General features: G+C 61.2%; 50 protein-coding genes and 1 tRNA gene (1 of these 51 cut by a window edge). 17 read left to right on the top strand and 34 right to left on the bottom strand.

Annotated elements, in window-relative coordinates:
- From I2I01_RS01285 to I2I01_RS01270, 4 genes are all read right to left on the bottom strand, one after another.
- Positions 1–221: the 5' portion of a S8 family serine peptidase gene (locus I2I01_RS01285; RefSeq protein WP_196284615.1), read on the bottom strand. 1459 nt of this gene lie to the left of the window's left edge; only the first 221 of its 1680 coding nucleotides appear in the window; its start codon is at positions 219–221; its stop codon lies off the left edge, out of view.
- A 57-nt stretch (positions 222–278) separates the two neighbouring features.
- A complete protein-coding gene (locus I2I01_RS01280) occupies positions 279–1040 on the bottom strand; it encodes a hypothetical protein (protein WP_196284614.1) in 762 nt (253 codons plus the stop codon).
- A gap of 96 nt (positions 1041–1136) precedes the next feature.
- Positions 1137–2294, bottom strand: a complete 1158-nt coding sequence (mnmA, locus tag I2I01_RS01275) for a tRNA 2-thiouridine(34) synthase MnmA (RefSeq protein ID WP_196284613.1) — start codon at positions 2292–2294, stop codon at positions 1137–1139.
- Between the two features lie 151 nt (positions 2295–2445).
- Complete coding sequence (locus tag I2I01_RS01270) at positions 2446–3867, bottom strand: sugar transferase (protein ID WP_211537753.1); 1422 nt, start codon at positions 3865–3867, stop codon at positions 2446–2448.
- A 176-nt stretch (positions 3868–4043) separates the two neighbouring features.
- On the opposite strand from I2I01_RS01270, the gene I2I01_RS01265 reads away from it, so the two are divergent.
- From I2I01_RS01265 to I2I01_RS01240, 6 genes are all read left to right on the top strand, one after another.
- Positions 4044–4706, top strand: coding sequence for a protein-L-isoaspartate(D-aspartate) O-methyltransferase (locus tag I2I01_RS01265; RefSeq protein WP_196285539.1), 663 nt, complete (start codon positions 4044–4046; stop codon positions 4704–4706).
- 133 nt (positions 4707–4839) lie between these two features.
- Complete coding sequence (locus I2I01_RS01260; protein WP_196284611.1) at positions 4840–7053, top strand: M43 family zinc metalloprotease; 2214 nt, start codon at positions 4840–4842, stop codon at positions 7051–7053.
- A gap of 141 nt (positions 7054–7194) precedes the next feature.
- On the top strand, positions 7195–9348 hold the full coding sequence (locus I2I01_RS01255) for a M43 family zinc metalloprotease (protein ID WP_196284610.1): 2154 nt from the start codon (positions 7195–7197) through the stop codon (positions 9346–9348).
- A 171-nt stretch (positions 9349–9519) separates the two neighbouring features.
- Positions 9520–11688 (top strand): M43 family zinc metalloprotease, encoded by a 2169-nt coding sequence (locus tag I2I01_RS01250; RefSeq protein ID WP_196284609.1) that lies wholly within the window; start codon positions 9520–9522, stop codon positions 11686–11688.
- A gap of 157 nt (positions 11689–11845) precedes the next feature.
- Positions 11846–12364 (top strand): acyl-CoA thioesterase, encoded by a 519-nt coding sequence (locus I2I01_RS01245; protein ID WP_196284608.1) that lies wholly within the window; start codon positions 11846–11848, stop codon positions 12362–12364.
- A gap of 53 nt (positions 12365–12417) precedes the next feature.
- On the top strand, positions 12418–13140 hold the full coding sequence (locus I2I01_RS01240; RefSeq protein ID WP_196284607.1) for a hypothetical protein: 723 nt from the start codon (positions 12418–12420) through the stop codon (positions 13138–13140).
- 109 nt (positions 13141–13249) lie between these two features.
- On the opposite strand, the gene I2I01_RS01235 is transcribed toward I2I01_RS01240, so the two are convergent.
- The 13 genes from I2I01_RS01235 to alaS all read right to left on the bottom strand — a co-directional run bounded on the left by I2I01_RS01235 (position 13250) and on the right by alaS (position 32523).
- A complete protein-coding gene (locus I2I01_RS01235; protein ID WP_196284606.1) occupies positions 13250–14665 on the bottom strand; it encodes a T9SS type A sorting domain-containing protein in 1416 nt (471 codons plus the stop codon).
- Between the two features lie 68 nt (positions 14666–14733).
- The gene (locus I2I01_RS01230) at positions 14734–18243 is read right to left on the bottom strand and encodes a tail fiber domain-containing protein (RefSeq protein WP_196284605.1); all 3510 of its coding nucleotides are present in this window, start codon (positions 18241–18243) and stop codon (positions 14734–14736) included.
- 430 nt (positions 18244–18673) lie between these two features.
- Positions 18674–20506, bottom strand: a complete 1833-nt coding sequence (locus tag I2I01_RS01225) for a 7TM diverse intracellular signaling domain-containing protein (protein WP_196284604.1) — start codon at positions 20504–20506, stop codon at positions 18674–18676.
- Between the two features lie 146 nt (positions 20507–20652).
- Positions 20653–21783 carry a TlpA disulfide reductase family protein gene (locus tag I2I01_RS01220; protein WP_196284603.1) on the bottom strand — a complete coding sequence of 377 codons (1131 nt, stop codon included), beginning with the start codon at positions 21781–21783 and terminating at the stop codon, positions 20653–20655.
- Between the two features lie 134 nt (positions 21784–21917).
- The gene (gene gatB, locus I2I01_RS01215) at positions 21918–23375 is read right to left on the bottom strand and encodes an Asp-tRNA(Asn)/Glu-tRNA(Gln) amidotransferase subunit GatB (RefSeq protein ID WP_196284602.1); all 1458 of its coding nucleotides are present in this window, start codon (positions 23373–23375) and stop codon (positions 21918–21920) included.
- A gap of 139 nt (positions 23376–23514) precedes the next feature.
- Positions 23515–24390, bottom strand: a complete 876-nt coding sequence (locus I2I01_RS01210) for a TonB family protein (protein ID WP_196284601.1) — start codon at positions 24388–24390, stop codon at positions 23515–23517.
- 193 nt (positions 24391–24583) lie between these two features.
- Positions 24584–25354: a hypothetical protein gene (locus tag I2I01_RS01205; protein WP_196284600.1), complete on the bottom strand. Its 771-nt coding sequence runs from the start codon at positions 25352–25354 to the stop codon at positions 24584–24586.
- Positions 25355–25372: 18 nt separating this feature from the next.
- Positions 25373–26347, bottom strand: coding sequence for an LIC11966 family surface protein (locus I2I01_RS01200; RefSeq protein WP_196284599.1), 975 nt, complete (start codon positions 26345–26347; stop codon positions 25373–25375).
- 103 nt (positions 26348–26450) lie between these two features.
- Complete coding sequence (locus I2I01_RS01195) at positions 26451–27269, bottom strand: energy transducer TonB (protein WP_196284598.1); 819 nt, start codon at positions 27267–27269, stop codon at positions 26451–26453.
- Positions 27270–27282: 13 nt separating this feature from the next.
- Complete coding sequence (locus I2I01_RS01190; protein WP_196284597.1) at positions 27283–28047, bottom strand: energy transducer TonB; 765 nt, start codon at positions 28045–28047, stop codon at positions 27283–27285.
- 49 nt (positions 28048–28096) lie between these two features.
- Positions 28097–28924 (bottom strand): energy transducer TonB, encoded by an 828-nt coding sequence (locus I2I01_RS01185; RefSeq protein WP_196284596.1) that lies wholly within the window; start codon positions 28922–28924, stop codon positions 28097–28099.
- Positions 28925–29087: 163 nt separating this feature from the next.
- Positions 29088–29753 carry a TonB family protein gene (locus I2I01_RS01180; RefSeq protein ID WP_196284595.1) on the bottom strand — a complete coding sequence of 222 codons (666 nt, stop codon included), beginning with the start codon at positions 29751–29753 and terminating at the stop codon, positions 29088–29090.
- Between the two features lie 85 nt (positions 29754–29838).
- Positions 29839–32523 (bottom strand): alanine--tRNA ligase, encoded by a 2685-nt coding sequence (gene alaS / locus I2I01_RS01175; protein ID WP_196284594.1) that lies wholly within the window; start codon positions 32521–32523, stop codon positions 29839–29841.
- A 127-nt stretch (positions 32524–32650) separates the two neighbouring features.
- Here alaS and I2I01_RS01170 point away from each other — a divergent pair, with 127 nt between their 5' ends.
- The 7 genes from I2I01_RS01170 to I2I01_RS01140 all read left to right on the top strand — a co-directional run bounded on the left by I2I01_RS01170 (position 32651) and on the right by I2I01_RS01140 (position 37943).
- Entirely contained in the window at positions 32651–33013 is a 363-nt protein-coding gene (locus I2I01_RS01170; RefSeq protein ID WP_196284593.1) for a MerR family transcriptional regulator, read from the top strand.
- A gap of 78 nt (positions 33014–33091) precedes the next feature.
- Complete coding sequence (locus tag I2I01_RS01165; protein WP_196284592.1) at positions 33092–33556, top strand: endonuclease domain-containing protein; 465 nt, start codon at positions 33092–33094, stop codon at positions 33554–33556.
- A 10-nt stretch (positions 33557–33566) separates the two neighbouring features.
- Positions 33567–34691 (top strand): DNA-processing protein DprA, encoded by a 1125-nt coding sequence (gene dprA, locus I2I01_RS01160; RefSeq protein WP_196284591.1) that lies wholly within the window; start codon positions 33567–33569, stop codon positions 34689–34691.
- Between the two features lie 33 nt (positions 34692–34724).
- Positions 34725–35633 (top strand): hypothetical protein, encoded by a 909-nt coding sequence (locus I2I01_RS01155; RefSeq protein WP_196284590.1) that lies wholly within the window; start codon positions 34725–34727, stop codon positions 35631–35633.
- Positions 35630–36532 (top strand): hypothetical protein, encoded by a 903-nt coding sequence (locus tag I2I01_RS01150; protein ID WP_196284589.1) that lies wholly within the window; start codon positions 35630–35632, stop codon positions 36530–36532. Before I2I01_RS01155 ends, I2I01_RS01150 begins: the two co-directional genes overlap by 4 nt.
- Before the next feature lie 56 nt (positions 36533–36588).
- Entirely contained in the window at positions 36589–37056 is a 468-nt protein-coding gene (locus I2I01_RS01145; protein ID WP_196284588.1) for a hypothetical protein, read from the top strand.
- A gap of 74 nt (positions 37057–37130) precedes the next feature.
- On the top strand, positions 37131–37943 hold the full coding sequence (locus I2I01_RS01140) for an aminotransferase class IV (RefSeq protein WP_196284587.1): 813 nt from the start codon (positions 37131–37133) through the stop codon (positions 37941–37943).
- Here the strand turns inward: I2I01_RS01140 and I2I01_RS01135 are convergent.
- From I2I01_RS01135 to I2I01_RS01065, 15 genes are all read right to left on the bottom strand, one after another.
- Entirely contained in the window at positions 37888–38535 is a 648-nt protein-coding gene (locus I2I01_RS01135; RefSeq protein WP_196284586.1) for an energy transducer TonB, read from the bottom strand. The two genes, I2I01_RS01140 and I2I01_RS01135, sit on opposite strands and share 56 nt — an antisense overlap.
- 56 nt (positions 38536–38591) lie before the next feature.
- Entirely contained in the window at positions 38592–39386 is a 795-nt protein-coding gene (locus tag I2I01_RS01130; RefSeq protein ID WP_196284585.1) for a thymidylate synthase, read from the bottom strand.
- 86 nt (positions 39387–39472) lie between these two features.
- On the bottom strand, positions 39473–40576 hold the full coding sequence (locus I2I01_RS01125; protein ID WP_196284584.1) for a type I restriction endonuclease: 1104 nt from the start codon (positions 40574–40576) through the stop codon (positions 39473–39475).
- 126 nt (positions 40577–40702) lie between these two features.
- Positions 40703–41443, bottom strand: coding sequence for a fatty acid desaturase (locus I2I01_RS01120; protein WP_196284583.1), 741 nt, complete (start codon positions 41441–41443; stop codon positions 40703–40705).
- A 69-nt stretch (positions 41444–41512) separates the two neighbouring features.
- Positions 41513–42364, bottom strand: coding sequence for a 4-hydroxy-3-methylbut-2-enyl diphosphate reductase (locus I2I01_RS01115; RefSeq protein ID WP_196284582.1), 852 nt, complete (start codon positions 42362–42364; stop codon positions 41513–41515).
- Between the two features lie 103 nt (positions 42365–42467).
- A complete protein-coding gene (locus tag I2I01_RS01110) occupies positions 42468–43118 on the bottom strand; it encodes a hypothetical protein (protein ID WP_196284581.1) in 651 nt (216 codons plus the stop codon).
- A gap of 48 nt (positions 43119–43166) precedes the next feature.
- Entirely contained in the window at positions 43167–44009 is an 843-nt protein-coding gene (locus tag I2I01_RS01105) for a phytoene/squalene synthase family protein (RefSeq protein ID WP_196284580.1), read from the bottom strand.
- A gap of 104 nt (positions 44010–44113) precedes the next feature.
- A complete protein-coding gene (locus I2I01_RS01100; RefSeq protein WP_196285538.1) occupies positions 44114–45568 on the bottom strand; it encodes a phytoene desaturase family protein in 1455 nt (484 codons plus the stop codon).
- 206 nt (positions 45569–45774) lie between these two features.
- Entirely contained in the window at positions 45775–46320 is a 546-nt protein-coding gene (locus I2I01_RS01095; protein ID WP_196284579.1) for a sigma-70 family RNA polymerase sigma factor, read from the bottom strand.
- Positions 46321–46545: 225 nt separating this feature from the next.
- Positions 46546–47445 carry a MerR family transcriptional regulator gene (locus I2I01_RS01090; protein ID WP_196284578.1) on the bottom strand — a complete coding sequence of 300 codons (900 nt, stop codon included), beginning with the start codon at positions 47443–47445 and terminating at the stop codon, positions 46546–46548.
- A gap of 77 nt (positions 47446–47522) precedes the next feature.
- Positions 47523–48050, bottom strand: coding sequence for a sterol desaturase family protein (locus tag I2I01_RS01085; protein ID WP_196284577.1), 528 nt, complete (start codon positions 48048–48050; stop codon positions 47523–47525).
- A gap of 132 nt (positions 48051–48182) precedes the next feature.
- Positions 48183–48989, bottom strand: a complete 807-nt coding sequence (locus I2I01_RS01080) for an enoyl-CoA hydratase/isomerase family protein (RefSeq protein ID WP_196284576.1) — start codon at positions 48987–48989, stop codon at positions 48183–48185.
- Positions 48990–49204: 215 nt separating this feature from the next.
- Positions 49205–51472 carry a ComEC/Rec2 family competence protein gene (locus I2I01_RS01075; protein ID WP_196284575.1) on the bottom strand — a complete coding sequence of 756 codons (2268 nt, stop codon included), beginning with the start codon at positions 51470–51472 and terminating at the stop codon, positions 49205–49207.
- An 88-nt stretch (positions 51473–51560) separates the two neighbouring features.
- Entirely contained in the window at positions 51561–51995 is a 435-nt protein-coding gene (locus tag I2I01_RS01070; RefSeq protein WP_196284574.1) for a GNAT family N-acetyltransferase, read from the bottom strand.
- 124 nt (positions 51996–52119) lie between these two features.
- Positions 52120–53214, bottom strand: coding sequence for a PhoH family protein (locus I2I01_RS01065; protein ID WP_196284573.1), 1095 nt, complete (start codon positions 53212–53214; stop codon positions 52120–52122).
- A 127-nt stretch (positions 53215–53341) separates the two neighbouring features.
- Between I2I01_RS01065 and I2I01_RS01060 the strand changes: the two genes are divergently transcribed.
- Positions 53342–54112 (top strand): SAM hydrolase/SAM-dependent halogenase family protein, encoded by a 771-nt coding sequence (locus I2I01_RS01060; protein ID WP_196284572.1) that lies wholly within the window; start codon positions 53342–53344, stop codon positions 54110–54112.
- Positions 54113–54427: 315 nt separating this feature from the next.
- On the opposite strand, the gene I2I01_RS01055 is transcribed toward I2I01_RS01060, so the two are convergent.
- Positions 54428–55600, bottom strand: coding sequence for an alpha/beta hydrolase (locus I2I01_RS01055; RefSeq protein ID WP_211537751.1), 1173 nt, complete (start codon positions 55598–55600; stop codon positions 54428–54430).
- Between the two features lie 255 nt (positions 55601–55855).
- Positions 55856–56077, bottom strand: coding sequence for a hypothetical protein (locus I2I01_RS01050; RefSeq protein ID WP_196284571.1), 222 nt, complete (start codon positions 56075–56077; stop codon positions 55856–55858).
- 417 nt (positions 56078–56494) lie between these two features.
- Between I2I01_RS01050 and I2I01_RS01045 the strand changes: the two genes are divergently transcribed.
- The 3 genes from I2I01_RS01045 to I2I01_RS01035 all read left to right on the top strand — a co-directional run bounded on the left by I2I01_RS01045 (position 56495) and on the right by I2I01_RS01035 (position 57609).
- The gene (locus I2I01_RS01045) at positions 56495–56791 is read left to right on the top strand and encodes a putative quinol monooxygenase (protein ID WP_196284570.1); all 297 of its coding nucleotides are present in this window, start codon (positions 56495–56497) and stop codon (positions 56789–56791) included.
- 153 nt (positions 56792–56944) lie between these two features.
- A complete protein-coding gene (locus I2I01_RS01040) occupies positions 56945–57490 on the top strand; it encodes an iron-sulfur cluster co-chaperone HscB C-terminal domain-containing protein (RefSeq protein WP_196284569.1) in 546 nt (181 codons plus the stop codon).
- A gap of 37 nt (positions 57491–57527) precedes the next feature.
- A tRNA-Leu gene (locus I2I01_RS01035) sits at positions 57528–57609 on the top strand.
- Positions 57610–57671: the final 62 nt, after the last annotated feature.

Here is a 57671-nt window from a genome sequence, read left to right as displayed (position 1 = left end):
ACGGGCAGGTCGCGCGGGAGCACCGCGATGCCCTGGCGCGTGCGCCGCGCCACTGCCCGGGCCGACAGAAACGCCTGCGGCTGCGCCACCGAATACGGCGTGCCGGTTTTGTCGCGCAAGTACACCAGGTGGCGGCGCACCTGGCCCTGGGCCTGCGCGGCGGGCGCCGCCAGCCCGGACAACCCCGCGGCCAGTAGCCCTCCCCAAACCCATTTCAACATCGAACTCACCATGGGAAATCAAACAATCAAGTAAAGCTGGGACTAACCCCTGCCAAATTAACGCAGATGGTAGTCAATCAGGGTTTCGCGCCGCGAAGTGGCCAAGAAGTAGTTGCCAGGGTAGTAATCGACACGGCCGGAACTAGGATTATTAATATAAAAATTGGCGAAGAAAAAACGGCGCCGTAGTACCGGTCCCACGCCTTTGGCAAACACTTGCTGGTAGCCTACTTTCTTGAGGGCACTGCTTTCGGTGGCCGTGCCGGTATTATTCACCGTCACGGTTGTCTCGTACGCCTTGGCCGGCAGGCCCGAAGTACCGCCGCCCGTGTTGAAGGGCTGCCCCACCCGGCTGTATTGCCGTGTTTCGGCCGTGATGGTGTCGTTGGAGTTGTTGTTGAAAGCGTTCAGGTTCCAGGAGCGGCCCTGCCGCACCGGAAAAATGAGCTCGGCGGTTTTGGCGTTGTTGCGGTTCAGGGCCACAAAGTTGGCGTTGGCCGTGAGCACAAACACGCTGTCGTCGCGGAAAGTAGTTGTGGAGGGGCCCATTTTGGAGCGCACCAGCCGGTAGGCCGTTTGCCCGCTGGCGTCGGTGAACACCTCGGTGATGGTTTCCTTAAACTGGTAGTTGGTGACCGTGAGCACGCTAGGAGTGCCCAACGAATTGCCCGATGCCAGCGCTTGGCTCCAGGTGCTGTCGGCCACGGCGTAAGTCCAGGTGTTGCCCACGGCAATGGGGTAATAGCCCGTGCCGGTGTCAGGAATGGCCTCCGAATCATTTTTGCAGCCGGCCACGCCCACTGTCAACGCGAGGGCCATAAAAGCGAGGCCCCGGCGCCTAATGGCCGGGTTATTCAGCGAACGGAGAAGCGGCGACTGCATAAATGAAGCGTAGAAAAAGACAGAAAACGTAGCTTATTGCCCGGCCGTTGCGGCGGCAAAAGGTACGGGGATTTCGCCGATTACGTGGCGCTCAATCCAGCCGCCACCCAGCACGTCCTGCCCGTCGTAGAACACGGCGGCCTGCCCGGGCGTGATGGCGTGCACGGGTTCCTCAAAGTACACGCGGATTTTGCCGTCCACTTCTTCCAGAAACGCCGGAGCGCCGTCGTGGTTGTAGCGCACTTTTACCACGGCCGGCACTAGGCCGCGCCCTTCCAGACTAGCTTCCTTGCCCATGTTGAGCTTGCCCACGATGGTGGCCGTGCTGGCCAGCTCGTCGTAGTTGCCCAGCACCACCTCGTTGGTATCGGGCCGGATTTCGAGCACGAACGCCGGGTAGCCCAGCGCCACGCCCAAGCCCTTGCGCTGCCCGATGGTGTAGAACGGGTAGCCCTCGTGCTTGCCGATGACGCGGCCGTTTTTGGTCACGAAGTTGCCGCCGGCCACGCGGGCCTCCAGGCCGGGCACGCGGCGACGCAGGAAGCCACGATAGTCGTTGTCGGGAATAAAGCAGATTTCGTAGCTCTCGGGCTTGTTCACCAGTTCGGTGAAGCCGCGCCGGCGTGCTTCGTCGTAAATCTCGGTTTTGCGCATGCCGCCCAGCGGAAACAGCGTGCGGCTCAGGCTCTCCTGGCTCACGCCCCACAGGGCGTAGCTCTGGTCTTTGTTTTCGTCGAGGCCTTTGCTCACCACGTAGCGGCCGGTTTCGGCGTCTTTGCGGATGTTGGCGTAGTGGCCAGTGGCAATGTATTGGCAGCCAAGCTGGTCGGCGCGGCGCAGCAGGGCGTCCCACTTGATGTGGGTGTTGCACAGCACGCAGGGGTTGGGCGTGCGCCCGGCCAGGTATTCGTCGGTGAAGTTATCAATCACAAAATCACCGAATTCGTCGCGAATGTCGATGATGTAGTGCGGGAAGCCGAGTGTCACGGCAATGTCGCGGGCGTCGTTGATGCTGTCGAGCGAGCAGCAGCCGGTTTCCTTTTTGGAGCCGCCGGCGCTGGCGTAGTCCCAGGTTTTCATGGTCATCCCGACCACTTCGTAGCCTTGTTCGTGCAGCAGCACGGCGGCCACGCTGCTGTCAATGCCGCCGCTCATGGCGACGAGTACCCGTCCTTTTGTTTCGGTATTCATATTGGTGGTGCAATTCACCCGGAGCTTGAATGGTTCCGGCCGGCACCTGCAAAGGTACGGCTTTGTACAATGAGCAATTGGCAATGAACAGTGAGCAATAACCGCCAGATGGGTTATTGCTCACTGTTCATTGCCAATTGCTCATTTAATCTTACTTCCCCCGCCCTTCTACAATAATTTTTAACGTGTAGAGCAACACGCGGAAGTCCATGGCCAAGCTCATGTTCTCGATGTAGAGAATGTCAAACTTGAGGCGTTCCACCATCTGAGCCACGGTTTCGGCGTAGCCATACTTCACTTGGCCCAGCGAGGTGAGGCCGGGGCGCACGCGATGCAGGTGGCGGTAGTGAGGTGCGATTTTCACAATCTGGTCGATGAAGAACTGCCGCTCCGGGCGCGGGCCCACTATGCTCATGTCGCCCTTGAGCACGTTCCAGAACTGCGGCAGCTCATCCAGCCGGACCTTGCGCATGAAGCGGCCCCACTTGGTGATGCGCGGGTCGTGGTCGGAGCTCAGGGCGGGGCCCATCTTCTCCGCGTCGATGTACATGGACCGAAACTTGATGATGCGGAACGGCTGGCCGTTGCGCCCAATGCGCTCCTGCCGGTAAAACACCGGGCCGGGCGAGGAAAGCTTTACCATGACGGCCGTGAACGCATACACCCAGCAGGCCAGCAGCAGGAAGAGCGCCGAGCCCACCACGTCGATAACCCTCTTGAGGATGACCTGCCACACGGGCAGCAGGTCCTGCTTGATTTCGATGAGCGGGGTACCGAATAAGTGATTGACTTTCACCGACCCCAGCAGCATCTGGTACAAGTCGGGCAGGATGCTGACGCGTGCGGGCGTGCCTTCGAGCAAGGTTAGGATGTCCTGAATAAGCCGGTGCTCACTGGGTTCAATAGCAATGACAATCTGCTCAATTTTGAGGGCGCGTACCAGGGCTGGCAGGCGCTGGTAGGAGCCGCGGGCGGGCAATTCGGCGGCCAGTTCGGGGTCGACGGTGTCCCCCACTGGTGCGAAACCTACTAAGCGCAGCCCCAGGTGCTTGCTGGTACGAGCCAGCTCGTGGTAGGTGCTTAGCGCCAACGCATTGGAGCCTACCAATAGCGTGGGAAACGAAATATTGCCCCGCCGAATCTGGCGCTGTACGCTGCTCACGGCCAGGGTGCGTAAAAAGCCAGTGATGAAAAAATGCAGCAGGTAGTAGGCCGAAAACGTTTTGTAGTAGGCCTTGTAATTCACCACTCCTTGGTCGTCGAGAAGCAGGGTGAAGAAAATAACCACAGCCCCGAGCAGCGACACCCGCGCCAGCCGAATGATTTCGCCCAAGCGCGACTTGCGGTAAATGTCGCGGTACTCGCCCACCAGCGTGTAGAGAACGGTCCAGAATACGGCGATGAAGATGGCCGAGCCGGTGAGGTCAAACAGTGCGCCTTCGGTGAAGCGGTAGCCGGTCAGCTCGTTGAGCAAATACTTGCGTACGAGGTAGAAACACATCCACGCCAGCAGCGCCGCCCCGAAGTCGGCGGCTACGAGCTTGACGTACTGAAAGCGGCGAACGAGCTGCAAAACGGTGACAGAAGGTGTATTTTCGCGGCCAGTGGACAAAAACTGCGCCGGACAAAGGTAGGACGCGCACGCACTTGCCGACATTTCCCGACAAGTCGCGGACATTTTCCGACAAGCTCATCACGGCGCGCCGGCCCGCACGGCTTATTTTCGGCTTTCATTTTTACGATTTCGCCATTTCACCGCTTCAGGATTCTTACCGGCACCAGGGCCAGCGGCGCGCATTGGCCCGCGAGCTGCGCCAGCGCGGCATTCACGACGAGCGGGTGCTCGGGGCGCTGCAGGCCGTGCCGCGCCACTTGTTTTTCGAGCCCGCTTTTCAGGACCACGCCTACCAGGACAAGGCCTTTCCCATCGGCGAGGGCCAAACTATTTCGCAGCCCTACACGGTAGCGTTTCAAACCCAATTGCTGAACGTGCAGCCCACCGACCGGGTGCTGGAAGTGGGCACCGGCTCGGGCTACCAGTGCGCGGTGCTGCTGCAGCTCACGCCCCACGTCGACAGCATCGAGTTCAATGAGGTGCTGTATGCGCGCACCCGGCAGCGGCTGGCAGCGCTGGGGGCCGGCGGGGCACGCCTGCACTGCGGCGACGGCTCGGTGGGCCTACCTGCTCAGGCTCCGTTCGATGGCATACTGGTGACGGCCGGGGCGCCGGGGCTGCCGCCGGCCCTGCTGCGGCAGCTGCGCGTGGGCGGCCGGCTGGTGATTCCGGTGGGCAACAACCAAACGCAGCGCATGGTGCGCGTCACGCGCGAAGGCCCCGAGGCGTTTGTGCGCGAAGAGTTCGAGGAGTTCCGCTTCGTACCGCTGCTGGGCGCCAGCGGTTGGCGCTCCTAAAAGCCAGCCTTCATCATTTAGCCATTTCTGGGACGTATCTTGCTCACGGATTGCAGCTGCGGCGAATTACTGCTCCACCCCCTGGCACCGCCGCGCTGCTTCTCTCCTTCTCTTTTTTCCTTCTTCAGAACGCATGCTGAAACACTTACGCATGGCCCGGCACTGGCTGCTGGGCATTGGGGCTGCCGCCTTGTGCCAGGCCGCCGTGGCTCAAACCCCGCAAGGCCTGCGCCGCGCCTACCCCGAACACCGCATGGGCATCCGCTGCGCTTTCGATAGTGCACAGCAGGCCGCCTTTGCCCGGCAGCCCGGCGCCGAGCAGGCCTACCGGGCCTTCCTGCAGCAGGTGGCCCAGATGCCGGCCAGCGCCCAGGCCCGCCTGCTGGCCACGCCCGACGTGACGGTGCCCGTGGTGATGCACATCATTCACACCGGTGGCACCGACAACATTTCGGATGCGCAGGTGAACGATGCCATGCGCGTCATCAACGAAGATTTCAGCAAAACCAACCGCGACACGGCCGACGTCATTCCTTTTTTTCAGCCGCGCTACGCCAACATCGGCTTCCGCTTCCGCCTGGCCAAGCTTGACCCCAACGGCAACTGCACCACCGGCATCACGCACACCTACTCCACCGATACCAACATCGGCGACGACCGGGTGAAAAACCTGATTAAGTGGGACCAGAGCAAGTACCTCAACGTGTGGATTTGCACCAGCGCCAACGGCGCGGGCGGCTATGCCTACCTGCCCTGCACCGGCGGCACGGTCGACGGTATTGTGATTCGCAACGCCCAGCTGGGCAGCATCGGTACCTCGTGCGGGGCCAACCTGTGCATCCGCTCGCTCACCCATGAAATCGGCCACTACTTCGGCCTGCCGCACACCTGGGGCGGCAGCAACACCCCGGGCCTACCCAGCAACTGCGGCATCGACGACGGCATTGCCGACACACCGAATACCATTGGCTCGCAAAACGGCTGCAACCTTAACTTCTCGCCCTGCACCGACCCCGTGACCAACCTGCCCGTGCTGGCCAACGTGCAGAACTATATGGACTACGCCACCTGCACCCGCATGTTCACGCTGGGGCAGCGTGCCGTGATGCGGGCCTCGCTGCAGCTGGGCTGCCGGCAGGTACTCACCAGCGCTGCCAACCTCCTGGCCACTGGCACCAACGACGGCTACAATGCTGGCCCCTGCGCCCCGGTGGTAGCCTTTGAGCCCACGGCTACGGTGGTTTGCGAAGGCTCGACGGTGTCGTTTGCCGATTATTCCTACAATGCCAACCTCGCAGCATCGGGCGTGACTTACGCTTGGCAGTTTCCGGGCGGTGTGCCCAGCACCTCGTCGTTGCGCAACCCCGACGTGACCTACCCCACCGGCGGCACCTACAACGTGACCCTGACCGTGACGGCCGCCGGCCAGAGCGGTACCCGCACCCGCACGGGCCTCATTCAGGTGCTGGGTGGCAACGTGGGCCTGTCGGCCCCGCTGGCCGAGTCGTTTGAGAACCCCAACTTCCCGCTCAATTTCGCAGCTTCGGACTTACGCAACTGGACCAACACCACCAACTCCACCTCGGGCGCGGCGCGCTGGGTGCGCCAGACCAGCACTCCCGGCGGCCTGCAGGTGAGCGACGGCACCGCTTGCCTGGCCGTGCGCAGCTCGCTGCTGCCGGCCGGCACCCAGACGCGCATACAGTCCCCCAACGTCAACCTGAGCACTTATTCGGCCGCCAACCCGCCGGTGCTCACCTTCGACCGCGCGTATGCGTTGCGGCCCACCCCCATCAACGAGTACCTGAACGTGCAGTTCAGCGACGACTGCGGCCAGACCTGGATTAACCAGGGCAACATCTTCCCCGCTACGCTCAACACCCTGGACACGGCGCGGGTGATTGGTTTCATTCCCACCTCGGCCGCGCAGTGGAAGCCGCTGGTGGTGCCCATTCCCGCCTCCTTCATTTCGAGTCATTTCCAGTTCCGCATTCAGATGCTGAGCAACGGCGGCAACACCATCTACATCGACCGCCTGGCCATTCAGCCGGCCAGTGCGCTGGCCAGCCGCACCGCGGCCGGCGCGGGCGCGCTGCGGGTATTCCCCAACCCGCTCACGGCCGAAACGGCGGTAGAATTCACCCTGGCTGCGCCCGGTCCGGTGCAGCTGCGCCTCACCGACTTGCTGGGCCGCACGGTGCTGTCCCCGGTGCAGGTGCTGGGCCGGGCAGGCCAGCAAACGCTGCCTTTGCTGCCCGTGGGCGCGGCGCGGCCAGCCGCAGGTGTGTACCTGATTGAACTGACCACGGAAAACGCGCGTTGGGCCTCCAAAGTGGTAATCCCTTAAGTTCAGGCTTTTCCGGCCCGTCGAACGGGCTGGAGTCACAACTTTTTTGGGCAAGCTGCCACCCTCCCGCTGCTTCGCCGACCTTAGATATCTCCCTTCTTTTTTTACACCATTATGCTGAAAAGATTTTTACCCTCGGTAATGGCTGCGGCCCTTGCCTTCATCGGCCTGGGCGCCCAGGCCCAAACCACGGCCGGCAAAAACCCCAACTGGTGCGGCACCGTGGACGAGCAGGAGCGCTACTTTGCGGCTCACCCCGGCTCCCGTGAGGCCCAGCAGGACTTCATGAAGCGCATGGCAGCCGTGGCCCAATCGCAGGCCCAGCAGCGCACCAACTACGTGACCGACGTGACCATCCCGGTGGTGGTGCACATCATTCACACCGGCGGTGCCGACAACATCAGCGACCGGCAGATTAACAGCGCCATTGCCTTGTTGAACGAAGATTACCAGAAGCTGAACGCCGACACGTCGCAGATTATTCCGCTGTTTCGGCCCATCGCGGCTTCGGTGGGCTTTCAGTTCCGCCTGGCCAAGAAGGACCCCAACGGCAACTGCACCACCGGCATCACCCGCCACTACATGCCGAGCCTGTACAACGACGCGCAGAACGGCGCCGTGCAGGCCGTGGGCGTGTGGGACCAGAGCAAATACCTCAACATTTGGGTGGTAAACACCATCGGTGTGGCTTCTGCCGGTGGCTACGTGGTGGGCTATGTGTCGCCCCCGAACAACCCCAACAACCCGCGTGACGGCTATGTGATTCGCCAGGACTATTTTGGCAACCAGGGCACCAGCAGCCCCAACAACGCCCTGCTGCGCGGCGCCACGCACGAAATCGGTCACTACTTTGGTTTGTCGCACCCCTGGGGCCAGACCAACAACCCCGGCACCGGCGACTGCTCCGGCACCGATAACGTGGCCGATACGCCGCCTACCGACGGCACTTTCAACTGCAACCTGAACTACGCACCCTGCGGCCCCATCGCTAACGTGCAGAACTTCATGGACTATGCTTCCTGCGCCGTGATGTTCACCCAGGGCCAGCGCGCCCTCATGCGCGCGGTGCTGGCCGCCAACCGTCCCAACCTGATTTCACAGGCCAACCTGGTGGCTACGGGCACCAACGATGGCTACGTGGCCCCTAACTGTGCCCCGATTGCCTCGTTTGCCGTGGCCCCTGGCACCAGCGGCAACGTGTGCATCAACACGCCGGTGACCTTGCGTGACTACTCGGCCAACTTCTCGCCCGCGGGCGGCACGCTGACGTACTCGTGGTCGTTCCCCGGCGGCACGCCGGCCACGGCCACGGGCCAGCAGGTGAGCGTGAGCTACCCCGCCGCCGGCTTCTACTCCGTGACGGAAACCGTGAGCAACTCCGTCGGCAGCAGCACCAGCACCCAGACCAACATCATCCGCGTCGAAGGCCCCACCGGCGGGGAGACGGCCCCGTTGACCCAGTCGTTTGAGGACGTCAACTTCCCCAACATTTATGCCGCCCCCACCCTGCGCAACTACGAAACTAGCGGCACTACGGGCGCGGGCGTAGCCGGCACGTTTGTCTGGCGCCGCCAGGCCGCCGTGCCCGCCGCCGACGGCTCGGCTTACCTGACGGTGACCAATCGCACCTATCCCGCCAGCGCCATCACCACCCTCGTAACCCCGAACATCAACCTGAGCAGCACCCCGAACGCCGCCATTAGCTTCGCCCGTGCCTACGCTCTGCGCTCCAGCTCTGACAACGTGCAGCTGCGCGTATCCTTTAGCACAGACTGCGGCACGACCTGGTCGACGCCCATTGTCCTCAACGCTACGGCCCTCAGCACGCAAGGCCTGACGCCGATTGACGGTTATGTGCCCGCTTCGAGCACCGAATGGCAAACGCTGAGCGTGCCCATTCCGGCCCAGTTCCAGGGCAGCGGCCTCTTTAAGGCGCGCCTGCAACTGGTGAATGGCACAACTCAGGGCAACACCTTCTTCCTTGATTATCTGCGCGTGACTGGTGGCCTGGCCACCAAGGCCGACGCCGGCGCTGCCCGCGGCATCGCCGTGTACCCCAACCCGCTGACCAAGGAGACGGCCGTGCACCTGGCCCTCGACAAAGCCGCCTCGGTGCAGGTCTCGCTCACCGACGTGCTCGGCCGCCCCGTGCTCACGCTGCCGGCCAAGGCCTACGGCGCCGGCCCGCAGGTGCTGCCCCTGAGCCCCGCCGGGCGCCCCCTGCAAGCCGGCGTGTACCTGGTGCGCGTCAGCCTCGACGGCCAGACCTTCACCTCCAAGCTCACCGTCGAGTAAACCGGCGGAGTCGCTAAAAGCAAAAAAGCCCCATCCGAAATCGGATGGGGCTTTTTTGGCTCATACAAGCTAAGGCTTGAAGTTGTATATTTGCTGAAACACTGAATTTTAATTCCACGCATTGGCGTTGGTTCGATAATATTCATTTTTCCCCTCCTCACCTTCTCTATGATGAAAAGAGTTTTACCCTCGGCTCTGGCAGCTTTGCTGACCCTTTCGGGCTTGGGCGCCAGTGCCCAAGCGCCGGCTGGCATCTTGCCGAACTGGTGCGGCACCACGGCCGAGCAGAACCGTTACTTTGCTGAGCACCCCGGAGCCCGCGAGGCGCAGAAGCAGTTCAACGAGCGCATGGAGGCGCTCTCGAAGGCGCAAACCCAGGGGGTGCAGCAGCGCAATAACTACGTGACCGACATCACCATTCCGGTGGTGGTGCACATCATCCACACGGGCGGCACCGACAACATCAGCGACCGGCAGATTAACAGCGCCATCGACCAGCTGAACCTGGACTATCAGAAACTGAACCCCGACACGGCCGACATCGCGCCGCTGTTTCGGCCCATCGCGGCGGCCGTCGGTTTCCGCTTCCGCCTGGCCAAGAAGGACCCCAACGGCAACTGCACCACCGGCATCACCCGCCACTACGCGCCCAGCATTGCTACCGACGACGGCAGCGGCGCTGTGCAAGCCATTTCGAACTGGGACCGCAGCCGCTACATGAACATTTGGGTGGTGCGGGGCATCGCCAGCGGTGCCGCCGGCTACGTGTCGCCGCCCAACACCCCTACCAACGTGCGCGACGGTTTCACGGTGCTGAGCACTTATTTCGGTACGCAGGGCACGGGCAGCCTCTACGTGGGCCGCGCTGCTACCCACGAAATAGGCCATTACCTCGGCCTTTCGCACACCTGGGGCGCCACCAACAACCCCGGCACCGGCAACTGCACCGGCACCGACAACATTCCGGATACTCCCCAAACGGATGGTATTTACAGCAACTGCAACCTGAACTACGCACCCTGCGGCCCCATCGCCAACGTGCAGAACTTCATGGACTATTCGTACTGCTTCCGGATGTTTACCCAGGGCCAGCGCACCTACATGCGCAACGTTCTGGCCGCCAACCGCTCGGTGCTGACCTCGCAGGCCAACCTGGTATTTACGGGCACCAACGACGGCTACGTGGCGCCCGACTGTGCCCCGATTGCCGCATTCTCCGTAGCCCCGGGCACCAGCGGCAACGTGTGCATCAACACGCCGGTAACGCTGCGCGACTTTTCCACCAACTTCACCCCGACGGGCGGCACGCTGACGTACTCGTGGTCGTTCCCCGGCGGCACGCCGGCCACGGCCACGGGCCAGCAGGTCACCGTGAGCTACCCGGCCGCGGGTTTCTATTCCGTGACCGAAACGGTGACCAACTCCGTCGGCAGCAGCACCAGCACCCAGACCAACATCATCCGCGTCGAAGGCCCCACGGGTGGCGAAACAGCTCCGCTGACGCAGTCGTTTGAAGACGTTAACTTCCCCAACATTTACGCCACGCCCACCCTGCGCAACTACGAAACCAGCGGCACCACGGCCGCCGGCGCGGCCGGCGCGTTTGTGTGGCGCCGCCAGGCCGCCGTGCCCGCCGCCGACGGCTCGGCCTACCTGACGGTGACCAACCGCACCTACCCGGCCAGCGCCATCACCACCCTCGTTACCCCGAACATCAACCTCTCGGGTCTTACGAATGCCACGCTGCGCTTTGACCGTGCTTACGCCCTGCGCTCCAGCACCGACAATACCCAGCTGCGCATTTCTTTCAGCTCGGACTGCGGCCAATCCTGGCAGACGCCGACCACCCTCACGGGTGCTACGCTCACCACGCAGGGCCTGACGCCGATTGACGGCTACGTGCCCGCCTCGAGCACCGAATGGCAAACGCTGAGCGTGGCTATCCCGGCCCAGTTCCAGGGCAGCGGCCTTTTCAAAGTACGCCTGCAAATGGTGAACGGTTCCGCTCAGGGCAACACCTTCTTCCTCGACAACATGCGGGTTACTACCGCCCTGGCCGCTAAAGCCGACGCTGGTGCGGCCCGCGGCATTGCCGTGTACCCCAACCCGCTGACCAAGGAGACGGCCGTGCACCTGGCCCTCGACAAAGCCGCCTCGGTGCAGGTCTCGCTCACCGACGTGCTCGGCCGCCCCGTGCTCACGCTGCCGGCCAAGGCCTACGGCGCCGGCCCGCAGGTGCTGCCCCTGAGCCCCGCCGGGCGCCCCCTGCAAGCCGGCGTGTACCTGGTGCGCGTCAGCCTCGACGGCCAGACCTTCACCTCCAAGCTCACCGTCGAGTAAGCCAACCGGAGTCTTAAAAGCCAAAAAGCCCTATCCGAAAACGGATAGGGCTTTTTTTGCGGCAGCCGCTTGGGGCGGCGGCGTACCTTTGTGCGCCGGTTGAGGCTTATTGCTGCTTCGTCCGGTTTCATTACCAACTGACTCACAACGCCCGCATATGCGCAAGCAAAAATCGGTAGCCGACTCCTTTGTCATCATGACGGAGCTGGTGCTGCCCAACGATACCAATACCCTCAACAACCTGATGGGCGGCCGCATGATGCACCTGATGGACATTGCCGCCGCCATCTCGGCCCAGAAACACTCCAACCGCATTGTGGTCACGGCTTCGGTCGACAACGTGTCGTTTCGCGACAGCATCCGGCTGGGCAACGTGGTGACCCTGCAGGCCCAGGTGACGCGGGCCTTCAGCTCGAGCATGGAGGTGCACATCGACGTGTGGGCCGAGGACATACCCAGCGGCACCAAGCTCAAAACCAACGAGGCTTTCTTCACCTTCGTGGCCGTGGACCAGTCCGGCCGGCCCATCGATGTGCCCGAGGCCGTGCCCGAAACGCCCGAGGAAATCGCCCTCTACGACGGGGCCCTGCGCCGCCGCCAGCTGCGCCTCGTGCTGGCCGGCCGCATGCAACCCGGCGAAGCCAGCGAGTTGAAAGCCTTGTTTGCCTTGGAATAAGCGGGGAAACCTGTTGTATATTTTGCGCTGTTTCTATAAGCTCTTCGTCTGCTATGTCTGCTGAACAACTGGCTTTTCTGCAAAATTTTTACACCGACGTCACGCTTTACGTGCCCGCCGAGTCAGCGGCGCCCGCAGCGCCTTTGGCCCCGGCGGCAACTGGCGCGGCGCCGGCACCCCCCACTAATGCGGCCCGCGCTACCCCGTTGGCCGACCGTTTGAACCGCCCCGACGACGCGCCCGCCCCGCGGGCCGGCCTGCCGAAGTCGATTCCGACGGCCACCCAGGTCAAGCTTACCGACCGGCTGGCCAGTGCGCGCGATGTGGCCCCGGCCGGACCGCCGCCCGCGCCCGTTCCGGCCGGGGTGCCGCCGGTGATGATGACGCCCTATTCGACCATGGGCAACAACCCGCAGGGCGTGGTACTGCTTTTCCGGCTCCCCGCCGACCAGTTCCAGAAGCTGCACCGCAACGTGTTTCTGAACAAGATGCTGCAGGCCTTGAACATGGTGATGGCCGATGTGATGCTGGTGAACGTGGAATCGGAGCTGCCCGTGGCGCTGGCCAACCTGCGCCAGCAGCTGGCGGCCACGCAAATCATCGCCTTTGGAAAAAACCTGCTCGACACCACCATACGCAACACCCAGATTTACGAGCCCGTGCTGTTTCCCAGCCTCAACCTCGCTTATCTGGCGTCGGCCACGGTCGATTTGGTGGAGTACGACGTGAGTTTAAAAAAGCGGCTGTGGCCGGGCCTGCAGCGTATGTTTAGCTAGCTTGATTAAAAAAACTGACAGTAAGCGCACCACACTGCCAACCAACAAAAAGCCCCTACCTAAATCGGTGGGGGCTTTTTGTTGCGCAAAATCTTGGGGAGGCTTGCCTCTACTCCACGGTGAGACGCAGTGCTTTGCTCCCGGTACGCACCACGTAAACGCCGGTGGCCACGCCTTTAGGCAGCACCAGTGCGGCGTGGCCGTCAGCATCGGCCGTGACGTTGAGCACGTGCCGGCCTACAGCATCATACACCATCACGGCAGCCCCCGGCTGGGCGCCGGTAAGGGTAGCCTCAGTCCGGGTGGGGTTCGGAAACAGAGCCAGGCCAGCAGGCTGACTAGCTAAGTCAACGGCCACGGTGCGAATGGGCGAATAAACCGCCGTGTCATCGGTGTCGACCTGGCGCAGACGGTAGTAGACCAAGTTGGTGCCGTAGTGGGCAATGGCGGGGTCGACCAATTGATAGTGATGGGCCGTCTGGCTGCTGCCCGCGCCGGCCACGGTGCCAATGCGGCGGAAGGTGCGACCGTCGGCGCTGGCTTCCACCTCAAACCGGTCGTTGTTTTTCTCCGAAGCCGTGGTCCAGCGCAGCAGCGCATCGGCGCCCTGGGGCGTGGCCGTGAAGGCCACCAATGTGACGGGGAGCGGCGCAGCCAGGCCACCAAGCGTGAGCCGGCCGAGGGCCAGGGTGCTGAACGAAAAGCTGCGCGTGCTGCCACTCACCGCGGCGGCACCAGAACTGCCGGTGGCGGCCCAAGCGGCCGAACCCAGCGGCGCACGCCAAGCCTGGGTGGTGCTAAAGCTGGATATGCCGTTGTCATCATCGGCTACCCATTGCAGTGTGAAGGGCACGGCGGCGGCCGGCGGCGTGGCAGTTTCTACGGTCCAGATGCGGTCGATGCCCTGCGCGCCGGGGGTGCCCAGGCCCGCGGCCCGGCTCACGTTGTTGGTTTGCAGGCCGGCGGTGCGGGTGATGGTGACCTGGCCCAGCCCGGAACGGTCGAGGATGGCGCCGTGTCCGAAATCGAGCGGGCCTGTACCCGCCGCGCGCTCGATGCGCAGGTTGCCTTGCACATACTGGCCGGGGCCCTCGCCGCTGAGCGTGGCGCCATCGGGCAGGGTGAGCGTGGCGCTGGCCGCCGTGCGTAACAGGCCACTTTGCAGAATGAACGCTGAACCCACCGTCAGGTCGGCGGGCAGGCTCAGGGTGCGCTGGCCAACAGCACCGGTGCTGGCCAACACCAGCGTGCCTACGGTGGCGCTACCTGGCGTAAAGGTCTGGTTGGCACTGCCGCTGAACACCAGCTTGCCCGGCGCCGCCAGCGTACCGGCATTGGTCAGGTCGCCGGTGAGCTCCACGATGCCGGTATTGCTCAGGGTGCTGCCGGCGTTGTTTTGCAAGGAGCCCTGCACATAAAGCGTGGCCCCGGAGCTCACGCTAAGGGTAGCGCCGTCGTTGGTGAGGGTTTGCGCAAAGCCACCCAGGGCAGGCAGTAGCAGCGCGAGGGTAAAGCCGTTTTTCATACCGTTGCTTATCGCGTTTAAAAGTTAGTGTGAAGGGCAAAATGCACGCCCCGTCGGCAGCGCGTCCGTTAGCGTTGGGCTTGGCCGCCGGTGGCCGCCTCCAGGCGCCGCAGCCGGGCCTCGAAGGTTTCCAAAGTGGCCGTGGCCTGGGCGGCCTTGGCTTGTGCCGTAGCCGCTTCGGCTTTTAGCGCTTCAATCTGCTCCTGCTGCTCCTTGAGGGCTTCGATGAGCACAGGGGTGAGCTGGGCGTAGTTCACGGCTTTGTAGCCGTCCTTATCGGTGCTCACTAGCTCGGGGTATATTTTCTCTACCTCCTGGGCCAGCAGGCCCACCTGCCCAGCCTTGGCCGTGCCGCCGTGGCGGACGCCCAGCGCATTCCATTCGTAGCGCACGCCGCGCATAGCCAGCACCGACGCCAGGGCGCTACCAATGGGGCGCACGTTCTGCTTGAAGCGGGCATCGGAGGTGAGTACTACGCCATTGGCCCGCACTTGGCCGGTGGCCGTGATGCCGCCCTCCACGTTCAGCAAGTAAGTTGGCTTGCTGGCGACAGCCCCGGCATAGGTCAGGTTTAGCGTGCCACCATAGCTGAGGAGGCGGGTGGTGTAGTCCAAGCCGCTGGTTTCTACGAAATCGATGTAAGGGGTTTTGCCATTGCCGCGCAGTTCGATGCTGGGGTTGCCGCTGGTGCCGCCGCTCAGGAGCACGCCCAACGCCGAACCCGAAGAGGATTCAGGCCGGTCCAGGTGCAGCCCAGCCTGCGGGTCTGCAGTGCCGATGCCCACGTTGCCGGTGGGGCGGTACACGTCGGCGCCATTCACGCTCCAGGTGCCGGGCACGTTGATGAAGTTGCTGCCATCGAGCACGGGCGCCGCATAGGCCACGGTTGCCGGCGCGATGGTTACGCTGCCGTCGCCGCCGTTGCTGCCAGCCGTCATCGTGATGTTGGTGCTGCCCGTAGGTAATACCCAGGAGCTGCCGCCGCCACCGCCACCGTAGCCGCCACTGCCGCCGCCCCCGTAGTAGCCACCGCCACCGCCCCCGCCGCCGTTAAGTGTGCTGCTACCCCCGTTGCCGCCCTGGCCGGGAGCGCCGCCTTGGTTGCCGCCGCTGCTTTGGGTGGCACCCGTGCCCGGGATGTTGTAGCTGTCGGTTCCCGTGCTACCGTTGGGGGCGCCTCCGGCTCCGCCGTTGCCGCCGCCGCCGCCGCCCCCACCGCCGGCCGCTACCAGCAGGCGGTCGGCCAAGGTTGCGGCGCCACGGCGCACGTCGCTGGCGCCGCCCCCGCCGCCGGAGGTAAAGTAGTTGGCATTGTTATTCACGCCACTGCCGCCACCATTGAAGCCACCATTCAGGGGGGCGCCCCGGCCCCCTACCACCACGGTGAGTACCTCGCCCGGCGTGACCGTCAACGTGGCCTGCACCTGGCTGCCCGCGCCGCCCGAAGTATTGGGGGTCGGGTAAAGCCGCTGGACACCGGCGCCCGCGGCCCCATTGGCCGTCACAGTCAGGCTGCGGATGTTAGCGGGCACGGTGTAGGTGTATTGCCCCGGCGAGCTAAACGTCTGGGCCGGGTACTGCACGGGTTGTTCGGTAGTTGTTAGCGTTTCGGTCCAGCTCGTGCCGTTCCAGGTGTTGAGCTTATTCGTGCTCGTATTGTACACGGTAAGCCCCGCGGCCGGGCTGGCAATGGCGTCGCGCTGCACCAGGCTCAGGCGCGGAGGCAGAAAGCCCTTGGTGGTGCTTGTCACGTCGAGCATGGCCGAAGCAGCCGGAGTAGTCGTGCCGATGCCAACGGTGCCGCCGACGGTGGCGTCTCCTCCAATGGTGGCCGCGCCGGTCACGGTGGCGGCTCCTCCAATGGTGGCCGCGCCGCCAACGCCCAAGGTGGTGCCAACAGTGGCCGCTCCGCCAATGCCCACCGTGCCTGTGCTGCTTATTCCCAGCCCGATGCTGCCGCCGCCTGTCAACAGGTTGGTGCCCAAGCTTAGGTTTTGGGTAGCGGTGTGGTTGCCCAGGTTGTCGCCTCCGGGCAGGGCCTGGGCACTGAGCAGACCGTTGGCATCCGTTATGAGCATGCGGGTGCCGGAGCCGGCCAGGCTGCTCAGCGTGAGGGCGCCGGTGGGGTCGATGAGCAGGCGCGGGGTGTTGCTGCCGCCCGTGTGGAAGCCCAGACCGTTGCTGTTCGAGAGCAGGCGCGCGGAGAAGTCGGTGCTAAGGTCGTGGGCAAAATCGATGTAGACCGCGCCGTTGGTGCCGCGCAATTCGACGTTGGGGTTGCCCGAGGCCCCGCCCGAGAGGTAGACCCCGCTGGCACCCGACACAGAAGGCTTTTCGGCCGTGCTCACGTGCAGTCCCGCACCGGGGGTGGCCGTGCCAATGCCCACGTTGCCACCGGCCCGGTACACATTGGCCCCACTCACCTGCCAGGTGCCGGGCACGTTCACAAAGTTGCTGCCATCGAGAACCGGGGCCGCGAACTGGGCCGCGGGCGTAATGGTGATGAAGCCGCTATTCTGGGAGTTAGACCCAATGCTCACGGCGCTGGCACCGGTTGCTACCACGTAGGAGGTGCCTCCGCCCCCGCCCCCGCCGATGTTGGTGCTGGGGTAGTTGACCGGGTTGGCGGTGCCGCCCCCACCGCCCCCGTAGTAGCCGCCGCCCCCGCCGCCCCCACTCCGGTAAGGGCTGTTAGCCGAGCTGCCGCTGCCGCTGCCGCCCTGCCCGAAGCTTCCGTCGCCCCCTTTGGCGCCACCGCCGCTATAGTCGTAGCCGCCCGTCCCTCCATAACCAGAGCCACTCTGTGCATTGGTGTACCCTCCCTGGCCCCCGGCCGTGCCGCTTCCGCTCCCGCTCGTAGAACCGTACCAGTAGCTGGCACCGCCGTCGGCGGCGCTCTCGCAGCCGCCGCCCCCGCCGCCACCAGCCGTTACAATGCGGTTGCTCAGTGCCGTGCCGCCGCGTCGAATGTCAGAAGCCCCGCCGCCTCCGCCAGCCGACGCGTAGCCGCTGCCGCCGCCGTTGTAGCCCCCGGGCGCAGAAGCACTGGCACCAGAACGACCGTTACCACCCGCACCGCCCACGTATAGCGTCAGTACCTCGCCGGGCGTCACATCCAGCGTGGCTTGCACCCTGGACCCGTTGCCGCCCTGGGCGTAGGAGGCCGAATATCCGCCATAGGACCCGGCCACGGTCACCATAATGCTCCTCACGCCTGTGGGCACGGTGTAGGTTTGCGGCGCGCCAGTGAAGTTGAAAGTAGCGCTGACACCCGGGATGGGCTGCTCAGTGGCGCTCAAGGCAGAATCCCAGCTGGTGCCGTTCCAAGTATTGAGCTTGCCCGTGGTGGTGTTATAAATAGTCAGGCCAATGGCCGGACTGGCAATGGCGTCGCGCTGGCTCAGGCTCAGGCGCGGAGGCAGCAGGCCTTTGCTGGTGCTGCTTATCTCGAGCGCTGCCGAGGCGTCGGGGGCAGAGGTGCCGATACCGACGCCCCCCGTCTGGGCCTGAGCCGTGAGGGGGACAACGGCCAGCAGCGCGAGGGCTGCCGGTGGAATGCTGAAGTAACGGTTTTGCATAGCAAAAAGAAAGGATGGGAAACAAGTAGGGACATCCGCCGTGCGGCGGCGCCGGCACCGAGGGCTTACCTCAGGGGCCAGCGCGCCGCCCGCTCGGGGTAGAGCGGTGGCCGAAGGGTTCGGAGCGCCGGGGCGGTGGCCGACCAGCCCCAGCGGCTGCAAACCTTCCTTCGCCTTCCCGCCATTTCCTAATCAGGAGCGTAGACAAAGTGTAGACACTTTTTACAACAAACTGATTACCAATACAAATAATTAACGACCTATAAATTATAGTACCTAACTAGGTAGGCATAGGCCACCCGGGCCATCGCGCGGCACGTCTACCACCCGGGCTTTGATGTAGTCAGCAATTCTCTTTCGGCGGCCGTTCTACTACCGGGCAAACCGCTTGCCGCCGGCCAGCGCACGGCCAGCCAGACCATAGCAAGAACTACTCCTGCCCGGTCGCGGGCTGGTCCGGAAGCTCAGCCGCCGGGGTGCGGCCGGCGGCCATATCAGCGGCGGTAATCTTTTTGTAGAGCCGGGTTTTGGCCCGGCGCACACTGGCCGGGTCAATGTTCAGCAAGGCCGCAATTTCCTTCGTTGCCAGGTTGATGTGGAAGTAGCAGTACAGGCGCTGCTCGTTCTTGGTCAGGGCCGGGTACTTGTCCTGCAGCTCCTCAAAAAAGCGCGGATGCACCTGCTCGAAATGAAGCTTGAATTTGCCCCAGTCCTCGTCGAGGTAAAGGCTGGTTTGCAGGATGGATTTGATGCCCGCCAGCTCCTTGCGCTGCTCGGGGCTTTGCGCGCTCAGCTCCTGAATCTGCTGCTTGAGCTCAGCCAGCAGGGCGTTTTTCTGCTGCACGTACAGGCTGGCAGACGCCAGCTCGCGCTGGTTGGCTTCGAGCTGCGCCTGTAGCTCCTGGTTAGTGGCTTGGTGCTGTTCGTTGTCGTAGCTCAGCTGCTGGGTGTGCTGCTCGCGGGCCTGCTGCCGCTGCTGCAGGGCCAGCAGCGCCGCCTGAATGTGGCTGTTTTTAAGCACAATTTCCCGGTTGCGCAGCTCTTGTTCCTGAATGTCCAGGGCTAGCAGTTGAGCTTCCCGCTCCGTGGCCAGCAAGGTCCGCTGCATGGTGTGGAGGCGAATGGTGAGCGCCACCATAAAGCCGAGGGCATGCGCCACCACCGCCAGATTGGGCAGCAGTCGAATGGCTTCTTTGTCGTAGCCAAACAGCACGTTGTGGCCGGCCACGAGCAGAATCAGTAGCAGGGGCAGCACGTTGGCCAGCAAGAAAGGCCGGGACGCCGGCAACCGGCGCCGGACGGCCACAACGGTGATGGCCAACACCAGCCCCACCACCGCCAGTGCCAGCATGTTGTGAAACGGCAGCGTGTAATAATCAAGGAAAAAGCCGCTTCCACTCACCACCAGCACCACCAGCGTGAAGGCGAAGTAAGCCCCCAGCGCGTAGCGCAGGGTGGCATCCAGGCGGGGCAGCCGCGTGGGGGTGTTCAGGTAGGCGCGGGTCATTTGCCCGATGCCCCCGAGCAGCAGCACCACGCTCAGGTGCATCAGCACGTTGCCGGGATGGTGTCCATAGCTTATGCCATTATCCAGCACCCGCGCGCTGAAGACCGGGGAGCGATACCAGTCGCTCAAACAGCTGGACAACGACGTAACGTAAAGCGCCGCCCCCACCTGCGTGCCGAAGTAATACAACGTGGCGCGGTCGCGCGAGCGGGCATAGGAGTACAGGCCCACGAGGGCCAGCAGCCCTAGCACCACCACCGTGCCCATCCACACAGCCCAGCCAAATCGGTCGGCGGCCTGCGCCGCCGCAGCCAGCTCCAGGCGCACGCCCCAGCCGATGGCGCGCGGCAGGCCGACGCCCGCCGGCAGATTTACCCGCACGTAGCAGGTGGTACCGCCGCTTGGTACGTGCCAGAGGCGCCAGCTGGTCTGTGTCAGGCCGGTTCGCCAGCTCTGCCAGCTTTGGGCGTCTTCGTCGAAATAATAAAGCGTGTTGTCCAGGTTGGGCAACACGTGGAGTCGCACGGCTTCGGCGTAGCGGCTGCGGTTGCGTAACGTTAATTTCAGCCAGTAGCGGCGGCCCAGTGCCGGGCGCAGCGAGTCGGCCGGCGCAAAAGCCAGTGCGCTATCGGTGCGAATCTGGTCCCAGGTGTAGCCTCGGTCGGGCAGCACGCCCACGCGCACCACATCTACCCCCCTTTTTACCAACGCCTCGGGCGTGGGCTGCGCAGCAAGTTGTAGTATGCTGGCAAGCAAGAGGAATAGAAGTATAAACGTCTTTATCGACACGTAAAGCGCAGAGGAAAGGGCCGAATTATCAAACTGCAGTATACACCTATCCTTAAATAAAAAAGGCTCTCCGCTCACACGGAGAACCTTTTTCATTCAATTTCAGCAGAATATTAATTCACCGGTGCTGTTTTCAGCACCTCGGCCAGCTTGGCGGCCAGGGCCTCGCCGCGCAAGTTCTTGGCGATGATTTTACCCTGCGGGTCGAGCAGGAAAGACTGAGGAATGGACTTCACCCCGTAGGCCGCGCCGGCCACGCTGTTCCAGCCCGCCAGGTCCGACACGTGGTGCCAGGTAAGGCCGTCGGAAGCAATGGCCTTCTCCCACTTGCCCTTATCCTGGTCCAGCGACACGGAATAGATGGTAAAGCCTTTGTCTTTGAAGGCGTTGTAAGCCTTCACCACGTTGGGGTTTTCCTGGCGGCAGGGGCCGCACCAGCTGGCCCAAAAGTCAATCAGCACGTATTTGCCGCGCAGGCTGCTGAGGGCCAGCTTGCTGCCGTCGGGCTGCGCGAGGTTGATTTCCGGGGCCTGGCTGCCCTGGGCCGTGGCGCGCATGGGTTCCAGCCGGGCCGTCAGTTCCTTGGTGAAGGGCGAGTTGGGGTTGGCCTTGCGCTGCACACCGGCCAGCGAGTCGGCAAAAGCAAATTCCTCGTCCGGGTTCAGAAACGCCCCTACTGCAAAGCCGCTGGCCACCGCGGTGGCGTTGCGCCGCAGGATACCCTTCATCTTGGCCGAATTGGTGCTCTGAATGGTGTAGTACTGCTTTTCAATGGCCTTCATTTCATCTGCCTTGCCCGCCTGGCCGGCGGCATTGTAGCGCTGGCCCAGGCTTTCGAGCTCGGTTTTAGAGCCCTGCATTACCTGCGTGAGCTGGCGCAGCACTTCGGCGTCTTTGCTGCCTTTCACGGTGTAGGACGTGGGCAGGCTTTTGGCGTCGCCGCTCAGTTGTATGTGGGTTTTATTGTCGAGCAGCAGCAGCACCTGGTTGGGCTCGTCGAGCTTGAGCTGGTAGATGCCGGGCGTGGGCGACAAACCTTTCAGCGTAAAATTGCCAGAAGCGTCGGTCTTGGCCTGGGTTTTCTCCACAAACTGGTTCGAGGTCAGCTCCGAGAGATGCACCACCGTGCCGGCCGGCGCATTTTTCAGCTGGCCCGATACTTCGTAGCCCTCGGCGGCGGAAGCCGGCTGGCAGGCGTTGGCCAAACCCAGCGCGGTAGCAGCAATGAAAACAGATTTTATCATGGGATAAAGCATATGCTTATGCGTAAAAATAGCCAACGCCAGGCAGTAAAATTATTGTTCCGAAAAGCTGGATTGGTGGGTTGGCGGGTTTTCATGCGCTAACCCACCAATCCGCCCATCCACTATTTCACCACCTAGCCTTCCAACGCGGTGCGCAGCAGCTGGTTGGCCAGCTTGGGGTCGGCTTTGCCGCCGGTCAGCTTCATCAGCTCGCCCATGAACATACCGGTGAGCGACTTCTTGCCGGCGCGGTACTCGGCCACCTTGGCGGGGTTGGCGGCCAGCACTTGCTGCACCAGGCCCTCCAGCTCGCCGCTGTCGGCTTTTTGGAGCAAGCCGAGGGTTTCAGCCGCACCGGTCACGTTGGCGGTGGGATGCTCGAGCAGGTGCGGCAGCAGCTGCTTGCTGGCCACCGAGTAGTTCAGCTTGCCTGCGTCAATCAACTCGATGATGCCGGCCAGTTGGGCGGCGTCGAGCGGGAAGTCGGCCATGGTGAGGGCGCGCTCGTTGAGGTAGCTTTTCACCGGGCCCATCACCCAGTTGGCGGCAGCTTTGGCGTTAGGCGTGAGGCGGGCCAGCTCGTCGAAGAACAGGGCCACGTCTTTCTGGTCGATGAGCACCGTGGCGTCGTAGTCGCTCAGCCCCAGCTCGCCGGTGAAGCGGGCGTAGAGCTGCTGCGGCAGGGCCGGCAACTCGGCGGCCACGCGGTGCAGCCACTCGTCGGAGATGATGAGCGGGGGCAGGTCGGGCTCGGGGAAGTAGCGGTAGTCGTTGAGGGTTTCCTTGCTGCGCTGGCCGTTGGTGGTGCCGCTGGCCGCGTCGAAGCCCCGGGTTTCGCTGTCCACCTCGCCACCGGCCTCGATGATGCTGATTTGACGCTCAATCTCGTAGGCAATGGCGCGCTGCACGTTGCGGAAGGAGTTCATGTTCTTCACTTCCACCTTCATGCCGAACTGCGTGGCGCCCTTCTTCATCACCGAGATGTTGGCGTCGCAACGCAAGGAGCCTTCCTCCATGTTGCCGTCGCAGATGCCGAGGTACTCCACCAGCTTCTTGATTTCGGTGAGGTAGGCGTAGGCTTCTTCGCCGGTCCGGATGTCGGGCTCGCTCACAATCTCGATGAGCGGCACGCCGGCGCGGTTCAGGTCCACCAGGGTTTCGGTTTCGCCGGCCAGGTGCATGCTCTTGCCCGCGTCTTCCTCCATGTGGATGCGGGTGATGCCGATTTGTTTGGTGCTGCCGTCGGCCAGGCGGATTTCGACGTGGCCTTCGGTGCAAATCGGGGTTTTGTCCTGCGTAATCTGATAACCCTTGGGCAGGTCGGGGTAAAAGTAGTTTTTGCGGGCAAACAGGTTGTCGCGCCGAATCTGGCAGTTGGTGGCCAGGCCCATTTTCATGGCAAATTCCACGGCCGTGCGGTTCACCTTGGGCAAGGTGCCGGGGTGGCCGAGGGTGATAACCGACAGGTTGGTGTTGGGCGCAACGCCGTACTCGTTTTCATCGGCCGAGTACATCTTGCTGTGCGTGAGGAGCTGAGCGTGTACTTCGAGGCCGATAACGGGCTGGTATTGGGCAAGGGTGGCTTCGTCCATAACTAAAAACGCGGGGTACTAAAAGCTATTCAGCCTTAAAGGTAACGGCTGCGGCCAAGCCCGCCGCGTTTGGCGGCCCGCAAAGCCCGGCCGCGCAGCCGCCCTCTACCCCACTTTCGGTCATTCGCCCCCACCAAAACTACCAGCGTCGGGTACCCTGCGGGAAATAGTTCGGGTTGCGGGGGTTGCTGGCGCCGCCGTTCTGGCCGTATGGCATTTCCATGGTGTAGTACACGGGCACGGTATAGTGGCTTTTCACGGTTTGGCCGTCGCGCCGGGCGGGCACAAACTGCCGCTTGAGCTTGGCCACGGCCCGCAGGGCGGCTGCGTTCAGAAACGAAGAATTCGACTTCACCACCTTGGCTTGGGTGATACGGCCATCTTCGCCCACCAAGAGCTCCACGTCGACTTCCCGGTTGAGGCCGCCGCGGGCCATCCGGTAAAACTGAGCGCTTTCGCTGCGCATCTGCCTCAGTTCGCGCGGGTTCAGGCGCACGCCCTTGGCCAGCTCCTTGGTGAGCTGGGCCTCGCCGCCCGGATACAGCGGAAGCTGTTCGTAAACGAAGTACTGCACCGGCGCCCCGTTGGGGCCGTAGCAATTGCCGATGCCGCAGAAGCCTTTTTCGTAATGGTCGCGCCGCTTGAGGGTGCCGTCGGGGTAGTAGGTGAGCAGGTCGCCGTGCCGAACGCCATTATAGTAGTCTTCCTTGGTGCGCATGCGGCCGTCTTCGTACCAAGTGGTGAGCGTGCCGTGAATAGTTTGCCTATAGACGTTGGCAAAGGGAATGTACTGGCGCAATGCCCCCGACGGATAAAATACCCGCGTGATGCCCGCCAGACTGTCCCGAAACGTGGTTTCGGCGCAGTAGGCCGTGGAATCAAATTGCGTAGTAGGTTGAAAATCGGGTGTATAAAAAGTAGCCGGAGGCTGGGGCACGTCTTTTTCTACTGACTGGGCGAGCCCGGCCAGCGGCAGGCTTGCCAAGAGTCCAAATGCGAATAGCTGTGCTTTCACTGGATAAAAAATGAAGTGGTCGACCCGCCGCGGAACAGCTTCGCGGTGCATTCAATTTAAAGTTACGTACAACGCATTTAGGAGTTAGCACCGGCCACCCATTCCTTTCAAACCACGCGTTGTTTTTTTAGTTACTGACACCATTTGTCAGAAAGGTGAAACTGGGCGAGTCCTGGTAGGCATTAGACATATTTCACCCCATGCCGGGCTTGCCTAGCTTGATGGGCAAGGTATAAACGACCGAAACGTTTTCACCGTCGACCGTGCCCGGCGTCTGAAATGGCGCAATTCGCTTGAGGGCATCCAGCACCGCCTGGCCCATTCTTACCGTGGGCGCTTTCAGCACAGTAGCACCCGAAATGGTGGCGTGCTCATCGACCACTACTTTGATGATAACGAGCCCGTAGTTGCCCCGAAGCAAGTCTTCCGGTGGCAGCACGGCCGCTTTTTCAATGTCTCTGACCAGGCCGGTCAGGCCGTGGGGATAAAGCGGGGCGTGTTTGTCTTCGCGGCAATCCTTGGCCTGCCCGGTGGGCGTGAAGCATTGCTGGCTCACCAGTTTGTCTTGGCTATACACCTTGGTGCGGCTCAGCACGCCATTGGCGTCGTACACCTGCACTTCGCCCTGCGGGTGGCCGCCCACATACTCTTCGCGCTTGCGCAGCTTTCCCGCTTCATCGTAGCTCAAGGCCACGCCGTGGCGCAGGCCCAGCCCAACGTGGGCCAGGGGCACAATGCGCCAGAGCTTGCCCGAGGGGTAATACTCGCGCAGGGTCCCACTAACGCTGTCGCGCATCGTTATTTCGGCGCGGTGGTCGGCCCCGGCGGCGCTGCGCAGCTGCTCGCCGCTTGCCGTCAGATACACGGTTACTTTGCGCGGCCCTTTAGCAGTGGCCGGTTGGGCCGCGGCCTTGATGGTGCTTACGCAAACGATGCAAGCGGCAAAGGCAGCAATGCGATGCATAGGCGCTGTAGTTTTAGCCTAGTCGTTCATCACCGGCACATAGGTGTCCATGAAGGCGGACGAGGTGCGGCTGTAGGCCTCGTTGAATTTCTGGTTCTGCGTGTTGTAGGCGTTGATGTTGGCGTTGATGGTTTGGGCGTCGACCTTGGTGAGGTGGTCCTTGTTTTTCATCAGCTCCGCAATCTGCACAAACTGCTTGGCGCACATCACCACGTAGAGGTTAGCTACGTCGCGCGCAGCGTTGCGGTAGGCCACGTCCTTGCCTCGGAACGCGGGCACGGCCGAAAGTTCGGTGGCCGACTTCTCGGCCTCGGCGGCCAGCATCACGCGGGCGGCCTCAAAGGCCGCGGCATTCTGGGCATTGAGGGCGTCGGTGAGCTTGGCGCTGGCTTTCTGCACCCGGAAATAAGGCAGGAACACCTGGTGCTGGTACTTGTTCACGGCCGTTACCTGGCGGGTGTACTCGGCCAGCTTCACCGACTCGCGCGTCGACTCGATGTTCATGCCGAACTGCTTGGCAAAGCGTTTCTGGGCGGCGTTCACGCTGTCGTCCACCACGGCCAGCTTGGCTTCGGCGGCTTCCTGAGCGGCGTAGTAGCGCTCCATGGCCTCGAAGCTTTCGGTGCGGGTGGCGGCTAGGGCGTTCACCTGCTTGTAGTCGGCTGAGTACACCTCCAGCATGGTTTTGAAGGCCTTGAGGGCCGCGGCGCGCAGCTCGGCGTTGCCCTTGAAGGCGGCGGGCATGCGCTGCACGTTGGCCACGGCCACCTTGTTCTGCTCCACCACTTCGAGGCGGCGGTTTTCAATTTTCCGGTCGTTTTCGCTGTGCGCGGCCTTGCTGATGTAGCGCAGGTTTTTCTTGAGCAGGTCCACCTGCTCGTTCACAATAGCGTTGTTGTAGCTGGCCGGGTCGGCGAAGGTCTGGGCCCCGGCAGGCAGGGCCAGGGCAGCGAATAAAAGGCCTGTGGCAGCGAAATGGGTAAAAAGGCGCATGCAGGAAATAAATTGAAGTTGAAGGAATTAATGCAGTAGCAAAGATGCCTGCTTGCCTCACTTTTCCAACTCCCGGCGCGGTATCTTTTTGCCCCTGCCCGCTCTACTGAATGCGGAACGTGACCGGCACCGTGAACGACACGGCCACCGGCTCGCCGTCCTGCCGGCCCGGTGCGAAGGGCTTGAGCTGACGCACGGCGCTCACGGCCGCGTCCTGCAGCGACTCATAGGCGCGGGCGATGCCTTTGGGCACGTCCCCGGGTTTGATATCATTCGGCTTAATGTCCTGCACCCGGCCGTCTTTGCCCACCACGAAACTTACCTTCACCACGCCGTACACCCGCTGCTTCAAGGCGTCAACGGGGTAGCGGACGTTGAGCATCACGGCGCGCACCATGGCCGCTTTGTCGCCGGCGCCTTCCGAGTACACCGGCATTTGCTCGTAGGGAAAGTACGCCACGGGCTGGCCGTCAGGACCGAAGCATTCGCCCGTGTCAGGCTGGTCGGACTGGTGGTGTTCGCGGCGCTTGAGGGTGCCATCGGGATAGTAGGTCACCAAATCCCCCACCACATGGCCCGCCTGAAAAGAGGCCTGGTAGCGCAGCTGCCCGCTCTCGTAGTATTCGCTCACGGTGCCGTGGCGCAGGTTCTTGCGCACGCTGGCAAAGGGCACGAAAGACTTGAGCTTGCCTGACGGCAGGTAGTAGGTGCGCGTGGTGCCACTCACGGTGTCGCGGTAGATGGTTTCCTTGCGCTCCACGGCCCCCTGTTCGGAGGGCAGCTGGTGGCGGTTGGCGTCGAGGTACACAACTTCCGTAAGCCGGGCGGTGGGCGCGGTCGGCGCCGTGGGCTGGTCTTGGGCGTAGCTGGCGGTAGCCAGGCTCAGGAGGGCGGCTGTGAGCAGCCATTGAGAATAAGTCATGGGGCTAACGTGCCTATTGAAGTGCAAACATGACGGGAATGGTGTAGGGCACCCCAATGGGCTCGCCATCCTGCTGGCCGGGCGTGAAAGGCTTGAGCCGCTGAATGGACTGCACCACTTGCTCGTCGAGCGACGGAAAAACGCCTTCTATTACCCGCACATTGGCCACCTCGCCGGTTTTGGTGACGTTGAAGCTCACCAATACCCGCCCGGCTTTACCCGCCTTGATGGCATCTTTTGGGTATTTCACCCCGCGCTGAATGGCATACACCACGGCCGCGGGGCCGCCGTCGCCGGCCGGGTATACGGGCAGCTTTTCGTATTCAAAAAACGGCACCGCTTGGCCGTCGGCCGCAAAGCATTCGCCGGTCGACGTGAAGTCTTTAGTGTAGCGGGCCCGCCGCTTGAGCTGGCCGCTGGGGTAGTAAAGCCGCATTTCGCCCTGGCGGTGGCCGTGCATGTACTCCTCATGGAGGCGCAGCTGGCCATTTTCAAACCAGGATTCTGCCACGCCATGGGCCACGGGCCGGCCTTGCTGAAACTCCACTTCCCGCACGCCGACACGCCGGCCATCCATCCCGAAAGTGCGCACAAACCCCTTTTCAGCATCTACCTGCTCGGTCTCGCAGCGGTAGGCAGCTCCCTGGGCCGAGGGCAGCACCACGCTGGCCGAATCCAGGTATTCGGTTTTGATGCTGACTGCCGTTTGCTGGGCCCGGGCGGTGGTGTCCAGCGACAGCAAGGCTGCCGACGCCCAAATGGTAAACTTCAATTTCATATAAGCAAACAGCCGCTAAGCCGCGGCTTCATCATAATCGTCAATCCCGTTATTCTATCCGGAACGTAATGGGCACTGAATAAGAAACTGCCACGGTCTGCCCGTCGAGTTGGCCCGGGCGGAAGGGCTTGAGTTGGCGGGCTGCTTCGAGGGCAGAGCTTTTGATTTCCTGAAATGCCGCGCGCAGGCTTGGTGCTATTTGCTCCGGCATGGGCTCTTTCTCTATATGCACGGCGCCCACCCGCCCCTGCGCATCGATGGTGAAACCGATGAGGATGCGGGCATTGAGCGCAAGCCGCAGGGCCGCCTGCGGGTACGTTGTCCGGCGCTGAATGGCCTGTACCACGGCCATATTGCTCCCATCGCCTTCGCTGTACACGGGCATGACGCGGTATTCGAAATAAGGCACCGGCTGGCCATCGGGCCCGAAGCACTCGCCGGCGGTGCGCAAGCCTTTCACAAACTGGTCGCGGCGGCGCAGCTTGCCGTCGGGGTAGTACACGAGTAGCTCGCCGTGGCGCTGGTTGGCCTGGTAGCCTTCCATGGTGTGCATCTGCCCGGTATCGTACCAGGTGGTAGTGGCGCCGTGGCGGACTTGCAGGCGCACGTGCCCAAAGGCGGTGATACGCTGCAGCTTGCCCGCCGCATCGTACATGCGCACGGTGCCGGCCACGCTGTCGCGGTAAGTGGTTTCGAGGCGGTAGCTGGCGCCCTGGGCCGTGGGCAGCAGGCGGTGGTCGGCGCTATAGTACTCCGTGGTTTTAGGACGGGGGGCAACGGTGGTCGCCTCCGGCTCAGGGTCTGTTTGGGCGCTAGCCGGGGCGGCGGCAAGCAGCAGGGCGGGCACCGCCAGCAGGGCGCTCCAAAACTTCAGCATGTGGCAGAATAAAAAGCCCTGGTATGTGGAAAGTGTTGACCAGGGACTTGTTTTCAAAGATGGCGAATTTTGTTGGATGCGGACTACCCTACTCGATGCGAAAGGTCATGGGAACAGTGTATAGCACATCCATCGGCTCGCAATCAATGTATTGCGGGCAGAACTATTTCATCCGCCGGATGGCCGCCACGGCTTCTTCGTTTAGGAGTGGCGAAGGCGAATCCACAACCCAGGCATCAACCAGCTCCCCGAAACGACTCACCACAAAGCTCACCGTGACTTTGCCTTGCGCCCCGGCTTTTAACGCCTTAGCCGGATAACGAACCACGCTGTAGAAGGTGCACGGCTTTGGCTTTCCGTTGGGGCATTCAAGCTGCCGGGCCAGCGTATCACAATTCATGAGTGCCCCGCTTTCGCTGAAGCACCTATCCTCAACAACGGAATCCCGCTCAACGCGCAGCTGCCGCCGAAGCTTGTGATTGGGATAGTAGCTCACGCGGGAAACCAAGTGGCCATCATTATAAACCAGTCGGGTTTTGACGCTCCCGTCGTCATAATAGGTAATTGTTTCTCCATCGCGGTAGCGGCGCCTGATATTAGAAAAGGAAGCCATTTCCCTGATTTTTTGCGGCCCGGAAAACCACCGCTCAATGGCCCGCAAGCTGTCGATGTATTCCGTTTGGATAGCATAAACCGCCCCGGTCGGAGAAGGCAAAGGGTGGTTTTTCGCTTCGTAATACACCATACGCTTGGGGTTTGCCTTCTGTGCCAGCAAAGCGCCCGGCATTGCAAGCCAAATCAATAGCAGGAACAGGCGATGCGCATCCATTACAGGCAGGATTGATAGCACCTTTAAAAACGAATCAGGGACGCAAAGTATTGCGTCCCTGATTCGTTGCAAATAGCTCCAGCTATTAGGCCAGGGCCTTGCTCACGGCCGCTTCGGCCTTGGCAATAGCAGCCCCTAGCCCGGCCACGTTCTTGCCGCCGGCCGTGGCGAAGAAGGGCTGCCCGCCGCCGCCGCCCTGGATTTCCTTGGCCAGCTCGCGCACCAGCGTGCTGGCGTTGAGCTTGCCGGCCTTGGCGATGTCGTCCTCCAGCATCACGGCCAGTTGGGGCTTGCCGTCGATTTCGGCGCCCAGCACGGCCACAAGGTTGGGCACGGCCTGCCGAAGGTTGAAGGCCAGGGTTTTGAGGGCGTCGGCGCTGCTGGCCTGCACTTGCGCGGCCAGGAAGCTAACGCCGTTCAGGTCCTTCACCTGGCCCACCAGTTGGTCTTTCTGCTGGTTGATGCTTTGCTGGGCGAATTGCTCGATTTGCTTGCGCAGGGCGGCAATCTCCTCGTTTTGCTTCTCGATGCTGGGGATGAGGTGTTGGGGGTTGCCCAGCGTCTCGCGCACCTGGGCCAGCAGGGCCAGCTGCTGGTCCACGTAGGCTTCGGCCGCGCCGGCCGTCACGGCCTCGATACGGCGCACGCCCGCGCCCACCGCGCTTTCGGCAGTGATTTTGAAATAGCCGATGCTGCCCGTGTTTGCCACGTGCAGGCCGCCGCAGAGCTCCACCGAATAGTCCTTGTCGAAGGTGATGACGCGCACAAAGTCACCATACTTCTCGCCGAACAGGGCCATGGCACCCAGGTTTTTGGCTTCGGCAATGGGCACGTTGCGGCGCTCGTCGAGCGGAATCTGCTGGCGGATGCGCTCGTTCACGATGGTTTCAATCTCGCGCAGCTGCTCATCGGTCACCTTGGTAAAGTGCGAGAAGTCGAAGCGCAGCAGCTTCTCGTTCACGAGCGAGCCTTTTTGCTGCACGTGGCTGCCCAGCACGGTGCGCAGGGCGGCTTGCAGCAGGTGGGTGGCCGTGTGGTTGTTGCGGATGAGGGCGCGCCGGGCGGCATCAGGGCGGGCCAGGAAATCGGCCTCCAAATCCTGCGGCAAATCCAGCGTGGTGTGGATGATGAGGTCGTTTTCCTTCTTCGTATCAATCACGCGCACCTTGCTCAGCGGCGATTCCAGGTAGCCGGTGTCGCCAATTTGCCCGCCGCTTTCAGCGTAAAATGGGGTTTGGTCGAACACCAACTGGTACTCGGTTTTGCCCTTTTTGTCGACTTTGCGGTAGCGCAGCAGGTGGGCCGTGGCCTCGTCCTGGTCGTAGCCTACAAACACGTTGGGGGCGTCGGTTTCGGTCACGGTCACCCAGTCGCTCTGCTCGGTTTCCTGGGCGTTGCGGCTGCGATTCTTCTGCTGCTCCAACTCCTTTTTGAAGCCGTTTTCGTCCACCGTCAGGCCCTTTTCGCGGGCGATGAGTGCGGTGAGGTCGAGCGGAAATCCAAAGGTGTCGGACAGCTCAAACGCGGTTTTGCCGTCGATGACGCCACCGTTGGCGCGGGCGCTTTCTTCCAGCGCGTCGAGGCGACGCAGGCCAGTTTCCAGCGTTTTCAGGAAGGCAATTTCCTCCTCCTCAATCACGCGCTGCACGAAGGGCACCTGGGCTTTGAGCTCGGGGAAGATGCCGGCCATTTGGTCGGCCAGCACGGGCACCAGCTTGTAGAGGAAGGGCTGCTTCTGGTTCAGGCTCGAAAATGCGTAGCGCACGGCCCGGCGCAGGATGCGGCGGATAACGTAGCCTGCCTTCACGTTGCTGGGCAGTTGGCCGTCGGCGATGGTGAAGGCGATGGTGCGGATGTGGTCGGCAATGACGCGGATGGCGATGTCCGTCTTCTCGTTTTCGGTAGCCGGCTGGTCGTTTACCGTTGCGGGGGCAGTGCCGTGGTACTCCAAGCCCACTTCCTTGGCGATGAAGCGGATGAGCGGCTGAAATACGTCGGTGTCGTAGTTCGACTTCACGCCCGACACGGCCATCATGAGGCGCTCGAAGCCCATGCCGGTGTCCACACTCTGCTCGGGCAGCTTGATGAGCGACTTGTCGGCCAGGCGCTGGAACTCCATGAACACGTTGTTCCAGATTTCCACCACCTGCGGGTGGTCGGCATTCACCAGCTCACGGCCGGGCTTTTTGGCACGCTCTTCCTCCGAGCGCAGGTCGATGTGGATTTCCGTGCAGGGGCCGCAGGGGCCGGTATCGCCCATTTCCCAGAAGTTGTCCTTCTTGTTGCCGGGCAAAATCCGGTCGTCGGTGGTGTATTGGCGCCACAGGTTCTGGGTTTCGGTGTCGGCAGCGGTACCATCCTTGTCGTCGCCCTCGAAGTAGGTGACGTAAAGGCGGTCCTTGTCCAGCTTGTACACCTGGGTCAGCAACTCCCAGGCCCAGGCAATGGCGTCCTTCTTGAAGTAGTCGCCGAAGCTCCAGTTGCCCAGCATCTCGAACATGGTGTGGTGGTAGGTGTCGTAGCCTACTTCTTCCAGGTCGTTGTGCTTGCCGCTCACGCGCAGGCACTTCTGGGTGTCGGCAATGCGCTTGTAGGGCGCGGGCTTGTTGCCCAGGAAATAGTCTTTGAACGGGGCCATGCCGCTGTTAATGAACAGCAGCGTGGGGTCGTCCTTCACCACAATGGGGGCCGAGGGCACAATGTGGTGGCCTTTGCTGGCGAAGAAATCAAGAAACTGCTGGCGGACGTGGCTGGCGGTGGGGAGCGACATGAGGGAAAGCGCCAAGCTAGTGTTGGCGAATGATGAGAAACTGTGGATTGACTCCATTAAAAAGCCCACAACCGCGCATAGCTGCGAATTTTAGGCTACTTTTCGGAGTATTTGCAAAGGTAGTCTTATGCCCTATAAAGAGCGCAACATTGAGAAACAGTACTTCACCATCGGCGAGGTAGCCGCCCAGTTCAAGGTGGCCGAGTCGCTGGTGCGCTTCTGGGAAACCGAGTTTGAAGAGTTACGCCCGCGCCGCAGCAAAAAAGGCAACCGCCTCTACACCCCGCAGGACATTGAGGTGTTCCGCACCATCTACCACCTGGTGAAAGAGCGCGGCTACACCATCCCCGGCGCCCGCGACATGCTTAAGCAGAAGGGCCCGCAGCTCAAGGAAAAGATTGACGTGGTGCAGAGCCTAGAGAAGGTGCGCGCGTTTCTGGTGAGTTTGAAGAAGGAGGTGGACGCGGCGGGTAAGGCGGAACCGGAGTAACCTCACCCCCCGGCCCCCTCTCCTTGGGGAGAGGGGGAGCCTAATACTATTCTTTTAAATCCTTTTTCTAAATGAGTGATGGGAAGCGAAAACGAAAAAAAGTCTTCGCATTACCACGCGTTTATGACGGAAGCGGATAGGTGGAAGAGGACATCAAAAGATTACTCGCGGGCGAACCGCTGCAAGGCTACAGCATCGGAAAATGCTTTGTGGCAATTGGTAAGAGGCAATAAGCTAGGGCCTCGCTTTCGGCGGCAGCATGCTATCGAGCGGTATATTGTTGATTTTATTTGCCTGCCGGCCTGGCTCATTATTGAAGTTGATGGTGAATACCATTTGGATAACGAACAAGCCGAGTATGACGGGGGACGAACCCATAATTTGCAGAAATTGGGTTTCCATATCCTGCGCTTTACCAACGAAGAAGTTCTAAACTTCCCTGACCACGTCCTCAAAATAATTACCAGCCACCTGACCAAACACTTACCTAACCCGCAGTCGTTAGGCTCCCCCTCTCCCCGAGGAGAGGGGGCCGGGGGGTGAGGTTACCCGCATGAACGACACCCTCTACCACGAGCTTGCCCTCACCCTTCTACCCGGCATCGGCCCGCAGCTCACGCGGCAGCTAATGAGCTACGGCGGCTCAGCCAAAAACGTGCTGCTGATGCCGCCAGGCAAGCTGCGCCGCATCCCCGGCGTGGGCGAGGCCACTGTGAAAGCCCTCACCGGCCCGGAGCGCGAGAAGGCATTTCGCAAAGCCGAGGCCGACCTGAAAAAGGCCGAAAAAGACGGCGTCGAAATCCTGTTTTACACGAGCAAGCGCTTCCCCAGCCGCCTCAAACTGATTCCGGATGCGCCGGCCATTCTATACTACCAGGGAACTGCCGACCTGAACGCGCCGAAAAGCGTGGCCCTGGTAGGCACGCGCAAGAACACCGACTACGGCCGCGAGCAAACCGAGCGCATCGTGCGCGGGCTGGTGCCGCACCGCCCGCTGGTGGTGAGCGGCCTGGCCTACGGCATCGACATCATTGCCCACCGCGCCGCGTTGCAGGAAGGCCTCGAAACCGTGGGTGTGATGGCCACCGGCCTGGACCGAATCTATCCCCACACCCACCAGAAAACGGCCGATAAAATGCGCGAGCAAGGCGGCCTACTCACCGAGTTTCCCTTCGGCACGCCGCCCGACCGCTACAACTTCCCGGCCCGCAACCGCATTATCGCCGGGCTGAGCGATGGCACCGTGGTGGTGGAAGCTGCCAGCAAGGGCGGGGCCCTCATTACCGCCGAGCTGGCCCTAAGCTACGACCGCGACGTGCTGGCCGTGCCCGGCAACTTGGGCTCCGAGGCTTCAGCGGGCTGCAATGCCCTCATCAAAAGCAACAAGGCGGCGATGTATACCGAACCGCCGGACCTGGAGCAACTGCTCAACTGGGACGCCGCCTTGCACCAGTCGGGCAAGTTCAAGGCGGCTCCCTCCTATTCGACGGCTGATTTCACTACCGAGGAGTTTGCCATCATCACGGTGCTGGCCGCCGCTCCGGGGCGCGAGCTGCATATGGATGACATTGCCTGGCAATCACAAATTGCCATTTACGCCGTGGCCTCGCTGCTGTTGGGGCTGGAGTTTCGGGGAGTGGTGCGGGCAATGCCGGGGAAGAAGTTTGCGTTGGTGTAAAAATGGAAGACATCAACCATTCTCCTGGCCAGGATGAAACGACAGAATCAACTGCTTTTCACTTGCGCGGCCGCCGGGTTACTGGCCTCGGGTGGGCTTTGGTACCGGCAGCAGGCAGCGCAACAAGCAGAAGTGTTGGCCAAGCTGGCAACCTTGGAAACCCAGCTGGAGGCCAACAACCGTGCTCAGACACAGGCAATGGCCAGTACGGTGCGCAGTATCTGGAAATGGGTTGCAAAGAATAATAACCAACGCCGCGATGTGGCCGTGCTTGAGGCCAGCCAGCTAGTGCTTCGCCGTGTGCAGTCTATTTCTGATACGATTCGACTAGCTCGGCAAAGCTTACTAGTGGCCGGGCAGGCAGCCCCTACCGTCAGCCCTCATTCGATTGGGTCGCAGCAGGTTGCCCGGCAGCTTGACCGTTATACCGCTTTTGTTCAGGATTACGTGCCGGAATTGCCGGCCTTGACGCAGGTTGAACCCGGAGCTTCTGACTGGTTTAACACGGACAAGGCACTGCTGGCGGTGGCCCGGGCCAGATTCACCCGACTGGAAGTGTTGGTGCGGCGTCAGGCGGCAGAGGTTCTAAGTCGCTTGGCGCAGAAAGTAGGGACCGGCTGCTGCATGTGCTTTGATAGAATCGGCGCCATGGCAGTAGCCAAGTCGAACACTGTGGCGCCGGGAGCGGCCTATGAAGGCCAGTTGTTCCTCACGCAGTCGGCATCAACCGATGACTTCCGGATGGAGGCGAACGGTAAGCCTTTATTGGTACAGCCCGATGGCCGTGGCGAAGTCCGGTTTCGGGTGCCGCCGCTACGCCCGGGCCAGCCCGATACCGTGCGAGCCGAATGGCACGGCATCATTAAGGCAGAAATGGGATTGGGCGACACAACTTTCCACATTACCGTGCCCTACTTCATCGTTAAGTCCCGCACACTATGAACCGCGTTTTCCTCCTACTGGTATTGGTGGCAGCCGCTGGCGCGGCGGGATTTGGCGCTTACCTTAAGCTGCGCAGCCTAGCGCAACTCAATAGACAACTGTACCGGCTCGACCAGCTTCTGATTGCCGACAACGATGACGCCGACCAGCGTGCGCAGTGGGCCATTCGGGGATTGGAGGCCGCCGTGCAAAAAAACTACAATCAGCCTAAAGAAGTCGCCCTGCTGGCGGCAGCCCAGCGCCTGGATGGCCACGCCGACTCGTTGGCCCGCACCCTGCGCGGATTGGGCGAGGAGCTGAAACACAATGCTTGCCGACCAAATACGGCTATTCCAACTGCAGCGCAGCTGGCCAGTACGGACGCAGCCGCGCAGCTGCTATCCCCCGACGGCCCAGCTTATGTCAATTTGCACCAGCAGCTGAACAAATACCGTTTAGCTGCTCAAGCCCTTAACCCCAATAAGAAGGCTGCTTTGCCTGAACCAGCATTTGCGGAGCTACCCTTAGGAGCTGCTTTAGCCAGCCTTTCCCAACTCGAAAGCGAGGTCCGGACTACGGAGTTAAACACGTTGCAGCATCTGTCTAAAAAGGTCGGCGCGACGACCCTACGTCGGCATTTGGCGGCGTTTTCAACGGCTGCTTCAAGCACCGTGGCGCCGGGCAGTATCTATCAGGCTGAACTGTTTCTGGGCAGCGTTCTGGACCTGCGCTTCACGCCAGCGCAAATGCGCTGCAACGGTCGCCCCGTGCCCGTGGACTCCAACCACGTGGGGCAAGTCCGCTTCATGGCACCCAGGCGGCTCGGCCCGGCCGTGTGGACGGGTACCATCCGTTTCAAAGCCAACGGCCGTGATACCACCTTCCAAGTGCGGGTGCCCTACCGGGTGGTTCGGCGCTGAGTGCAACTAGCCGGCTAGCCTATTTTTTTTCCAACTTTTCCATTATCCATTTAATTGTGGTGCAGACCGACGGTAAGGTGCTGGTGGGCGGCACTAGCGTGCTGAGCAACGGCGTGGCCGTGACGCCCTCGGTGCTGCGCCTGCTCAGCGACGGCACGCGGGATGCCTCGTTTGTGCCTTCGGGCGTGACGGCGGGCCGGTTCCAGTTTTTCCAGAACATGGCATTGCAGCCCGATGGCCAGGAGCTGGTGGCCGGCTACTACTCGCCGGGCTCTCCATTGCCCTTCAGCCGCACGCTGCTGCGCCTGAACAGCACCGGCAATTCGGATAACTTTTTTAACGGTGCGGGCTTCAACACCCCAGTCGTCAACACGGGCCTGAATGCGCTGGTGGTGCAGCCCGATGGCAAAATTCTGGTGGGTGGGCAGTTTTCGAATTACGGCACCACCGCCCGCAGCAACGTGGTGCGCCTTAACCCCAACGGCACGCTCGACACGGGTATTGTGTCGCCAGTGTCGGAATAATTAGAAAGTACGAGCCCGTGAGGCTCGTCCTTTTTTTGTGCGGCCTGCTGCCCGCGGGCCTTACCTTGCGCCCCATGCTGCTGCTTAACAACGACCTGCTGCCTGCCGCCACGCTGCCCCTGCCTAACCGCGGCCTGGCCTTCGGCGACGGCTTTTTCGAAACACTGGTTTTCACCTCGGGCCGCCTGCACCTCACGTCCGACCACCATGCCCGCATGCAGCAGGCTGCCGCCGCCCTCTACCTCAAGCTGCCCGAAGCACTGGCTACTGCCGAGGCTTTAGGAGCCACAATGGCCCGCCTTGTGGCTGCCAACGACTTGACTGCTGCCCGCCTGCGCCTGCAGCTCTGGCGGGCCGGTGGCGGCCGCTACACGCCCCTCACCGACACCGCCGAATGGCTGGCCACCGCCGAAGCTTTCGTACCCGATGACGCGCCCATCGCCAGCATTGACTTCGCGCAGGAAACTCATTCTGTTTATTCCCCGCTCAGCTTTTGCAAAGGCCCGCAGGCTTGGCTCTACGTGCGGGCCGCGCACGAGCGGCAGCAGCGCGGACTCGATGAAATCATTCTTTGCGACACCTCCGGCCACGTGGCCGAGGCCGGAGCAGCGGCCATTTTTTGGGTAAAAAACGGCGTTTTGTTTACGCCTTCGCTGCACAGTGGCTGTGTGGCGGGTGTGAGGCGGGCACAAGTGCTGCGGGCGGCGCGAGCTGCGGGCGTGGAGTGTGCAGAAGGATTATTTCGGCAAGCAGCGCTGCGGGCGGCCGATGCGGTATTTACAGCCAATGTGGCGGCTATTCGGTGCGTGCACCGCCTTGGTGAGGTAGCCTTTAAGGAGTCGCTGCCGCCGTTCCTGACGGCGGCACAAACCGATGAACAATGGTGACGGTATCGGCTAGCATCATCGGGCCGGCATCGTCATCCTGAACATATATACTAACCTCGGTACTATCGGACTGGGCTACTGGGGTGGCCAGGGTGTCAGCTGAAGTGGTAAGATTGATGGCGCTGCTGTCAATTCTGGCGGCCGCTGGCTTGAAGTGCAATTGCCACGCCACCCGCTGCAGTTCGGCATCGAGCGCCATCACGGCTTTGGCGGGCGGCGCGTCGGTGCTCAGGTCGCGGCGCGTGATGGCGATGCTTTCCACGCGGCCATCGGGCCGCACGGTAAGCCGGGCGTAAATGGCGCCCCCCACCCCCGCCCGCAAAGCCAAGGCCGGATAGCTAATAAAATGCTGGAGGTACTGGCTGAACACATCCGTCGCATCGGTCCGCTCGGTCGAATCGGTGAGCTGCCAGTAGCGTGGCAACAGGGGCAGCGCGCCCACCGGCCCAGCCTGAGCCGGTGGCGTGAGGCGACCGGTTGGCTTGCGGCTTTTTGCGCGCAACGGAGGCCCACTGCTCTGCTGCGCCCCGCCGGCGTGGGCAAGCCCGAGCCCCAGGGCAACCAATAGCGAGCAAACAACAGAACGGCGCATCACTTTTTGCAAGAAAAAGGCTTTTGGCCCTACTTCACTGACGCAGGACCGGGGCTTTATACGGCCACCGGCGCTTTAATGGCCGGCCAAGGGTCGTAATTCACCAGTTCAAAATCTTCGAAACGGAAGCCGAAAATATCGGTCACCGCCGGATTGATGCGCATTCGGGGTAGCGGACGAGGCTCGCGCTCCAACTGCAAACGGGCCTGTTCAAGATGGTTGCTGTAAAGGTGCGTGTCGCCGCCCGTCCAAATGAACTCGCCGGGCTGCAGGCCCACCACCTGGGCCACCATGAGGGTGAGCAGCGCGTAGCTGGCAATGTTGAAGGGTACGCCCAAAAAGACGTCGGCCGAACGCTGGTAGAGCTGGCAGGAAAGCTTGCCATCGGCCACGTAGAACTGAAACAGGGCGTGGCAGGGCTGCAGCTTCATCTCGGGCAGTTCGGCCACGTTCCAGGCCGAAACGATGATGCGGCGCGAGTCGGGCTGCGTGCGGAGCTGTTGAATAACCTGGCTGATTTGGTCGATGTGGCCGCCGTGGCCGTCGGGCCAGGAGCGCCACTGGTGGCCGTACACGGGGCCCAGGTCGCCGTTTTCATCGGCCCATTCGTCCCAAATTTTCACACCGTGCTCCTTGAGGTAGGCAATGTTGGTGTCGCCCTTGAGGAACCACAGCAGCTCGTGGATGATGCTCTTCAGGTGCACTTTTTTGGTCGTCACCAGCGGAAAGCCCTCGGCCAGGTCGAACCGCATCTGCGGCCCGAAAATGGACACGGTGCCGGTACCGGTGCGGTCGGTTTTCACAGTGCCAGTGTCGAGGATTTGGCGGAGCAGGGCTTGGTATTGGTGCATGGAAGTAGGCGAAACAAGACCGTCAAAAATAGCGAAAGCTGCCCGTTCGGACAGCTTTCGCTATTTATTCGGTGGGGCACATGAAACTAAACAGCTACTCTGGTTTCATGTTTCTGTACCGCTGCCCGAATACGGGAAGCCATTCCGTATAAGTCGTCGAGTGACGTTATATCAACCCGCTCGCCGCCTTCGACGTCGAACAACGTCACGTATTTTTTACTACTGTTGAAGTGAAGCCGGCAAATGGGCTTGCGGTTGTTGTCGTCCAATAAGATGCCACAATATGACTGAACGTCCCGCATCACCACCCGATTGACCGGAACCGTTTTCCGCAGAATGGCCCGGACAATCATAAAACCTTCGGTTTCCTCTACAGTCGTTTCTATGTCTTTGTCTTTGCTTTCCGTTTCCGATACAGATGTATTTTCTAGGACCGGTGCGGCTGGTACATCATTCACCAATAAGCTTTGCCCACTAGTATCAATCATGGCAGACCTTAGGCGCATAGCTATTTTATCATTCAAAAACTGATGAAACGAGCGATGCACCAAGATGCTGAACTGCTCTTTCAGCTTAGGTGTCAAGACGCCTTCGTAGACCTGCTTCGAAATAAAATTGATAAAATCCGCTGACGGTTGAGTGAACTGCTCTTCAAAATACTTTTTGAAGGCCCGCATGTATTTGAGGTTATATGCTGCGAAGAGCATATCCTCTATGTTGAACGCCGCCTTACTCAATTTCTTTATTTCAGCTACATCATTTTCATTGAAGTTAGTAAGGTCGAATTCTAGAAAAGGCCGCTCATCCATTTTATTCGGCTGTTCTAGGTCAGTAAACAACCGGTATACCAAGCCATTAGTAAGCACGGCAATTCGGGCTTCGGTAACGTGGAAATACCTGAATAGCTGACTGGCATGATTAATATTAAGGTCGCTGCCAACGTGCTTACACTCAATCAAAATAATGGGTTTACCATCACGCATGATGGCATAATCAATTTTCTCACCCTTTTTCGTACCTATATCGCAAATAAATTCTGGTACTACTTCTGTAGGGTCGAACACATTGTAGCCAAGAGCATTAATAAACGGCATAACTAAAGCCGTCTTCGTCGCTTCTTCGGTCTGAATATGCGCAATCTGTTTCTGGGCGCGCGATGCCAGATTGGTTATTTGGTCAATAAGCTCCATAGAACTGAGGGTTGATAGAAGATGGGATAAACTTATGAATTTCTTGCTAATAAAAAAGGCCGCCTCGTTTCCAAGGCGGCCTTTTTAAATGTCGCAAATTTCAATGGAATCAATACTCATCTCCCCTCAAGCCTTAGCCCGCCACAGGCGCCACCACGGCAGGTACGGCTGGTCGTGGTGCTCGTAGTGATAGCCAAAGAAATAGCAACTCACAAAGGCCCACAAGTGGTGCCGGAACTGGCTGCGCGACCGGTGCGGGTTATCGGGCGCGTGCTCGCCCCGGTGCGGCAGGTAGGTACCGAAGAAAAACAGCTGCAAGGTGCCCAGCACGGCCGGTATCATCCAGAAGGCAATAACGTTGGCCTGCGGGAAAAACAGCTTTAGAACGTTGTAGGTCACGGCCATCAGCAGCACCTGCCACCAGGTTACGTAGTTCCAGGCGAAGCGCAGGAACCAGGGCAGAAAGCCGGGGTGGCGGCCATTGTGAAAATCGGGGTCTTCCTCAGTGCCCACGTGGCGGTGGTGGGCATGGTGCTTGGCCAGCATGCCGGGAAACCAATTGAAGGCAAACAGCCCGGCCGTGAGCGTGCCAAGTGCGTTGTTCAGGCGCTTGTTGGCGCTCACCACGCCGTGCATGGCATCGTGCGCGGTGATGAACAGACCGGTATAAAGGTGCGTTTGCAGCAGTGCCAACAGGTAGGGCGCGGGCGAATGCCAGTTGGGCTGGTAGCGCGCCAGCAGAAAGCCCAGCAGCGCTGCCCACAGCCCCACAATCAGCCCGCCAATGGCCACGCCAGTGCCGCCTACGGGCGCAGGCCGGAGGCGAATGGGTGGATTGGCAGGTTGGTGGATTACGATTTCGGGCATTTTATCACAAATACAGCCAGTAGCGAGCCAATAGCAAAATCCACCCAGCCTCTGCCCCACCAATCCGCCTCACAGGCTCAGCAGCCGGTCGCGCACCTGCTCCATCAGCCACATGGGCGTGCTGGTGGCCCCACAAATGCCCACCGACTGCCCCGGCAGGAACCAGGTAGCGTCAATTTCATCCACATTGGAGATGAAGTGAGTTTGCGGGTTGGTGTCCCGGCACACCTGGTAGAGCACCTTCCCATTGGAGCTTTTGGTGCCCGACACGAACACAATCTGGTCGTACTGGGTGGCGAAGCGGCGCAGGTCCTTGTCGCGGTTGCTCACCTGCCGGCAAATGGTGTCGTTGGCATTCACCTGGTAGCCGCGGGTTTCCAGCTCGTTCTTGATGTTGTAGAAGCTGTTGGTGCCCTTGGTGGTTTGGCTGTAGAGGGTGATGTTTTCGGGCAGCTCGTGGCGCAACAGCTCGTCGAGGTTCTCAAACACCACGGCGTCGCCGCCGGTCTGGCCCAGCAAGCCCAGCACCTCGGCGTGTCCGTGCTTGCCGTAGATGAAGATTTTTTCCTTGCGGTCGAAGCTGGCTTTGATGCGGTTTTGCACCTTGAGCACCACCGGGCAGCTGGCGTCAATCAGCGTCAGGTTGTTTTCGAGGGCCATCTGGTAGGTGGCCGGCGGCTCGCCGTGGGCCCGGATGAGCACGGCCTCGTTGCGCAGCTCGGCCAGCCGCTCGTGGCAAATGATGCGCAGGCCCCGCGCCTCCAGGCGCTGCACCTCCTCGTCGTTGTGCACAATGTCGCCCAGGCAATAGAGGTAGCCTTGCTCGTCGAGCAGGTCTTCGGCCATCTGAATGGCGTAAATCACGCCAAAGCAGAATCCGGAGTTGGGGTCGATGCGGACGCTGAGGTGTAAGTGGGGCATACGTCAGGACTAACCGCGAAGCCACCGTTAAGGTTACGGCTGCCGGCAACGTTTTCGGTGAGGGCCAAAAACTACGTCAGAACCGCTCCTTCCGGTTTTTGGTTTACTCGGCCACGCGCTTCAATCGCTCGGCCTCGGCCTCGCTCACGTGCCCGCGCCCCACCAGGAAACCGCGCACCGTGCGGAAGGCTTCGGCGTCGAGCCCCGAGTTGGGATGGGCCAGGGCGGCGTTGAGCAGCAGCTCTTTGTCTTCGTCTACGTGTTTGCTCAGGCCCAGGAAGGCCGGCAGGTTGCTTTCGACCGAAAAGCGCAGGAAACGGATTTCGGGATTGCGCGGGTCGAGGCTCACGGCTTGCTCGAAGGTGCGGGCAGCGTCCTGCACATAAGTCAGCTTGTTAAACATGGACGCGTCGCGGGCCCGAATGGCTTCGGCGGCACCTTTGTAGGCCAGCACCAAGCCGTTGCGGTCGTTGTAATCGGCCAGCAGCTTGTAGAATTTCTCGCCAGCGGCTTTGTCGGAAGCGGCTTGCTCGTAGTGGCGGCGCAGAACGGTGGGATGGAAAGGCGAGGAAGACACAGCGTTGAAAGAAAGGAGGTTGGAATCGAAATATGAATCGGGGGCAAGACCCACATGGGACGCGCCAAGGGTAAGCTTGCCGGCCGGCCAGGTCTTCAGCCGCCAGTCGGCCGCCACGGAGGGCGAGGCCTCTACCAGGGCAATCAGGGCGAGCACATGAAACGGGGAAATACGCATAGCAGTAAAATTACAGCCCACGGCGCCAACCCGCCGGCCCCAGCCGGCTCAGATGCGCGACAGCCGGTAGCGGAAATAGGAGCCCAGCAGGAGCAGCAGCTTGGTATTGTCGGGTACGCGCACCCGCTCGCCGAGGATGCGCGCCGCGGGCAGCTTTTTGATTTTATAGAACAGCTTGAGGTAGTACACATACGCGAGGTACACGCCCAGCTTGGCCGAGCGCGGCAGCTGCTGAATGCCCGCGTAAGCCGCCTCAAAATCGGCCTTGATGTCGGCCTCAATCTCGCCTTTGGTGGCGTCGTTGAAGCGCGAGTACACCACGCCGGGGAAGTACACGCGGCCCCGGTCCTCGTAGTCGGAGCGAATGTCGCGCAAAAAGTTCACCTTCTGAAAAGCGGCTCCCAGCCGCCGGGCCGGTTCGCGTAGCCGTTCAAACAGCGCCGCGTCGCCGTCGCAGAAGATGCGCAAGCACATCAGCCCCACCACCTCGGCCGAGCCGTAGATGTACTCGTTGTACAAGTCGGGGTGGTAGCTCTGGTCTTCCAAATCAAGCGCCATGCTGTGCAAAAACGCCTCGATAAACTCCCGGTCGATGCCGTAACGGCGCACCACGGCCTGAAACGCATGCAGCACTGGGTTGAAGCTTAGGCCGGCATCCAGCGCTTCGTAGGTCTGGCGCCGGAAGTCGGCCAGCAGCGCCGCCTTGTCGTGCTCATGAAAAGTGTCCACAATTTCATCGGCCCAGCGCACAAACCCATACACGGCGTACACCGGCAGGTGCAGCCGCTCATCGAGCGTGCGGATGCCCAGCGTGAACGAGGTGCTGTAGCGCCCAGTGATGAGCTTGCTGCACGCCAGGCTGGTATCGGTGAAAAGTTGAACGTGGTCCACGAGGGAGTGTTGAGTGTTGAATGTTGCGTTTTGAATGAAAGGAAATGAGTGCGGAAAAAGCCAATAACCCAGTGCGGCTTAACTCAACACTCAAAATTTAACACTCAAAACTCCTTTAAGACTTCGCCCGCTACCACTTGGCCCGAGATGAGCGAGGGCGGCACGCCCGGACCCGGCACGGTGAGCTGGCCCGTGAAATACAAATTTGCTACTTTTTTACTCTTAAGCGTAGGCTTCAGAATGGCAGTCTGTTTCAGCGTATTAGCAAGGCCGTAGGCGTTGCCCTTGAAGCTGTGGTAGTCGGCCATAAAGTCGCGGTGGGCGTAGCTGCGCTTGAATACCACGTGCGCCCGGATGGGGTGGCCACAATGCTTTTCCAGCCGGTCGATCAGCAGGTCGAAGTACCGCTCGCGGGTAGCCTCGTCGTCGGCCAGGCCAGGCGCCACCGGAATGAGCAGAAATAGGTTTTCCTGGCCTGCGGGGGCCACAGCAGGGTCGGTTTTGCTGGGCACCGAGGCGTAGTAGAGCGGGCGCGTGGGCCACTGCGGCTGCTCATAAATTTCGCGGGCGTGCTGGTTCAGGTCTTCGTCAAAGAACAGGTTGTGGTGGCGCAGCTTGTCGAGCTTGCGGTCGACGCCGAGGTAGAACAGCAGGCTCGACGGCGCCATCACGCGTGAATCCCAGTACTGCGCGCTGTAGTGGCGGTATTCCGGCTTGAGCACTTGTTGCTCGATGTGGTGGTAGTCGGCCCCCGCCACCACGGCTTCGGCGGCATAGAAACCGCTGGCGGTGCGCACGCCGGTGCTACGGCCGTTTTCGACCACAATTTCCGTCACTTCCTGGTTGTATTCGATGCGGACGCCCAGTTCCTCGGCCAGGCGCACCATGCCTTCCACTATTTTGTGCATGCCGCCCTTAGGGTACCAGGTACCCAGCGCCAGGTCGGCAAAGTTCATGAGCGAATAAAGTGCGGGCGTGTTTTCCGACGTGGCGCCGAGGAAGAGGATGGGAAACTCAACCAGTTCCAGCAGGCGCGGGTCTTTAAAGAAGCGGCGCACGTGCTTGTGCATGCTTTGCAGCACGTCCATGCGCACCATATCAACCAGTAGCTTGGGGTCGGCGAATTCAAAAACCGAGCGGCTAGGGGCGTACACCAGCCGGTTGATGCCCACCTCGTACTTGTAGGCCGCCTGTTTCAGAAACTCGTCGAGGCGGGCGGCGCTGCCGGGCTCGTAGCGCTCAAACAGCGCGCGCAGCTCGCTCATGCGGGCCGGAATGTCTACCGCCTCGGGCCCGCGAAAAATGACCTGATACGAGGGGTCGAGGCGTACCAGTTCGTAGTAGTCGGCCACTTTCTTGCCAAAGCGGGCAAAGTACTTCTCGAACACATCGGGCATCCAGTACCAGCTCGGGCCCATGTCGAAGGTGAAGCCTTCGGCACGAAACACCCGCGCCCGACCGCCGGGCCCCTCGTTTTTTTCCAGCACGCTTACCTGCCAGCCTGCCTGGGCCAGCGTGCTGGCCGCCGCCAGCCCCGCAAAGCCCGCTCCAATGACCACCGCGCGCTTCGGCGGGGTGGCCGGTGGCGTGGTGGCTGCGGGAATGGCAGCAGAGGCCGCCGTAGCGACAGGGGCAATAACAGGCGAAGACAAAGCGGGAACGGACGAGGTAATAAAAAAACGAAGTACAGCAAAAAAGAAGCCGCCGGCCCAGCGCCGCGACTTGCAGCGGCAGAGCCGGCGGCCTCCGCGCGGGGCGGCTAGGGTTATTCCTCCACCACGTCGGCGCCCGCGCTGGCACCTACGGGCGCATACACCTGCAGGGCCGATTTCAGGTCCTTGCGGGCAATGTGGATGCGGTTTTTAACAGTGCCAATAGGAATTTGCAGCTTCTCGGCAATCTCCATGTATTTGTAGCCGATGTAGTACATCATGAACGGCGTGCGGTAGTCAGAACCGAGGCTGGCAATGGCCTCGTTGATGTCGCGCACCACAAAATCGGACGTGGCGCCGTTGTGGGTGATGTAGTTCTGGTCGGTGTTGAAATACTGAAAATACTCCGTCGAATCGATGTTGGAGCTGCGCTTGGTAATCTTGTTGTAGTTGTTGATGAAGGTGTTGCGCATGATGGTATACAACCACGCCTTCAGGTTGGTACCCGCCTTAAACTTGTCCTTGTTGAGCAGGGCCTTGAGGAGGGTTTCCTGCACTAAATCTTTGGCGTCGTCAGCGTCTCGCGTCAAGTTCATGGCGGCGGGCCGGAGCGTCAGCGAAATTTTCTGCACTTGCGAGGTGAATTCGAGCGAAGTCATGCTGTTTAGCTTTTCGTGACCATTTGTTAAACAAATATACGAGCCCGCCGCAAATACAGCTGGCTCCGGCCAAACTATTTCGCCCGGCACCCCGGCTTCGATTAAGCCGGCGCGGCAAGGTACGCCGGGCCGATGAATCGGTCCATTGCCACCCCGCCACTAGTCGTTATCAAATAATGAAGCTTCGCGGGCAAGTACGAGCCCTGGCGCCCGCGCGGTTTGGTTTTAGGCGGCTACGGGCTCGGGGGCGCTTTCGGCCACCAGCGCCAGAAAGTCCGTCATCAGCTCCGGCGAAACGCAGTTTTTGGGGAGCACCAGCCCTTCCTGGCGGGCCAGAGGACCATAAAGTACTACCAGCTTATCGGGGCAGCAGTTGGCCACGGCCTGGGCGTACTCCCCTACCCGGCTGCGTTCCGGCTGGGTGGTGAGCACGGTGGCCAGCGCGTCGGGGTCGTAGGCCCGGCACACCGCGTGCAACTCCTCCAGCGGCAGGTTCTGGCCCAGGTACAGCGTGTGCTGCCCCCGCGCCCGCAGCACGTAGTTCATAAACAGCAGCGCCAATTCGTGCAGCTCGTTTGAGGGCAAAAACAGCACCCACCGCTTGGAGGTGGCTGGCACGCTGGGCAAGGCATCGGTGGCGGCCAGCAGCTTCTGACGCAGCATATGGGCCAGCAGGTGCTCTTGTGCCGGGTTCACGGTGCCCGCCAGCCACATCAGCCCGATGCGCTGCAGCAGCGGGTAGGCCACAAACAGCATCATCTTCTCGAAGCCCAGCCGGGCGCCGGCCTCGCTCAGCAGTTGGTTGAGCCGTTGCTCGTCGAAGCTGAGCATGGCCGCTAGCAGGCCGTTCACCTGCTGGTGGTAGTCGTGCACGTCGTTGCAGCAGGCCAGCACGGCCGCCTGAATCTCTTCGTCGCTGAGCTGGGCTACCTGCGAGATGCGGCGCCCCCGGGCGCACAGCGTGGTCACATTCAGCAGGCGGCGCAAATCGCTCTCGCAGTAGGTGCGAATGTTGGTGGCCGTTCGCACCGGGCGCAGGAGGCCGTAGCGCTGCTCCCACATCCGGATGGTGTGTGCCTTGACGCCCGAAAGCTGCTCTAAGTCGCTGATGGAGAAATGGCCCATTGGGTGATGATGGTAGCTGGAAAGAACGTCATGCTGAACGTAGTGAAGCACATCTACCGCAGCAGTAATACGAATTACTATAGCGGTAAAGATGCTTCACTACGGTCAGCATGACCTGTTTTTCCCTTATTTTCTTGGTTACGATTCCGGGCCTGCTTTCGCGCTAACTCCAAATATTTCGGCGACACCCACAGCAGGCCAAACTCGGCCGAGCCGTCGCGCCCCGTGGTTTTGTGGTGGGTTTTGTGGGCCATGTTGAGCGCCCGCAAATAGGTATTCTGCGATTTTTTCCAGAAGCGCAGCCGGCCGTGAATCAGCACGTCGTGCACGAAGAAATAAACCGTTCCATAAGCTGCAATGCCCACGCCTACCCAAAACCACCAGCGCCCGCCGTTGTCGCCGGTGATGAAAAGGGCGGCCGAAATGGCGCCGTAAATCAGGAAGAACAGGTCGTTGCGCTCCACCGGGTGCGGGTGCCGCACGTGGTGCGAGCGGTGCAAAAACCACAGCGGCCCGTGCTGCACAAACTTGTGCATAAACCACGCCCAGAATTCCATGAATCCGAAGGTGGCGAGGGTGATACCGAGGGCGGCAAATGCTGTCATGCGGAAGTAACCCCAACGGGAAACCGGATGTTTTTTTAGTGGTTAGTGATTAACGGTTAATGATTAGTAGCTAGCACGTTGCGCAGTCATTAAAAACTAATCATTAATCGTTAATCACTAACCATTAAATAATTACCAGCCAATTTTTTCCTTGTTCAGAAAAGCCGCAATGCCCCGGCGGCAATCTTCCGAGCCGCGGGCTTCGGCGTTGCGCTGGGCGGCGTAGCGGAGGCCTTCTTCCAGGTCCATTTCGGGCAGGCGGGCCAGCATCTCTTTGGTTACTTCCATGCTTTGGGCCGAGTTTTCGCGGCACAGGCGCTGGGCGTAGATGCGCACGGTTTCGGCCAGCTCTTCCTTGGGCACCATGAAGGTGATGAGGCCCATATCCAAGGCAGCCTGTGCCCCGATGACATCGCCGCTGAGCAGGAGCTGCTTGGTGCGGGCTTCGCCGATTTTACGCACCAGAAACACGCTCACAATGGCCGGCAGGAAGCCGATTTTCACTTCGGTGTAGCCAAACTTGGCTTCAGGCACCGCAAAAGTCAGGTCGCAGATAGCGGCCAAGCCGCAGCCGCCGGCCAGCGCGTGGCCCTGCACCTGGCCAATAACCACCTTTTTGAGGGTATAAATCTGGTGGAACAACTGCATCAGGTGCGTCGAGTCCTCCAGGTTGTCGGTGTAGCCGAAACCTTGCAGGTCCTGGATGTAGGCCAGGTCGGCGCCGGCGCAGAACACGTCGCCGGCGGCGCGCAGCACTATCACCTTCGCCTTTTCGTCATTTTCCGCGAATTCAAAGGCCTGTTTGAGCTCCGTCACCACGTCGGCGTTCAGGGCGTTGCGCTTGTCGGGGCGGTTGAGGGTGATGTAGCCGATGCGGTCCTGGGCTTCGTAGCGGATGTAGCGCAGGGCTTCGAGTTCGGGCGTGAGCAGGTTTTCCATGAGGGGCGGGAACGGCGCGGACGGATGGTTGTAACCAGGATGCTCTTTGCGACGCAATGGTGGCATCCTCTCAGCAATAAACGCAAAAAAGTAGTTTTTGGTCGGCAGCGCTCGGCCAAAGCCAACCGGGCACCGCCCAAATGGGCTGGCAACGAGGGCGAACGGCACAACAGGACTTACTCGGGGCGCACCGGCATTGGGTTGCCCCGGTGCCATCACCACGGCGGCGCGCAGCGAAAAGCGCCCTGCGCCGTCACGTCCCAGGTGCGGAAGCCGTGGGCACGCAGGCTGGAATCCTGCCGCGCCACGTACCAGATTTTGCAGCTTGAATCGAACACCACCCGGGCCTTGCGGCCGAACACAGCGGCCACGGTTTTGGGCTTCACGCGGGCGTTGCGGCGCAGCACCAGCACATCGACCGGCGCCGGCCGCGTGGCTGGAGAAATTCGGCCCGACACAAAACCTACGCGCAGGCCCCGCCACTGCGCCAGCACCACCGGGCCGGTCCGGAAAAACGGGTTGGCGACCGCACTGTCGGCATCGGTTAAGCGTTGCACAGGCACGGTGGTGCCGCGCCAGCCCACGCTGTAGTGCGTGCGCCGGGCCGCCTTGCGAATGATGCCCGGCAGCAAGCGGTAGGTTCGTTCGGTTTCGTTGAGCGGCACCGAATCGGGCGTAATGAACTCGGCGCTTGCCCCCTGCCAGAACCCCACCGCCGAGCGGCGCGGAATACTGTACACGATGAACTCCTCGGTGGGCGCCACGGCGCGGGCCTCGGCCACGCGGCTGCCGGCGTAGCAGAGCAGTAGCAGTGCCATGCCCCGCAGCCAGCCCAGCTGCCGGGTGTTGAGCCAGGCCAAGAATGTACCGATGAGCCCAAAAATGAGCACCGTTTGCAGAGCCGAAACGTGAATTTCGCGCACCACCCAACCGGAAAAGTAGCGGCTGATGAGAAAGATGTACTCGTTGAAGCACCAGACCATTTTCTCAAATACCCAGGCGATGCCTGCTGGCACCCAATTCAGAATTATCGAAACAGATGGCCAAAAGATGCCCGGCAACGCGACCAATACCTTCACCAACAGCAAAGCCAGCCCCACATATACCGCCGCGCTCGAAATGGGCACGGCCACCAGGTTGGAAAACAAGAAGCTGAACGGAAACTGGTGGAAATAGTAGAGCCCAAGCCCAAACGTGGCTACCTGCGCCGCCAGCGACAATGCCACCGCCTGCCACACTTTATCGAGGGCTACCCCGCTCCATTTCCAAAACCACTGCACAATGTTGGCTTGCCACGGACGCTGATGAGCATAGAAATAGCCCTCTACATCGAGCCAGCGGGCTATGCGCGGTTGGATGTAAACAATGCTCAGTACTGCCAGAAACGAGAGCTGAAAGCCTACATCGGCCACTAAAAACGGATTCCAGAGCAGCAGGAAAAACGCTGCCACCGCCAGCGTATTGAAGATGGAGCTTTGCCGCCCCCAGGCCCGCCCAATAATGAGGAACGTAAACATGACCGTGGCCCGCAGCACCGAAGCCGACAGCCCCGTCACAAAGGCGTAGCTCCAGATAACCGTGAGCCCCAGCAGCGCCGACCACAGCCGGAAGCCCGGCAGCCGCCCAAACAGCTTCTGCAACAGCCACGTCAGCGCTAGGTACAGCAAGCCCACCTGCAAGCCGCTCACGGCCATAATATGCGAAGTGCCCGTGCTGCTGTAAGCCTGCTTCGTATTGAAATCTACGTCGTCTTTGATGCCCAGCACCAGCGCCGAAGCAATGGCGTACTCCCGCTTGGGTTTGATGTACTCGCGGAAAACGCCATCCAGCTTTTCGGCAAACAACATGCTCCAAAACACCAACTGATTAGGCGGGTCCGTCCGCAGCACCTTGTACTGGTCGGGGTGGATGTATTGCTGGTGGTACACCTGCCTGTATGCCAGATACTGCCGGTAGTCGAACTCTCCGGGGTTCAGCGGGGGCTTGCTGGGGTCGGGGTGCCCCCGAATGAGCCAGACCTCGCCGTAGCGCGGCTGAGCAATGCCTGCCACCCGTGGCAACGACACCCGCACACCGCCCGTGGCCCGCTGCCAGCGTCCGCCCACGCGCACCGATTGCACGCGCAGCGTGGTGGCAAAGGTGGCCGCGCGCACCACCGTAGCCTCGTCCACCACGGCCTGGTAGCATTCCACCTTGTCGGCGAAGCGAAAAAGATGGTCGGCCCGACGGCTTTCGGTGGCGCGCTGCGCGAGCGCAGCGCCGAATATGACGACCGCCACCAAAGCGACAATACCCGCCGCGTCGCTGGCCCCCGGTTTCCGTTGGCGCACGGCCCAACTGATAAACGCCACAGCGGCCACGGCCAGCCCTATCGCCACAGGCCACAATTCCGGCCAGCCCTCGCCCAGGTAGAGGTAGGCCACAATGCCTAGAATAAGGGCCGGCGTGTAGCGAACAAACGGGAACGTGGCCCAGGTAATCATTGGCAGCGGCAGTAGAGCAAGTATTAGGCTGGCAATGTAGCCGTTTGCTCGGATATTACCGGCCTAAGTTGCGTTATAGGCAACTGACTTATTCCAGCACCATTTTGTAGTGTTGAATATCAGCTTCCACGAACATTTCGCCCTCGGTTTTGAAGCCGTGGCGGGCATAGAATGGCACGGCCCGAATCTGGGCATTCAGGTACACGGGGGCATCGGGCAACTCGGCCCGCACATCGGTGAGCACGGCGCGCAGCAGCACGGCGCCAATTTCCTGGTTGCGAAACTCGGGCAGCACGGCGAAGCGCTCCAGCTTCACACCGTTGTCGGTTTCGCGCCAGCGGGCGGCGCCGGCAGGCGTGCCGTCGTCGGCACGGGCCAGGTAATGGCGGGCGTCGCGGCGGTCGTGCTCGTCGAACTCTAGCGCCACGGGCACGCCCTGCTCCTGCTGAAACACTTTTTCGCGAATGGTGAAGGCGGCGTCGAGGTCGCGCAGGTCGGTGATGCGGTAGGCGGTGGCGGCCATTTTTGTTGCGGTTGGGTTATAAAACTGTCATCCTGAGCGTGGCAAAGGACTTTATCACGTGAGAGTAGTTAAACGTGATAAGGTCCTTTGCCACGCTCAGGATGACAGACGATTATTATAAAATCTACATTGCTTGCTCGTGGTTCACGGGCAGCTCGGGGTCTTCGGAAGCGGGCGTTTCGGGCAGCAGGCCCTGCTCGCGCAGGCGGCGCTCGTGGCGCTCGTCGCGGCGGGGGGCACCGTTTTGCTGGGCCTGGCGGCGCTGCTCCTCGTTGTCGAACCGGTCATAGGCCTGCACGATTTCCTTCACCAGGCGGTGGCGCACCACGTCCTCGGCCGTCATCTCAACGAAGCCAATGCCGGGCACGTCCTTCAGAATGTCAAGCGCCTGCATCAGGCCCGATTTCTGGCGGGTGGGCAGGTCAATCTGGCTGCGGTCGCCGTTCACCATCACCTTCGCGCTGGGGCCCATACGCGTGAGGAACATCTTAATCTGCGAGGGCGTGGTGTTCTGAGCCTCGTCGAGCAGCACGAAGGCGTTGTTCAGGGTACGGCCGCGCATGTAAGCGAGCGGGGCGATTTCGATGATTTTGTTTTCCTGGTAGAACTTTAGCTTTTCGGCCGGAATCATGTCTTCCAGGGCATCGTAAATCGGCCGCAGGTAGGGGTCGACTTTCTCCTTCATGTCGCCGGGCAGGAAGCCCAGGCTTTCGCCGGCCTCCACCACGGGGCGCGAGATGATGATTTTTTTCACCTCTTTGTTTTTGAGGGCGCGCACGGCCAGCGCCACCGAAATGTAGGTTTTGCCGGTGCCGGCAGGGCCCAGGGTGAAGGTCAAATCATGCGCCATCACGGTGTCAATCAGCTTTTGCTGGTTGGGCGTTTTGGCTTTGATAACGCCGCCTTTTGCCCCGAAGAGGAGCACGTCGGGCGAGGCGGCCAGCACCCGGCCCTCGGCTTCCTCGGAGGTGGCGGAGAGGTATTGGTTGACGGTTTTGTCGGTAATCTGGCCGTACTGATGGTAGTGCTCGATGAGCGACGACAATAAATCGTTGATGCGGGAGATAACGGCCGGCTGGCCCTGAACCTTGATTTCGTTGCCGCGGCTGATGATTTTAGAACCCGGGAAAGCGGCGGCTAACTGACGGATATTCTGATTGTCGGGGCCGAGAAAGTCGACCAGAGACATGTTTTCGAGGGTGATGATTTTTTCGACCAAGGGCGAGGAGTGGGAAAAGAATGGGAAGGAGCGAGCAAAAAAGAAACCGGCCTTTCAACCCAAACCGGCTACTTTTGCCCCGGTTTGGGCGGCCCGACAATACTACGAAAAACAACCGAACGCAGGCATGGGCTTGATTACATTGCTGACCGATTTTGGCTACCGCGACCACTACGTGGCGGCGCTGAAAGCGCGGCTGCTGCATCTGGCCCCGGCGGTTCCGGTCGTCGACATCAGCCACGGCGTCGAACCCTTTAACATCGCGCACGCCGTTCACGTTCTCCAAGCCGTGTTTCGGGACTTCCCGGCCGGCACGGTGCACGTCGTGGGCGTCGACGACCACGGCGCCGGGCCCGAGCCGGGCTGGCAGGCCGTGCGCCACGAGGGCCACTACTTCCTGGCCGGCGACAACGGCATTCTGGCCCTGCTCACCAACGGCGCCCCCGAGGAACTGGTGGCGTTGCCGGCCGTCGTGACGGCCTCTCCTACCCGCGACGTGCTGCTGCCCGCCGCCGTGGCCCTGGCCCAGGGCGAGCCACTGACTTCGCTGGGCCCCGTGGTGCAGGATTTTCACCGCCTCAACAACCGGCAGCTGCGCATCCAAGACCACCGCATCACCGGCCACGTGGCGCACGTGGACCACTACGGCAACCTGATTACCAACATCTCGCGCACAGCTGTTGAGGCCGTGGGCCACGGCCGCAAATTTGCCGTGCACTTCGGGCGCGACGTGGTGCGCGAGGTGCACCCGCACTTTTCGGCCGCCCCTCCCGGCGAAGCCGTCGCCATGTTCAACAGCCAGGAGTGCTTGTGTCTGGGCATTTGCCAGGGCAACGCCTCGGAACTGCTGGGCCTGCATTTCGACTCGCAGGTGGACGTGCGGTTTCCGGTGGAGTAAGTAACCGGCGCCTTTTGTCATTGCGAGGGCAACGCAGTGGCCCGCGGCAATCCGTCCTCACAGCCGCGACCAGCCCTAAGTTGTGATATGGCCTTGATGGTGCCAAACCTTCCCCTAGCCCCGGTTCATAAAAGAGGGGAACCTGGTGAATTTTATAGAAAAAGCCCCGATACATTACTGTACCGGGGCTTTTTGCCTTTATAAGGGCTTGTCACAACTTAGGGCTAGTCGGGCTGAGAGGACGGATTGCCGCGGGCCACTGCGTTGCCCTCGCAATGACAGACGAGTCTTCGCAATGACAGTCGGGCCTCTACCCTACTTCAGCGCGCCTTTCAGGTCGCTGACGGCTGCTCCCTGGGCGTCTTTAGCTTCGGGTACCACGGCGGCCATGCCGAAGAATTCGTGCGTGGTGCCGTCGTAGAGTTTGTAGTTGGTTTTGACACCGGCGGCGGTGAGCTTGTCGGCCAGGGTTTTGCCTTCGCTTTTCAGCGGGTCATAGTCGGCGCCGATGATGGTGGTGGGTTCCAGGCCTTTCAGGTTGGCGGCCACGAGGTTGATGCGCGGGTCTTTCAGGTCGGCCGGGGTGCGCTGGTAGTTCTTGAAGAACCACTCCATGCCACCCTTGTTGAGGGGCAGCGTTTCGGTGTTGGCCTGGTACGACGGCGTGTTGGTGTCGGAGCCGGCGATGGGATACACCAGCACCTGGTACTTGGGCAGGGCCACTTTCTTGTCGCGGGCCATAATGCTCACGTTGCAAGCCAGATTGCCGCCGGCGCTTTCGCCCACCACAGCCACTTTGTTGGGGTCGCCTTTCATGCTGGCGGCGTTTTTCAGCACATACTGGTAAGCAGCAAAGGCGTCGTCGTGGGCCGTGGGGAATTTATGCTCCGGGCCTTTGCGATACTCCACCGAAACCACCACGGCGCCCACCTGCTCGCACAGGGCCTGCGCCGAGGCCGCGTAGGTGTCGTTGGTGGCAATAACCCAGCCGCCGCCGTGGTAATACACGATGACGGGGAACGGGCCGGCACCGCCTTTGGGCGTGTAGATGCGGGCGTGCACGCCAGGCATCAGGGCTTTGGTCACGGTGTCGCAGTTCAGGGGCGGCGCGGGGATGCCGCTCACACGCATCTGTTTCATGGCGGCATCAGCGGCGCTGGGCTGCTTGCGAGCCTGGGCGGCAGTGAGCTCGGGCAAAGGCTTGTTTTTGAAGCTCATGAGCTGCTCAATTACGGCCTGCATCTCGGGCTTGATGTTAGGGCCCCAAGCGGGCTTGGCCATAGTGGGCTTCACCTCGCCGGGCGTGCTGGCCATGCCGGCGCTGTCGGGTTTGGCGGCCGTGCCAGCGCTGTCAGCCGTGGCGCCGGTGGTAGTGGTGGTTTCGGTGGTAGTGGAGTTGCCGCCGCAGCTGCTGAGCAGCAGGCCACCGGCCAGGGCCGGGGCTACCAGCACCGCCATTGAAAGCGAACGAGAAAGGAGGTTTTTCATGAAAATGGGAGAACGTGCGGTGTGAAAGATGAATTGGTGGAGCCGCTTTACGCACTGTCGAGCATAGAGTTCGCGGCGCTTGGTTTTTCACATGATTACGCGGCAGCTGCTGCGCTTGGACTTATACTGCTATAAATTTTCTTTTTCCGAAGCGCCTAAAATCATTTGCCCCAAATCGAAAATCCCCGCTACCATCACCTTTCATGATGGAGCGGGGACTTTACATGCGGGCCGGCCAGACCGGCGCGCCGCTTACTACTTAGCTGCCGAGTCGGAAGCCATACCGGCATCAGTAGCGGTAGCGGTGGTAGCGGTGCTATCGGAAGCGGCATTGGTATCGCTCGACACGACGGTGGCGGTTTTGTCGGCTTCGGTGGCTTTGGGTTCGCTGTTGCAGCTGCTCAGCAGCAGGCCACCGGTCAGGGTCGGGGTCAGGACGCAGGCAAAAGCAATGCGGCGAAAGAGGGAGGATTTCATGATAAAGTGAAAATGAATGTGGAACTTGGAAAGAATAGGCTTCGCTTGGCTTTACGGCCGCCCTTGCCAATAGTTGGTTGGAGAACTGTGATTTAGCGCACTTGCGCCCTTTAAAACAGACGGCTTTTGCTTTCCGCAAACCTTTGAAACGGGGCAGCAACAGCCTTTTTTAAATTCCCCGGCCGTGGGCAGGATTTTATTAGTTCCTGGTTGCTCCCACCCTGCTGTTCTATTCTAGAGTTTTAAACCGTTACGCTCTGGCGGTACGGAGGCGGCTGGATTTGTTCCATCGTTTTCTGGTCGCCCAAACCACCATAAGCGCGTGGTGCGAAGAGCGGCAAAGGAGAAGCCTCCGACCTTTGTAGAGCTGCATCTTTGCGCTCTTCAACGTTCGAACCTTTACAACCACTTCTTTCAATGCTGATTCGCATTGTTCGCATGACGTTTGCGCCGGAACACGTGCCGGCCTTTCTCGCGCTTTTCCACGCCACCAAGCGCCGCATCCGGCAGCAGCCCGGCTGCCGGCATCTGGAGCTGTGGCAGGACGCCGAAAATCCCAACATCTACTGCACCCACAGCCGCTGGGACGACGAAGCCGCGCTCAACGGCTACCGCAAATCGTCGCTCTTTGGTGAGGTGTGGCCGGCTACCAAAAAGCTGTTTGCGGCGCCGGCGGTGGCTTTCTCCTCCTATTCGGCCGACATGGTTGAGTGAGGCCCGCTGCTCTAAATAGCAAGCGCCTTGGCAAGCTGTAGCGCTAGCGGCGACTGCAAACACCGACCGGCGCATCAAGTGGGTCGTTCAAACCCTGAGGCCGCTTTGCTGGTAATAAAGCCCCGGTGCTCCAGCGCCCCCTACCTTCGACCCATGCCCGAAACGCCCGACTACTTCGCCTTCTACGGCCTGCCCGAGTCTTTCCGTCCCGACGAGGCCGCCCTCAAGCGCCTCTACTACGCCAAGAGCCGCGAAACCCACCCCGATTTCCACGCCACCTCCTCGCCCGAAAACCAGGCCGAGATGCTGCGGCAGGCCACCCTCAACACCGATGCCTACCGCACCTTGGCCGACGCCGACCAGCGCATGGCCTACCTGCTGCGCCAGCACGGCCTGCTCGAAGAAGGCAAGCAGGAGCAGCTCCCGCCTGACTTCCTGATGGACATGATGGACCTCAACGAGCAGCTGATGGAGCTGGAAATGGAGCCCGACCCGGCTGCCCAAGCCAAAGTAGCCGCCGAAGCCACGGCTATTTCCGAAACGCTCGACGCCGGCATCGAGCCGGTTCTAGCTGGGTATGAGCAGCTCCCGGCCGACCATCGCCCGGCGGCGCTCCAGCAAATCCGCACCTACTACCTAAAAAAGCGGTATCTGTTGCGCATCCAGCAGCAAGTCGCTACCTTTGCAGCCCGCTCCTGATACCGGCAGAGCGGCATTGTTCTGAAAAGTTCATCCTGCCCGGATGGCGGAACCGGTAGACGCGTTGGTCTCAAACACCAATACCGCAAGGTGTGCCGGTTCGACTCCGGCTCCGGGTACTAGGACGGTTTAACGACCACCCACCAATCAAGCCTCAAAAGCTGTAAATCTGTTCGCAGAT

It is taken from the genome of Hymenobacter properus (assembly GCF_015694735.1).
GTDB classification, from domain to species: Bacteria; Bacteroidota; Bacteroidia; order Cytophagales; family Hymenobacteraceae; genus Hymenobacter; species Hymenobacter properus.
Note: the sequence above shows the minus strand (reverse complement) of the source record. Positions and strands in the feature narration are given on the sequence as shown.

What these genes read in the sequence shown, in the direction of transcription:
- I2I01_RS01140 (WP_196284587.1), top strand. Translation starts at nt 37,131, where the DNA reads ATGCTGCTGCTTAACAACGACCTGCTGCCTGCCGCCACGCTGCCCCTG.
- I2I01_RS01085 (WP_196284577.1), bottom strand. Translation starts at nt 48,050, where the DNA reads ATGACAGCATTTGCCGCCCTCGGTATCACCCTCGCCACCTTCGGATTC.
- I2I01_RS01230 (WP_196284605.1), bottom strand. Translation starts at nt 18,243, where the DNA reads ATGCAAAACCGTTACTTCAGCATTCCACCGGCAGCCCTCGCGCTGCTG.
- I2I01_RS01250 (WP_196284609.1), top strand. Translation starts at nt 9,520, where the DNA reads ATGAAAAGAGTTTTACCCTCGGCTCTGGCAGCTTTGCTGACCCTTTCG.
- I2I01_RS01125 (WP_196284584.1), bottom strand. Translation starts at nt 40,576, where the DNA reads ATGGAGCTTATTGACCAAATAACCAATCTGGCATCGCGCGCCCAGAAA.
- alaS (WP_196284594.1), bottom strand. Translation starts at nt 32,523, where the DNA reads ATGTCGCTCCCCACCGCCAGCCACGTCCGCCAGCAGTTTCTTGATTTC.
- I2I01_RS01260 (WP_196284611.1), top strand. Translation starts at nt 4,840, where the DNA reads ATGCTGAAACACTTACGCATGGCCCGGCACTGGCTGCTGGGCATTGGG.
- I2I01_RS01075 (WP_196284575.1), bottom strand. Translation starts at nt 51,472, where the DNA reads ATGATTACCTGGGCCACGTTCCCGTTTGTTCGCTACACGCCGGCCCTT.
- I2I01_RS01255 (WP_196284610.1), top strand. Translation starts at nt 7,195, where the DNA reads ATGGCTGCGGCCCTTGCCTTCATCGGCCTGGGCGCCCAGGCCCAAACC.
- I2I01_RS01245 (WP_196284608.1), top strand. Translation starts at nt 11,846, where the DNA reads ATGCGCAAGCAAAAATCGGTAGCCGACTCCTTTGTCATCATGACGGAG.
- I2I01_RS01185 (WP_196284596.1), bottom strand. Translation starts at nt 28,924, where the DNA reads ATGCTGAAGTTTTGGAGCGCCCTGCTGGCGGTGCCCGCCCTGCTGCTT.
- I2I01_RS01060 (WP_196284572.1), top strand. Translation starts at nt 53,342, where the DNA reads ATGGGCTTGATTACATTGCTGACCGATTTTGGCTACCGCGACCACTAC.
- I2I01_RS01090 (WP_196284578.1), bottom strand. Translation starts at nt 47,445, where the DNA reads ATGGGCCATTTCTCCATCAGCGACTTAGAGCAGCTTTCGGGCGTCAAG.
- I2I01_RS01050 (WP_196284571.1), bottom strand. Translation starts at nt 56,077, where the DNA reads ATGAAATCCTCCCTCTTTCGCCGCATTGCTTTTGCCTGCGTCCTGACC.
- I2I01_RS01195 (WP_196284598.1), bottom strand. Translation starts at nt 27,269, where the DNA reads ATGACTTATTCTCAATGGCTGCTCACAGCCGCCCTCCTGAGCCTGGCT.
- I2I01_RS01205 (WP_196284600.1), bottom strand. Translation starts at nt 25,354, where the DNA reads ATGCATCGCATTGCTGCCTTTGCCGCTTGCATCGTTTGCGTAAGCACC.
- I2I01_RS01080 (WP_196284576.1), bottom strand. Translation starts at nt 48,989, where the DNA reads ATGGAAAACCTGCTCACGCCCGAACTCGAAGCCCTGCGCTACATCCGC.
- I2I01_RS01200 (WP_196284599.1), bottom strand. Translation starts at nt 26,347, where the DNA reads ATGCGCCTTTTTACCCATTTCGCTGCCACAGGCCTTTTATTCGCTGCC.
- mnmA (WP_196284613.1), bottom strand. Translation starts at nt 2,294, where the DNA reads ATGAATACCGAAACAAAAGGACGGGTACTCGTCGCCATGAGCGGCGGC.
- I2I01_RS01155 (WP_196284590.1), top strand. Translation starts at nt 34,725, where the DNA reads ATGAAACGACAGAATCAACTGCTTTTCACTTGCGCGGCCGCCGGGTTA.
- I2I01_RS01095 (WP_196284579.1), bottom strand. Translation starts at nt 46,320, where the DNA reads ATGACTTCGCTCGAATTCACCTCGCAAGTGCAGAAAATTTCGCTGACG.
- I2I01_RS01110 (WP_196284581.1), bottom strand. Translation starts at nt 43,118, where the DNA reads ATGCGTATTTCCCCGTTTCATGTGCTCGCCCTGATTGCCCTGGTAGAG.
- I2I01_RS01235 (WP_196284606.1), bottom strand. Translation starts at nt 14,665, where the DNA reads ATGAAAAACGGCTTTACCCTCGCGCTGCTACTGCCTGCCCTGGGTGGC.
- I2I01_RS01165 (WP_196284592.1), top strand. Translation starts at nt 33,092, where the DNA reads ATGGGAAGCGAAAACGAAAAAAAGTCTTCGCATTACCACGCGTTTATG.
- dprA (WP_196284591.1), top strand. Translation starts at nt 33,567, where the DNA reads ATGAACGACACCCTCTACCACGAGCTTGCCCTCACCCTTCTACCCGGC.
- I2I01_RS01040 (WP_196284569.1), top strand. Translation starts at nt 56,945, where the DNA reads ATGCCCGAAACGCCCGACTACTTCGCCTTCTACGGCCTGCCCGAGTCT.
- I2I01_RS01280 (WP_196284614.1), bottom strand. Translation starts at nt 1,040, where the DNA reads ATGGCCCTCGCGTTGACAGTGGGCGTGGCCGGCTGCAAAAATGATTCG.
- I2I01_RS01170 (WP_196284593.1), top strand. Translation starts at nt 32,651, where the DNA reads ATGCCCTATAAAGAGCGCAACATTGAGAAACAGTACTTCACCATCGGC.
- I2I01_RS01135 (WP_196284586.1), bottom strand. Translation starts at nt 38,535, where the DNA reads ATGCGCCGTTCTGTTGTTTGCTCGCTATTGGTTGCCCTGGGGCTCGGG.
- I2I01_RS01240 (WP_196284607.1), top strand. Translation starts at nt 12,418, where the DNA reads ATGTCTGCTGAACAACTGGCTTTTCTGCAAAATTTTTACACCGACGTC.
- I2I01_RS01045 (WP_196284570.1), top strand. Translation starts at nt 56,495, where the DNA reads ATGCTGATTCGCATTGTTCGCATGACGTTTGCGCCGGAACACGTGCCG.
- I2I01_RS01130 (WP_196284585.1), bottom strand. Translation starts at nt 39,386, where the DNA reads ATGCACCAATACCAAGCCCTGCTCCGCCAAATCCTCGACACTGGCACT.
- I2I01_RS01190 (WP_196284597.1), bottom strand. Translation starts at nt 28,047, where the DNA reads ATGAAATTGAAGTTTACCATTTGGGCGTCGGCAGCCTTGCTGTCGCTG.
- I2I01_RS01120 (WP_196284583.1), bottom strand. Translation starts at nt 41,443, where the DNA reads ATGCCCGAAATCGTAATCCACCAACCTGCCAATCCACCCATTCGCCTC.
- I2I01_RS01115 (WP_196284582.1), bottom strand. Translation starts at nt 42,364, where the DNA reads ATGCCCCACTTACACCTCAGCGTCCGCATCGACCCCAACTCCGGATTC.
- I2I01_RS01055 (WP_211537751.1), bottom strand. Translation starts at nt 55,600, where the DNA reads ATGAAAAACCTCCTTTCTCGTTCGCTTTCAATGGCGGTGCTGGTAGCC.
- I2I01_RS01220 (WP_196284603.1), bottom strand. Translation starts at nt 21,783, where the DNA reads ATGATAAAATCTGTTTTCATTGCTGCTACCGCGCTGGGTTTGGCCAAC.
- I2I01_RS01150 (WP_196284589.1), top strand. Translation starts at nt 35,630, where the DNA reads ATGAACCGCGTTTTCCTCCTACTGGTATTGGTGGCAGCCGCTGGCGCG.
- gatB (WP_196284602.1), bottom strand. Translation starts at nt 23,375, where the DNA reads ATGGACGAAGCCACCCTTGCCCAATACCAGCCCGTTATCGGCCTCGAA.
- I2I01_RS01180 (WP_196284595.1), bottom strand. Translation starts at nt 29,753, where the DNA reads ATGGATGCGCATCGCCTGTTCCTGCTATTGATTTGGCTTGCAATGCCG.
- I2I01_RS01070 (WP_196284574.1), bottom strand. Translation starts at nt 51,995, where the DNA reads ATGGCCGCCACCGCCTACCGCATCACCGACCTGCGCGACCTCGACGCC.